The organism is Curtobacterium sp. PvP017, from assembly GCF_054060195.1.
The window spans coordinates 1-56,498 of the sequence record NZ_JBSSCY010000011.1 but is presented as its reverse complement, the minus strand read 5'-3'; the positions used below and the strand labels follow the sequence as shown (position 1 = coordinate 56,498).

At 71.3% G+C, this 56,498-nt stretch carries 55 protein-coding genes and 1 tRNA gene (1 of these 56 running past the window's edge); 33 read left to right on the top strand and 23 right to left on the bottom strand.

The features are described from left to right. On the top strand, positions 1-385 hold the final stretch of the coding sequence (locus ACVKXF_RS16830; protein WP_456796407.1) for an aldo/keto reductase. The gene continues 572 nt to the left of window position 1, outside the view; 385 of the gene's 957 nt are visible here — the last part of the coding sequence; its start codon lies off the left edge, out of view; the stop codon is at positions 383-385. Between the two features lie 91 nt (positions 386-476). Here the strand turns inward: ACVKXF_RS16830 and ACVKXF_RS16825 are convergent, their stop codons facing one another. The 6 genes from ACVKXF_RS16825 to ACVKXF_RS16800 all read right to left on the bottom strand — a co-directional run bounded on the left by ACVKXF_RS16825 (position 477) and on the right by ACVKXF_RS16800 (position 4,809). Beyond that, positions 477-755: a GlsB/YeaQ/YmgE family stress response membrane protein gene (locus tag ACVKXF_RS16825; RefSeq protein WP_123312075.1), complete on the bottom strand. Its 279-nt coding sequence runs from the start codon at positions 753-755 to the stop codon at positions 477-479. 96 nt (positions 756-851) lie between these two features. Beyond that, complete coding sequence (locus tag ACVKXF_RS16820) at positions 852-1,529, bottom strand: FadR/GntR family transcriptional regulator (protein ID WP_111086323.1); 678 nt, start codon at positions 1,527-1,529, stop codon at positions 852-854. 87 nt (positions 1,530-1,616) lie between these two features. Next, positions 1,617-2,375, bottom strand: coding sequence for an SDR family NAD(P)-dependent oxidoreductase (locus tag ACVKXF_RS16815; RefSeq protein ID WP_456796406.1), 759 nt, complete (start codon positions 2,373-2,375; stop codon positions 1,617-1,619). Beyond that, on the bottom strand, positions 2,375-3,244 hold the full coding sequence (locus tag ACVKXF_RS16810) for a fumarylacetoacetate hydrolase family protein (protein ID WP_123312079.1): 870 nt from the start codon (positions 3,242-3,244) through the stop codon (positions 2,375-2,377). Before ACVKXF_RS16810 ends, ACVKXF_RS16815 begins: the two co-directional genes overlap by 1 nt. A gap of 42 nt (positions 3,245-3,286) precedes the next feature. Next, the gene (locus tag ACVKXF_RS16805; RefSeq protein WP_456796405.1) at positions 3,287-4,126 is read right to left on the bottom strand and encodes an amidohydrolase family protein; all 840 of its coding nucleotides are present in this window, start codon (positions 4,124-4,126) and stop codon (positions 3,287-3,289) included. 407 nt (positions 4,127-4,533) lie between these two features. Beyond that, positions 4,534-4,809 carry a glutaredoxin family protein gene (locus ACVKXF_RS16800; RefSeq protein ID WP_123312083.1) on the bottom strand — a complete coding sequence of 92 codons (276 nt, stop codon included), beginning with the start codon at positions 4,807-4,809 and terminating at the stop codon, positions 4,534-4,536. A gap of 49 nt (positions 4,810-4,858) precedes the next feature. Here ACVKXF_RS16800 and ACVKXF_RS16795 point away from each other — a divergent pair, with 49 nt between their 5' ends. Genes ACVKXF_RS16795 through ACVKXF_RS16785 form a run of 3 tightly spaced genes read left to right on the top strand, consistent with a single transcriptional unit; the run spans position 4,859 to position 8,474 of the window. Continuing rightward, positions 4,859-6,547 (top strand): adenosylhomocysteinase, encoded by a 1,689-nt coding sequence (locus tag ACVKXF_RS16795; protein ID WP_456796404.1) that lies wholly within the window; start codon positions 4,859-4,861, stop codon positions 6,545-6,547. Beyond that, a complete protein-coding gene (locus ACVKXF_RS16790) occupies positions 6,544-7,980 on the top strand; it encodes an amidohydrolase family protein (protein WP_456796403.1) in 1,437 nt (478 codons plus the stop codon). Before ACVKXF_RS16795 ends, ACVKXF_RS16790 begins: the two co-directional genes overlap by 4 nt. Further along, entirely contained in the window at positions 7,977-8,474 is a 498-nt protein-coding gene (locus ACVKXF_RS16785; RefSeq protein WP_456796402.1) for a cupin domain-containing protein, read from the top strand. The genes ACVKXF_RS16790 and ACVKXF_RS16785 overlap by 4 nt, the downstream gene beginning before the upstream one ends. Before the next feature lie 42 nt (positions 8,475-8,516). On the opposite strand, the gene ACVKXF_RS16780 is transcribed toward ACVKXF_RS16785, so the two are convergent. From ACVKXF_RS16780 to ACVKXF_RS16770, 3 genes are all read right to left on the bottom strand, one after another. Continuing rightward, the gene (locus ACVKXF_RS16780) at positions 8,517-9,092 is read right to left on the bottom strand and encodes a hypothetical protein (protein ID WP_456796401.1); all 576 of its coding nucleotides are present in this window, start codon (positions 9,090-9,092) and stop codon (positions 8,517-8,519) included. Further along, a complete protein-coding gene (locus ACVKXF_RS16775) occupies positions 9,089-9,712 on the bottom strand; it encodes a hypothetical protein (RefSeq protein ID WP_456796400.1) in 624 nt (207 codons plus the stop codon). Before ACVKXF_RS16775 ends, ACVKXF_RS16780 begins: the two co-directional genes overlap by 4 nt. Positions 9,713-9,864: 152 nt before the next feature. After that, the gene (locus tag ACVKXF_RS16770) at positions 9,865-10,356 is read right to left on the bottom strand and encodes a hypothetical protein (protein WP_456796399.1); all 492 of its coding nucleotides are present in this window, start codon (positions 10,354-10,356) and stop codon (positions 9,865-9,867) included. A 239-nt stretch (positions 10,357-10,595) separates the two neighbouring features. On the opposite strand from ACVKXF_RS16770, the gene ACVKXF_RS16765 reads away from it, so the two are divergent. The 3 genes from ACVKXF_RS16765 to ACVKXF_RS16755 are packed head-to-tail and all read left to right on the top strand — an operon-like array spanning position 10,596 to position 13,073. After that, positions 10,596-11,417: an ABC transporter substrate-binding protein gene (locus tag ACVKXF_RS16765; protein ID WP_456796398.1), complete on the top strand. Its 822-nt coding sequence runs from the start codon at positions 10,596-10,598 to the stop codon at positions 11,415-11,417. A 4-nt stretch (positions 11,418-11,421) separates the two neighbouring features. Beyond that, positions 11,422-12,300, top strand: a complete 879-nt coding sequence (locus ACVKXF_RS16760; protein ID WP_123293349.1) for an amino acid ABC transporter permease — start codon at positions 11,422-11,424, stop codon at positions 12,298-12,300. Then, entirely contained in the window at positions 12,297-13,073 is a 777-nt protein-coding gene (locus ACVKXF_RS16755; RefSeq protein WP_456796397.1) for an amino acid ABC transporter ATP-binding protein, read from the top strand. The genes ACVKXF_RS16760 and ACVKXF_RS16755 overlap by 4 nt, the downstream gene beginning before the upstream one ends. On the opposite strand, the gene ACVKXF_RS16750 is transcribed toward ACVKXF_RS16755, so the two are convergent. Beyond that, positions 13,070-14,035, bottom strand: coding sequence for an NAD(P)H-quinone oxidoreductase (locus tag ACVKXF_RS16750; RefSeq protein ID WP_456796396.1), 966 nt, complete (start codon positions 14,033-14,035; stop codon positions 13,070-13,072). The two genes, ACVKXF_RS16755 and ACVKXF_RS16750, sit on opposite strands and share 4 nt — an antisense overlap. A gap of 114 nt (positions 14,036-14,149) precedes the next feature. On the opposite strand from ACVKXF_RS16750, the gene ACVKXF_RS16745 reads away from it, so the two are divergent. Then, positions 14,150-14,560 carry a hypothetical protein gene (locus ACVKXF_RS16745; protein WP_123312103.1) on the top strand — a complete coding sequence of 137 codons (411 nt, stop codon included), beginning with the start codon at positions 14,150-14,152 and terminating at the stop codon, positions 14,558-14,560. Beyond that, positions 14,560-15,018: a hypothetical protein gene (locus ACVKXF_RS16740; RefSeq protein WP_456796395.1), complete on the top strand. Its 459-nt coding sequence runs from the start codon at positions 14,560-14,562 to the stop codon at positions 15,016-15,018. Before ACVKXF_RS16745 ends, ACVKXF_RS16740 begins: the two co-directional genes overlap by 1 nt. A 77-nt stretch (positions 15,019-15,095) precedes the next feature. Here ACVKXF_RS16740 and ACVKXF_RS16735 read toward each other — a convergent pair whose 3' ends face one another. The 4 genes from ACVKXF_RS16735 to ACVKXF_RS16720 all read right to left on the bottom strand — a co-directional run bounded on the left by ACVKXF_RS16735 (position 15,096) and on the right by ACVKXF_RS16720 (position 18,887). Continuing rightward, positions 15,096-15,974 (bottom strand): aldo/keto reductase, encoded by an 879-nt coding sequence (locus ACVKXF_RS16735; protein WP_123312106.1) that lies wholly within the window; start codon positions 15,972-15,974, stop codon positions 15,096-15,098. A gap of 59 nt (positions 15,975-16,033) precedes the next feature. Further along, positions 16,034-17,281, bottom strand: coding sequence for an FAD-dependent oxidoreductase (locus ACVKXF_RS16730; RefSeq protein WP_456796394.1), 1,248 nt, complete (start codon positions 17,279-17,281; stop codon positions 16,034-16,036). A gap of 255 nt (positions 17,282-17,536) precedes the next feature. Next, positions 17,537-18,004, bottom strand: coding sequence for a DUF6264 family protein (locus ACVKXF_RS16725; RefSeq protein ID WP_456796393.1), 468 nt, complete (start codon positions 18,002-18,004; stop codon positions 17,537-17,539). A 10-nt stretch (positions 18,005-18,014) separates the two neighbouring features. Beyond that, on the bottom strand, positions 18,015-18,887 hold the full coding sequence (locus ACVKXF_RS16720; RefSeq protein WP_111086303.1) for an HpcH/HpaI aldolase/citrate lyase family protein: 873 nt from the start codon (positions 18,885-18,887) through the stop codon (positions 18,015-18,017). Between the two features lie 162 nt (positions 18,888-19,049). On the opposite strand from ACVKXF_RS16720, the gene ACVKXF_RS16715 reads away from it, so the two are divergent. Together ACVKXF_RS16715 and ACVKXF_RS16710 are read left to right on the top strand one after the other, a co-directional pair. Further along, positions 19,050-22,922, top strand: coding sequence for an AAA family ATPase (locus tag ACVKXF_RS16715; RefSeq protein ID WP_456796392.1), 3,873 nt, complete (start codon positions 19,050-19,052; stop codon positions 22,920-22,922). Between the two features lie 315 nt (positions 22,923-23,237). After that, a complete protein-coding gene (locus ACVKXF_RS16710) occupies positions 23,238-23,819 on the top strand; it encodes a CDP-alcohol phosphatidyltransferase family protein (RefSeq protein WP_456796391.1) in 582 nt (193 codons plus the stop codon). A gap of 89 nt (positions 23,820-23,908) precedes the next feature. Here ACVKXF_RS16710 and mscL read toward each other — a convergent pair whose 3' ends face one another. The 3 genes from mscL to ACVKXF_RS16695 all read right to left on the bottom strand — a co-directional run bounded on the left by mscL (position 23,909) and on the right by ACVKXF_RS16695 (position 25,354). Next, on the bottom strand, positions 23,909-24,412 hold the full coding sequence (mscL, locus tag ACVKXF_RS16705; protein WP_340195547.1) for a large conductance mechanosensitive channel protein MscL: 504 nt from the start codon (positions 24,410-24,412) through the stop codon (positions 23,909-23,911). Positions 24,413-24,483: 71 nt separating this feature from the next. Then, a complete protein-coding gene (locus ACVKXF_RS16700) occupies positions 24,484-24,768 on the bottom strand; it encodes an FmdB family zinc ribbon protein (RefSeq protein WP_396289335.1) in 285 nt (94 codons plus the stop codon). A gap of 1 nt (position 24,769) precedes the next feature. Continuing rightward, positions 24,770-25,354, bottom strand: a complete 585-nt coding sequence (locus tag ACVKXF_RS16695) for a 5-formyltetrahydrofolate cyclo-ligase (RefSeq protein WP_111086298.1) — start codon at positions 25,352-25,354, stop codon at positions 24,770-24,772. A gap of 115 nt (positions 25,355-25,469) precedes the next feature. On the opposite strand from ACVKXF_RS16695, the gene galU reads away from it, so the two are divergent. The 5 genes from galU to ACVKXF_RS16670 all read left to right on the top strand — a co-directional run bounded on the left by galU (position 25,470) and on the right by ACVKXF_RS16670 (position 30,463). Continuing rightward, positions 25,470-26,360 (top strand): UTP--glucose-1-phosphate uridylyltransferase GalU, encoded by an 891-nt coding sequence (gene galU / locus ACVKXF_RS16690; RefSeq protein ID WP_123312114.1) that lies wholly within the window; start codon positions 25,470-25,472, stop codon positions 26,358-26,360. 87 nt (positions 26,361-26,447) lie between these two features. After that, positions 26,448-27,107, top strand: coding sequence for a GNAT family N-acetyltransferase (locus tag ACVKXF_RS16685; RefSeq protein WP_111086296.1), 660 nt, complete (start codon positions 26,448-26,450; stop codon positions 27,105-27,107). A gap of 73 nt (positions 27,108-27,180) precedes the next feature. Further along, positions 27,181-28,272, top strand: coding sequence for a hypothetical protein (locus tag ACVKXF_RS16680; protein WP_456796390.1), 1,092 nt, complete (start codon positions 27,181-27,183; stop codon positions 28,270-28,272). Positions 28,273-28,341: 69 nt separating this feature from the next. Continuing rightward, positions 28,342-28,417: transfer RNA gene (locus ACVKXF_RS16675), tRNA-Ala, on the top strand. A 177-nt stretch (positions 28,418-28,594) separates the two neighbouring features. Continuing rightward, entirely contained in the window at positions 28,595-30,463 is a 1,869-nt protein-coding gene (locus tag ACVKXF_RS16670) for a hypothetical protein (protein ID WP_456796389.1), read from the top strand. Positions 30,464-30,576: 113 nt separating this feature from the next. On the opposite strand, the gene ACVKXF_RS16665 is transcribed toward ACVKXF_RS16670, so the two are convergent. Further along, positions 30,577-30,960 carry a hypothetical protein gene (locus tag ACVKXF_RS16665; RefSeq protein WP_123312117.1) on the bottom strand — a complete coding sequence of 128 codons (384 nt, stop codon included), beginning with the start codon at positions 30,958-30,960 and terminating at the stop codon, positions 30,577-30,579. 110 nt (positions 30,961-31,070) lie between these two features. Here ACVKXF_RS16665 and ACVKXF_RS16660 point away from each other — a divergent pair, with 110 nt between their 5' ends. Beyond that, complete coding sequence (locus tag ACVKXF_RS16660; protein WP_456796388.1) at positions 31,071-32,129, top strand: amidase domain-containing protein; 1,059 nt, start codon at positions 31,071-31,073, stop codon at positions 32,127-32,129. A 31-nt stretch (positions 32,130-32,160) separates the two neighbouring features. Here ACVKXF_RS16660 and ACVKXF_RS16655 read toward each other — a convergent pair whose 3' ends face one another. The 4 genes from ACVKXF_RS16655 to ACVKXF_RS16640 all read right to left on the bottom strand — a co-directional run bounded on the left by ACVKXF_RS16655 (position 32,161) and on the right by ACVKXF_RS16640 (position 37,475). Then, complete coding sequence (locus ACVKXF_RS16655) at positions 32,161-33,390, bottom strand: hypothetical protein (RefSeq protein ID WP_456796387.1); 1,230 nt, start codon at positions 33,388-33,390, stop codon at positions 32,161-32,163. 151 nt (positions 33,391-33,541) lie between these two features. Next, positions 33,542-35,410: a glycoside hydrolase family 2 TIM barrel-domain containing protein gene (locus ACVKXF_RS16650; RefSeq protein ID WP_456796386.1), complete on the bottom strand. Its 1,869-nt coding sequence runs from the start codon at positions 35,408-35,410 to the stop codon at positions 33,542-33,544. A gap of 87 nt (positions 35,411-35,497) precedes the next feature. Then, positions 35,498-35,953 carry a MaoC/PaaZ C-terminal domain-containing protein gene (locus tag ACVKXF_RS16645; protein ID WP_123312120.1) on the bottom strand — a complete coding sequence of 152 codons (456 nt, stop codon included), beginning with the start codon at positions 35,951-35,953 and terminating at the stop codon, positions 35,498-35,500. Positions 35,954-36,014: 61 nt separating this feature from the next. Then, positions 36,015-37,475, bottom strand: a complete 1,461-nt coding sequence (locus tag ACVKXF_RS16640; protein WP_456796385.1) for a CHAD domain-containing protein — start codon at positions 37,473-37,475, stop codon at positions 36,015-36,017. Positions 37,476-37,616: 141 nt separating this feature from the next. On the opposite strand from ACVKXF_RS16640, the gene ACVKXF_RS16635 reads away from it, so the two are divergent. Next, complete coding sequence (locus tag ACVKXF_RS16635) at positions 37,617-38,939, top strand: phosphotransferase (protein ID WP_456796384.1); 1,323 nt, start codon at positions 37,617-37,619, stop codon at positions 38,937-38,939. Positions 38,940-39,043: 104 nt separating this feature from the next. On the opposite strand, the gene ACVKXF_RS16630 is transcribed toward ACVKXF_RS16635, so the two are convergent. Beyond that, entirely contained in the window at positions 39,044-39,400 is a 357-nt protein-coding gene (locus ACVKXF_RS16630; protein ID WP_173170823.1) for a DUF1844 domain-containing protein, read from the bottom strand. Between the two features lie 288 nt (positions 39,401-39,688). On the opposite strand from ACVKXF_RS16630, the gene infC reads away from it, so the two are divergent. The 15 genes from infC to tyrS all read left to right on the top strand — a co-directional run bounded on the left by infC (position 39,689) and on the right by tyrS (position 56,063). After that, complete coding sequence (gene infC / locus ACVKXF_RS16625) at positions 39,689-40,375, top strand: translation initiation factor IF-3 (RefSeq protein WP_123312123.1); 687 nt, start codon at positions 39,689-39,691, stop codon at positions 40,373-40,375. Positions 40,376-40,435: 60 nt separating this feature from the next. Then, positions 40,436-40,630, top strand: a complete 195-nt coding sequence (rpmI, locus tag ACVKXF_RS16620; protein WP_111086286.1) for a 50S ribosomal protein L35 — start codon at positions 40,436-40,438, stop codon at positions 40,628-40,630. Positions 40,631-40,657: 27 nt separating this feature from the next. Further along, positions 40,658-41,041 carry a 50S ribosomal protein L20 gene (gene rplT / locus ACVKXF_RS16615; protein ID WP_111086285.1) on the top strand — a complete coding sequence of 128 codons (384 nt, stop codon included), beginning with the start codon at positions 40,658-40,660 and terminating at the stop codon, positions 41,039-41,041. A 65-nt stretch (positions 41,042-41,106) separates the two neighbouring features. Then, positions 41,107-41,970, top strand: a complete 864-nt coding sequence (locus ACVKXF_RS16610) for a TrmH family RNA methyltransferase (RefSeq protein ID WP_123312124.1) — start codon at positions 41,107-41,109, stop codon at positions 41,968-41,970. 67 nt (positions 41,971-42,037) lie between these two features. Continuing rightward, a complete protein-coding gene (pheS, locus tag ACVKXF_RS16605; protein ID WP_111086283.1) occupies positions 42,038-43,078 on the top strand; it encodes a phenylalanine--tRNA ligase subunit alpha in 1,041 nt (346 codons plus the stop codon). Next, positions 43,078-45,570: a phenylalanine--tRNA ligase subunit beta gene (pheT, locus tag ACVKXF_RS16600; protein WP_456796383.1), complete on the top strand. Its 2,493-nt coding sequence runs from the start codon at positions 43,078-43,080 to the stop codon at positions 45,568-45,570. Before pheS ends, pheT begins: the two co-directional genes overlap by 1 nt. A 78-nt stretch (positions 45,571-45,648) precedes the next feature. After that, a complete protein-coding gene (locus ACVKXF_RS16595; RefSeq protein ID WP_123312127.1) occupies positions 45,649-46,746 on the top strand; it encodes an N-acetyl-gamma-glutamyl-phosphate reductase in 1,098 nt (365 codons plus the stop codon). A gap of 62 nt (positions 46,747-46,808) precedes the next feature. Beyond that, positions 46,809-47,969 (top strand): bifunctional glutamate N-acetyltransferase/amino-acid acetyltransferase ArgJ, encoded by a 1,161-nt coding sequence (argJ, locus tag ACVKXF_RS16590; RefSeq protein WP_456796419.1) that lies wholly within the window; start codon positions 46,809-46,811, stop codon positions 47,967-47,969. Continuing rightward, positions 47,969-49,021, top strand: a complete 1,053-nt coding sequence (argB, locus tag ACVKXF_RS16585; RefSeq protein WP_123312128.1) for an acetylglutamate kinase — start codon at positions 47,969-47,971, stop codon at positions 49,019-49,021. The genes argJ and argB overlap by 1 nt, the downstream gene beginning before the upstream one ends. Positions 49,022-49,071: 50 nt before the next feature. Then, a complete protein-coding gene (locus tag ACVKXF_RS16580; RefSeq protein ID WP_395871515.1) occupies positions 49,072-50,241 on the top strand; it encodes an acetylornithine transaminase in 1,170 nt (389 codons plus the stop codon). After that, positions 50,238-51,221, top strand: a complete 984-nt coding sequence (argF, locus tag ACVKXF_RS16575; RefSeq protein ID WP_456796382.1) for an ornithine carbamoyltransferase — start codon at positions 50,238-50,240, stop codon at positions 51,219-51,221. The genes ACVKXF_RS16580 and argF overlap by 4 nt, the downstream gene beginning before the upstream one ends. Before the next feature lie 9 nt (positions 51,222-51,230). Further along, the gene (locus tag ACVKXF_RS16570; protein WP_340195534.1) at positions 51,231-52,427 is read left to right on the top strand and encodes an argininosuccinate synthase; all 1,197 of its coding nucleotides are present in this window, start codon (positions 51,231-51,233) and stop codon (positions 52,425-52,427) included. Between the two features lie 67 nt (positions 52,428-52,494). Further along, positions 52,495-53,931: an argininosuccinate lyase gene (argH, locus tag ACVKXF_RS16565; RefSeq protein WP_456796381.1), complete on the top strand. Its 1,437-nt coding sequence runs from the start codon at positions 52,495-52,497 to the stop codon at positions 53,929-53,931. Beyond that, the gene (locus ACVKXF_RS16560; RefSeq protein WP_456796380.1) at positions 53,928-54,623 is read left to right on the top strand and encodes a DNA-3-methyladenine glycosylase; all 696 of its coding nucleotides are present in this window, start codon (positions 53,928-53,930) and stop codon (positions 54,621-54,623) included. The genes argH and ACVKXF_RS16560 overlap by 4 nt, the downstream gene beginning before the upstream one ends. Before the next feature lie 126 nt (positions 54,624-54,749). After that, positions 54,750-56,063, top strand: a complete 1,314-nt coding sequence (gene tyrS / locus ACVKXF_RS16555) for a tyrosine--tRNA ligase (RefSeq protein WP_456796379.1) — start codon at positions 54,750-54,752, stop codon at positions 56,061-56,063. The last annotated feature ends 435 nt before the right edge of the window (positions 56,064-56,498 follow it).

Genomic DNA, 56,498 nt, shown 5'->3' with positions numbered 1-56,498 from the left:
GGGGCGGTACACGCTCCTGGAACAGCCCGCGGCGGCGCTCGTCGCCCGGTGCGCCTCGCTGGGGGTCGCGGTCGTCGCGGTCGGGGTCTACAACTCGGGGCTGCTCGGGCGGGACCGGCCGGACGCCACCGCGACCTACGACTACGCGGCTGCTCCGGCCGAGCTCGTCGCTCGGGCGAACGCGATCGCCGACGTGTGCGAGCAGCACGGGGTCACGTTGCCCGAGGCTGCGCTGGCGTTCCCGCGCCGAGCGGCCTCGGTCTCCGCGATCGCGCTCGGCGTGCAGTCCGCGGAGCAGGTGCGCTCGAACGTCGAGCGCGCTGCGGCCGTGGTGCCGGAGGCCCTGTGGGAGGACCTGCGCGCCGCGGGCCTGCTCAGCGCCTGAGCCCCGCACAACCAAAGTCACCCCGAACCGCACGGATGCGCGGTTCGGGGTGACTTCGGTGGTGCGGCGGGTCGTGCCCGGCGAGACCTGCCTAGCGGGTCTTGGCGCTGCGACCCGAGAAGCGGATGTAGATGATCAGCACGATGATGGCGCCGATGATCGAACCGATGATGCCGGCGGGCTGGAAGAAGCCGTCCATCGGGTCGTGCTGGAAGATCAGGAACCCGAGGAACCCGCCCACGAACGAGCCGATGATGCCCAGCAGGATGGTCATGGGGATCGAGATGTTCTGCTTGCCGGGGACGACGAGCCGGGCGATGGCGCCGGCGATGAGTCCGACGATGATCAAGCTGATGATGAGACCGAGCACGGTTTCCTCCTCGTGGGTGCGGTTGCCGCGGCATGGTTGCCGGAGTCAGGGCCGACGACCAACGCAACACCCACCCACCTGCACGCGTTCTCGGTTTCAGTCGAGGGAGCGCCGCAACCAGCGCTCGACACCCTCGACGTGCGACACCACGAGCGCCTGCACGAGCTGCGGATCCCGGCGTCGGATGGCGTCCACGATGGCGGCGTGCTCGTCGAGGGTGCGCTGCACGGAGCCGTTCTGCGTCAGGCCACGCCAGACCCGCACCCGCACGGTCTTGCTCGACAGGGCGTCGAGCAGCCCGGACAGGTACTGGTTGCCGCCGATGCCCGCGATGGTCGAGTGGAACAGCAGGTCGTGGGCCACGAGGTCCTCGACGCCGGTGTCCTCGCCGACGGACTGCATCAGGGTCGCGAGCTCGTCGATCTGCTGCTCCGAGGCACGCGCGGTCGCCAGGACGGCGGACGCGGGCTCGAGGATGCGTCGGACCTCGAGCAGGTCGACGAGGGACCGGTCGTGGTGCATGTCGACGACGAACGACACGGCCTCGAGCAGGACGCCCGGTTCGAGCGAGGTCACGTAGGTGCCGTCACCGCGCCGGACGTCGAGCACGCGGATGAGCTCGAGGGCCTTCACCGCCTCGCGCAGACTGTTCCGCGACAGGCCGAGTGACTCGCTCAGTTCCTTCTCGGGCGGGAGGCGCTGCCCGGGTTGGAGCTCACCGCTCACGATCATCTGCTGGATGCGTGCGATCGCATCGTCGGTCAGCGACGCCACGTCACCACCTCCTGATCCCGGCCCGCTCGCGGACGCGAGCGGACAGGTCGACGATAGCCGGGCCTCCCGGTCGTCACGGCCCGACCATCAGGCGGGCCGCAGCCGGAGGGCCTGCATCCCGCCGTCGACCGCCAGGTCGACGCCCGTCGTCGACCGGGCGAGCGGGCTCGTCAGGTACGCGACCGCCTCGGCGACCTCCTCCGCCTGCACGAGCCGACCGTGCGGCTGCCGGGCTTCGAGGGCAGCGCGCTCCGCTGCCGGATCACCGGCAGTCGACAGCAACCGCGCCACCCACGGGGTGTCGGCGGTCCCCGGGTTCACGGCGTTGACGCGGATGCCCTCGCGGATGTGGTCGGCTGCCATGGCGCGGGTCAGGGCGGCGATCGCGCCCTTCGTCGCCGAGTAGAGCGCCCGCTGGGGCAGCCCCGCGGTCGCGGCGATGGAGCAGGTGTTCACGATGCTCGCGTTGCCCGACGCCCGCAGGTGGGGGAGCGCGGCCCGCGACAGCCGGACGGCACCGAGGACGTTGACCTCGTACACGCGGCGCCACTCGTCGTCGGGGTTGTCCTCGACCGTGCCCTGCGCGCCGATGCCGGCGTTGTTCACCAGGACGTCGAGGCCGCCGAGCTGCTCGACGGCGGTGGCGACGGCCGTGCGGACGGAGGCGTCGTCGCTGACGTCGCACGTGACGGAGACGAACCCCTCGGCGGTGGACGGCTGGAGGTCGAGGACGGCGACCGTCGCGCCGCGGTCCCGCAGTGCGGCGGCGATCGCTGCGCCGATGCCGGACGCGCCCCCGGTGACGATCGCCCGGACGCCGTCGTGGCTGCCGGTTGGGTTTGCCATCAGGCTGCCCCGACCGTCTGGCGCTGCGAGCCGAGCCCGTCGGCGGTGAGCTCGACGACGTCGCCGGGCTGCAGGTAGGGCGCGTGACCGGCCAGTGCCACCCCCGCCGGGGTGCCCGTGCTGATGACGTCGCCTGGGTACAGCACCATGAACTGCGACAGGTACCGGACGATCTCCACAGGCCGGAAGATCATGTCGGCGGTGGTGCCGTCCTGCCGGACCTCGCCGTTGACGGTCAGCCGGAGCGCGAGTGCCGCGGGGTCGAGGCCGGCGGCGTCGAGCGACCCGGGTGTCACCAGCCACGGGCCGAGCGGGTTGAAGGTCTCGCAGGACTTCCCCTTGTCCCACTGCCCGCCGCGTTCCAGTTGGAACTCGCGCTCGGACACGTCGTTCGCGATGGCGTAGCCGGCGATCGACGCCTCGGCCGCTGCATCGGACTCGCAGTAGCGGGCGGTGCGGCCGATGACGATCGCGAGCTCGATCTCCCAGTCGGTCTTCGTGCTGTTCCGGGGGATCAGGACCTCGTCGTCGGGGCCGATCACCGTCATCGGGTCCTTCATGAACACGATCGGTTCCGTGGGGATGTCGGCGCCGGTCTCGGCAGCGTGGTCGCGGTAGTTCAGGCCGATGCAGACGACCTTGCCGGGGCGAGCGATGGGTGCACCGCGCCGCATGCCGTCGGCCCGGTCTCGGTCGATGCTCGGCAGGTCGCCGGCGCTGCGTGCGTGGTCGACGCGGCCGACCGGGTCCGAGGCCAGGAAGGCCCCGTTGACGTCACTGGTGATGGAGCGGAGGTCGAAGACCTCGCCGTCGGTGTCGATGGCCACGGGGATCTCGCTCCCCGCCGGGCCGAGTCGTGCGAACTGCATCGTTCCTCGCTCTCCGGCTGCGCCAGTGCAGCCGAAGACATCCTATGTCTGAGTGCGGCCCCGGACAAGGTAGACGCGTTCCGCGGTACCGCTGAAGACGGCTTCGTGCTCGGTCGTCGACAGGTCGTCGAGTGCCGCCGTCGTCCGCTGCACGACGTCGGCGTACCCGGTCGCGAGGGTCGACACCGGCCAGTCCGAGCCGAACATCGACCGTTCGGGACCGAACTGCTCGACGACCCCGCAGACGTACCGGTCGACCGGGCGGTCGCGCCAGTCCGGGCCGGCCTCGGTGAACAGGCCGGAGACCTTGCACGTGACGTTCGGGCGCGCGGCGAAGTCGGTCATCCGTCCCCGCCAGGCCGGATCACCGGTGTCGATCGACGGCTTGCCCGCGTGGTCCAGGACGAACGACGCCTCGGGGACGGCATCGATCAGGGTCAGTGCGGCGGCGTGCTCGCGCGCACGGACGAGGACGTCGAACACCAGGCCGGCGGCGGCGAGTGCGTGGACCCCGCGGACGACGTCGGGGCGGGCGAGCCAGTCCGCGTCGGGTTCGTCCTGCGCCTGGTGCCGGATGCCCACCAGGCGCTCGCCGCCGGGCAGTGCTCGAACGGCGGCGATCCGGTCGGTCACGTCCGGCGCGGTCAGGTCCACCCAGCCGACGACGCCTGCGACGGGTCCGGGTTGCTCGAGCAGCCAGGCGGTCTCGCCGGGGTCGTGCACGGCCTGCACGACGATCGTCCGCGTCACGCCGGTGCCCTGCGTCGCCGCGCGGAGGTCGTCAACGTCGAACCGCCGCCGGATCGGGGCGACGGAGTCGTCCATCCACGGGTACGGCCGGTCGGCAGGGTTCCAGAGGTGGTGGTGAGCGTCGATGATCACGCGCTCATGATGCCCCATTCATCCGATGTCCGCCCGTGCGTGGTGTGCTCGGCGCGAAAGCGACAGAAGTTGGCGTCATCAGCCGGTCCGGTCCGCAAGAGCGACAGTGTGCCGCCGATGTTCGGCGGCACACTGTCGCTTTCGCGGAAGCGCCAGCGCCAGCGCCAGCGCCAGCCGGGCTCGACACGGACACGCGGGCTCGGGACACGACCCCGGCCGGGAGGCGCGGCGCGCGTCGGGCGCGCACCGTGCCTCCCGGCCGGGTTGATCCCAGAGCATCCTGCGAAAGCGACAGATATCGTCCCGTCGCACGGTCGGTGCCGCCAGCGCGACAGTCTGCCGCCGATGTTCGGCCGAGATCTGTCGCTTTCGCGGAAGCGACAGATCTCGGCCGAGCCGCCCGCAGCTCAGACGGCGCCGGAGGCCTCGAGCTCGGCGCGCAGCTCGGCGTCGGACGGCTCGACGAAGTGCTTGCCGTTCGGCAGCACCACGACGGGGATGTTCTTCCGCCCGCTGATCGCCTCGGCACGGTCGGCCGCCGACAGGTCCTGCTCGACGTCGACGTACTCGTAGTCGACACCGAGGGTGTCGAGCAGCGCCTTCGACCGGCGGCAGTCGCGGCACCAGTCCGCGCCGAACATCGTCACCTTGTCGAACGCTTCGGTCGTGGTTGCATCGCTCATGCCCAGAGAGTACGTCGGCGGGCCCCCGCGCATTCCCTACGATTGACGCATGCCGCCAGGACCCGACCCCGAGACGCGATCCTGGGCGTCGGCGGCCGTCCGACGCTTCGCCGCGGTGACGAACCTGCTCGTGGCGGCTCGCCGGTTCCGCATCGTCGGTGGCGACCCCCGCGACGCCGCGGCGCTGCACGAGCTGCTCACCGGACTCGGCGCTCGCCCGGCCGCGGAGCACGAACCGATCGACCAGCTGTGGTGCCTCGGTTCCCCCGAGGACTCCACCCCCGTCATCGAGCGCGAGGCCGACCGGCCCCGTGGCGCCACGCTCATCGTGATCGACGCCGGCCGGCACCTGCCCGCCGTCGATGAGGACGCCTTCGGTCCCGTCGTCACCGCACGCCCAGGGGTGCTCGGCGTCCCGATGCTCTCCGACGACGTCTTCCTGGTCTCCACCGGTCGCGACCCCGAGGAGGACCCGGCCGCCGACGCCCGCCTGCGCTGGGCACGACGCTCCATGCCCGTCTCGCGTGCGGTCGCCGCGGAACTCCGTGACGGCGGACTGCTCCGTGGCACCCGCATCGGCGTCGCGATGTTCCTCGAGCCGAAGACGGCGGTGCTGAGCCTGTTGCTGCGCGACGCCGGGGCAGAGGTCGTCGTCTACGCGCACGCCGACGAGACCGACGACGCCGTGGCCGCGTCGCTCCGGGCAGCGGGTCTGACGGTGTACGCGAGCAGCACCGCCGCACTGCCGGAGCAGAAGGCGCTCGCCCTCGCGATGCTCGACACCCGGCCGCACATCCTGCTCGACGACGGTTCGCACGTCATCCGGCTCGCCCACCAGGAACGACCGGACCTGCTGCCGACGATGCTCGGCGCGGCGGAAGAGACCACGAGCGGCCTCCGACCCCTGCGCGTGATGGCGTCGCGGGGCGAGCTCGGCATCCCCGTGGTCGCCGTCAACGACGCCCGCACCAAGACGTTCTTCGACAACCGGTACGGCACCGGGCAGTCGACGGTGTTCGCGGTGCTCGACCTGGTCGACGGGCTCCCGTCCGGCACGCACCGAGTCAAGTCGGGAGGCGCGGCGGTCGTCGCCGGGTTCGGGCACGTCGGCGAAGGGGTCGCGTTGGTGCTGTCCGCCCTCGGGTTCCGGGTCACGGTCGCCGAGACGGATCCCGTGCGCGCCCTGCAGGCGCTGTTCGCCGGCCACGCCGTCGCGCCGCTCGCCGAGGCCGTGCAGGACGCCGACCTCGTGCTGAGCGCCACCGGGGTCGCCGACACCATCGACCTGCGGGTGCTGCGCTCGTGCGCGGACGGGGCGGTCGTCGCCGTCGCGGGCGGGGTCGACCACGAGGTCGCGCTCGACGACGCGATGGCGGCCGGTGCCACCCGACAGCAAGTGGGCCCGAAGGCCGAGCGCCTCGTGTTCCCCGACGCCGACAGCGGGCCGATCGTGCTCGACCGCGGCGGGTGCATCAACATCACGGCGGCCGAGGGCAACCCGATCGAGATCATGGACCTGTCCTTCGCGGCGCAGCTCGGGGCGGTCCGCATGCTGCTCGAGCGGGGCGACGAGTTGGCGCGAGCCGTCGTGCCCATCGACCCCGCGGTCGACGACGCGACTGCCCGCGTGGCGCTCGCCGCGTTCGGGAGCCGACCCGTTCCTCCCGTCCGCCTTGCCGAACACCCGGCGGACCGTGAGCCGGACGTCCGGACGCGCCGTTTCGGAGACCCCGCATGAGCGCTGCGCCCCCGAGCGACCTGCACCCGAGCGCCACGCGCCCGCGTGCCGACCACCCGGTCGTCGTGCACTCGGCACGCGTCGTCGTGCCGATGACCGCGCCCCCGATCGCCGACGGCGCGGTCGCCGTTCAGGACGGCCGCATCCTGCACGTCGGCGACCGGTCCTGGGTCGTCGACCAGCTCGCCGGTTCCGGCACGACGTTCACCGAACGGCAGTGGCGCGGAGCCCTCCTGCCGGGGCTCGTCAACGCGCACTCGCACCTGCAGTACACCGGCATGGCCAGTGTCGGCCGTGGCCAGTACAGCGGTTTCGAGGACTGGGCGGCCGCGTTCAACCAGGACTACGCCGAGCCGCACGACTGGCGGGCCGAAGCCGCTGCGGGCGCAGCGGCGTCGATCCGCGCCGGCGTCACGAGCATCGCGGACATCGTCACCGACATCGAGGCGTCCACCGCGCTCGAGGACGCCGGCCTCGGCGGCATCGCCTACTGGGAGGTGATGGACTGGGAGAACGACGCCTGGCAGTCGCACGGCCGCGACCAGGTGCTCGACGAACTCGCCCGGATCCCGACCACCCCCGGGGCCGGCCTGTCACCGCACGCGCCGTACTCGCTCGAGGTCGCGCCCCTGCTCGAACTCCCCGACATCGTCCGGCAGCGCGGACTCCGACTGCACCTGCACCTCGGCGAAGCTGCCTTCGAGGGGGAGCGCGTCGCCCTCGGACCCGTCCCCGGACTCGACGGTGTCGACGGCGTCGGCCACGGCAACGACTGGCACCTGGCGAACGTGCCCTCGTTCCGGGCGCTGCGAGCCCTCGGGTTCGGGGCGAGCGCCACCGCGTTCGTCGACCGACTCGGCGTGCTCGGGCCGGACTGCCACATCGCGCACGGCGTCTACATGACCGCCGCCGACCGGGCGCTCCTGCGCGCCCGTGGCACCGCCGTCGCACTGTGCCCGCGGTCGAACGCCGTCATCGGCCTCGACCCGCCGCCCGTCGCCGACTACCTGCGCGAGGGCAGCCCGATCGCCATCGGCACCGACTCGCTGTCGTCGTCCCCGTCCCTCGACCTGATGGCCGACGTCACCGCGTTGCACCGGATCGCCCGCGCCCAGGGCTACGGGCACCGCGACCTGCACGAGCGGCTCCTGGCGGCGGCGACGCTCGGCGGTGCGCACGCCATGGGGCTCGCCGTCGGACCGGACCGCATCGGCCACCTCGCCGTGGGCGCCCGCGCCGACCTGGCCGTCTTCGACGTCGACGCCCGGACCGTGCCCGACGCACTCGCCGAGCTCGTCGAGGACGGCGCCGGGCGCGCAGCCGCCACCGTCATCCGCGGGGTCGTCCGCGCCGTCGACGGAGCGCTGACCGGCGTGCCCACGTCGTCGTCCGACCGCCCTGCCCGCCCTGTCATCCCTGTGGAGGAATCATGACCGAGACCGCACCCCGCCCCGGCATGGCCGCCCGTCGCACCGTCGACGGCGAACTGATCGAGTGGCTCGACGTGCCGAAGCGCGCCATCGCCCTCGGCATGGAACCGCACCCCGAGGGCGGTTGGTACGTCCGCACCTGGACCTCGCCGGCCACGGTGACGACGCCCGCGGGGGACCGTCCAGCCGCTACCCTGATCCACTTCCTGCTGCCCCCGGGCGAGGCCTCGGCCTGGCACCGGGTCACGAGCGACGAGATCTGGATGTGGCACGGGCCCGACACCGTCGAGCTCGAACTCGGCGGCTCCGGTGATGCTCCCGAGCCCGGCGCGCGGATCACCCTCGGGCCCGACGCCGGTCGCGACCGGGTGAACGACGCGCAGGCGTTCGTGCGCGGTGGCGTGTGGCAGCGGACGATCCCGAACGACGGCGAGGTGCTGCTGAGCTGCCTCGTGTCGCCGGGGTTCTCGTTCGAGGACTTCACGATGGCCGCCTGACGTACCACTTCCGTGACCGCGGCGTCGAGTGGCGAGGGTTGGTCAGCGGATTGCTGCGTTGTCCCAGATGTTCCGCATGAAGCCAGCAACACGTGGAAGCAACGGGCCGGCCATGAGGGCCGTGGTTGCGAGCAGCGTTGCCGCCTGCAGGGCCAGGAACAACTCGAGCCACAGCGGCACGAACCCGCCCACCGCCCACGACACCGCCAGGATCACCGTGAGCGACGACCCCACGCGCAGCACCTTCATCGGAGATCGGCCCCATGTGACGAGCGCGGAGGCTGCGAACGCCAGTGGCACGAGCGCGTGCAACGCGGTCGACAGCGGGAGCCACAGATCGGTGCCGAGAGCCGGCGACTGTGTCACGACGAACCCCGCCACGGATGCGGCAGCGATGCCGGGCGCGAGATCACGTCCACGCACCGCGAACACCACGCAGGCCGATCCAACGAGCAAGGCCAACGCGACGAAGAACGCCGCCGCGCCGAAGCCGAACAGGTGGGAGCCGCCGAAGCCGAGCAGGTTGTCGACGGACAGGACGGTGCTGCTGAGTGAGGCGATCGTTCCGGTGGTCGCGACTGCGGTGCGCTCCGAAGCAGGCCTGGATGTGCTCGTCACGGGCTTCCCTCGACTGGACTCACGGTGGCGGCCACCTTCTCGTACGCGGTCGCGCACTTCGCCTTGAGGCGAGGACCGATCGGTGAGAGCGCTGCTGCCAATCGCTCCGTGTCCGGGATCTTGCGGATGCGGTCCCTGCCGAGGCTGTCGACTGCTGCGTGCACTTCGGCAGTGACGGCCGGGAACAACCTGTCGTACTGAGCCGCGTGTTCGTTGCGCTCACCCGGATGGTTCACGTAGCGTTCTCCCTCGCTCGCGACGAACTGCGTGCAGGTGGTGAGGTACTCCTGCTCCGCTGTCAGCTTCGTGGAGGACCCGGCATCCCCGGCGATCTTCGGCGCGTCTGGAGGAGCGTCCAACGCCGCGACGATGGCAGGTGGTCCGATCACGTACCAGTTCTCACCGCGAGCGACGGCACGTTCCCCGTTGAACGTGTCGGCCCAGTCCTCAAGCGTCTGCGGAACGGACGCGGTGTGAGCGTAGGCGCGGACGAACGTTGCATCACCACTGTTGAAGCAATCGAATCCCCGCATCGCATCCCAGAAAGCAAGGTCATCGAGCAACGCGTCGGCGTCTTCGCACGGCACGGACTCGCGGAGCTGATCAGCGATCGACTGCATCGAAGCCACGTCGAGCGCAGGCTCGTCGGGCCGGGGAACCGGGTCGGAAGGAGCTGCTCGTAGATCGCCGGATGCGCAGCCCGACAGAAGAGCTGCGGCGACGCAGCTCGAGGCGATGACCCCGAGCCCGCGTCGCCGCATGCTGTGCCGTGTCACTGCCACTGCACGCCGGCCCAGCCGACCGCGGTGAGCCCCTTCACCTTCTTGGTGCCGGCGACATTGCCCCACGGAACGGTCTTCGTCTGCCCCGAGCCACAGCCGATTGCCGTCCAGGTGGGCGCGTGCTTGGAATTGAACCCTTTGCCCCAGATGCAGGGGTTGGTGGTACCCATGTGCTTGTACCACTTGTACGGGGCCCGCGCTGCGGAGTTCCAGCCGATCACGTTGCAGCCGTTGACGGACTGGCCCATGACCGGTAGCACCGTGAAGGCTCGGTCCTTGCAGTTACCGGACTGGGTCGTGGGGCCGTCGCCGACCATCACGACCTCACTGTTGGGATCAAAGCTCCCATCGACCACGACGTGTGGCGGGATCGAGGTCCGTAGGCGTTCATTGCTTGCATGCGCCGGGACGGCGGGTGCCAGCACTGAAGCCGCGACTGCGGTCGACACGAGTACAGCAGAAAATGTGTTCTTCTTGGACATCTCTCACCCTTGATTAACCGGTGAAGTTTTACCGGATGAACACATACTGCACGGCAACGGTGATCCGGGCAACCTGTCTTCTGGCCCGCCGAGGAGTCGTTGCCGTGACCTTCCGCCTCGTGAACGCCGGGACGGCATGGGAGGGCGTCCGGGTCGCGAGGAGCGCCCGGAGTCGCGTTGGTATCCCACCGCGAAGTACACTTCGACCTGCCCCCACCCCCTCGCACGAAGGCCCGACCGTGACCCGATCCCTCCGCCTCACCCTCGCCGTCGCAACAGCCGCGGTCACCGCCCTCGCCCTGACGTCGTGCGCCGCCGGCAGCGGCAGCAACGACGACGGCACCGTCACCGACGGCAAGCTGACGATCGCCACCGGTGAGCCGGCGTACTCGCCGTGGATCGAGGACAACAAGCCGGAGTCCGGCAAGGGCTTCGAGTCCGCCGTGGCCTACGCGGTCGCGAAGGAGATGGGCTACGGCAAGTCCGACGTCGTCTGGAAGCGCAGCACCTTCGACAGCGCGATCGCTCCGGGCCCGAAGGACTGGGACCTCAACGTCCAGCAGTTCTCCATCGACGCCAAGCGCAAGAAGGCCGTCGACATGTCGAGCGCGTACTACACGACGACGCAGGCCGTGGTGACGACCAGCACCTCGAAGGCCGTCGACGACACGAGCATCGCCGCCCTCAAGCAGGACGCGATCGGTGTCGCCACCGGGTCCACGTCGATCGCGAGCGTGAAGAGCGTGCTCGGGATCACCCCGCAGGTCTTCAACTCGAACGACGACGCCGTCCTCGCACTGAAGTCGGGTCAGATCGATGCGATCGTCACCGACCTGCCGACGGCGTTCTACATGGCGGCAGCGCAGCTCGACGACGGCACGGTGTCGGCGCAGTTCCCGTCCGACGGCAAGGGTGACCAGTTCGGCTTCGTCCTGCCGAAGGGCTCGGAGCTCACGGGCAAGGTGGACAAGGCACTCAAGTCGCTGACGGACGACGGCACGCTCGAGGACCTGCAGACCAAGTGGCTCTCCTCGGAGACCAACACCCCGGTCCTGAAGTAACCGCATGACCGTGCCAGCAGGCGCCGGGACCCCGGTCGCCGCAGCCGCGCCGAGCCAGGTCGAGGCCGAGCGGCGGCTCTACCGCCGGCAGCGCGGACGCCGGTCGATCGTGGTGTCGGTGGTGTCGACGCTCGTGGTGATCGCGATCGCCTACTTCGGCGTCGTGAACACCCCGGGCTGGGCAGCGGTCCAGCAGTCGTTCTTCGATCCGCAGACCGCGATCGACACGTTCCCGGACATCCTGCTGGGCCTCTGGCTGAACGTCCGCATCCTGTTCTTCAGCGCCATCGGCGTCGCGGTGTTCGGCACCCTGCTCGCGGTGGTGCGGGGCCTGCGGAACCCGGTGTTCTTCCCGCTGCGGATGCTGGCGACCGGCTACACGGACCTGTTCCGCGGCCTGCCGCTCATCATCGTGCTGTACCTGGTCGGCTACGGGATCCCCGGGCTCGGGGTGTTCCCGCGGCTGCCCGCCGAGGTCTGGGGCACCATCGCGATCGTCCTGACGTACTCGTCGTACATCGCCGAGGTCCTGCGTGCCGGCATGGAGGCCGTGCACCCGTCGCAGCGTCTCGCCGCCCGGTCGCTCGGACTGTCGCACGCGAAGACCCTGCGGCTCGTGGTGCTGCCGCAGGCGATCCGCAAGGTCACACCGGCGCTGATGAACGACTTTGTCTCGATGCAGAAGGACGTCGGCCTGGTCTCGATCCTCGGCGCCGTCGACGCGGTCCGGTCGGCGCAGATCGCCCAGGCGGAGACCTACAACTTCACGCCGTACTTCGTCGCGGGACTGCTGTTCGTGGTGATCAGCCTGCCGCTGATCCGCGTCACGGACGCGATCGCACGCCGCCAGCAGCGGCGCGAGCAGATCGGAGGGACCGTATGAGCGAGGTCGGCCAGGAGGCCCGTGGTGCGTCGGGTGCGGACGCTGCGGTCCTCGAACTGCGTGGGGTGCGCAAGGCCTTCGGCGAGCACGAGGTCCTGCGCGGCATCGACCTGACGCTGCACCGCCACGAGGTCATCTGCGTCATCGGCGCGTCCGGCTCGGGCAAGTCGACCCTGCTCAAGACGGTGAACCTGCTCGAGGGCATCGACGACGGCGAGATCCTGCTGCAGGGCACGGACATCGCCGATCCCCGCATCGCCGTCGACGGTGTCCGCGCCCGCATCGGCGTGGTCTTCCAGCAGTTCAACCTGTTCCCGCACATGACCGTGCTCGACAACGTGACGCTCGCCTCGCGCCAGGTGCACGGCGTCGGGCGGGCGCAGGCCGAGGCGACCGCGCGTCGGCTGCTCGAGCGCATCGGGCTGGCGGAGTTCGCCGACGCCTACCCGGACCGGCTCTCCGGCGGGCAGCAGCAGCGCGTCGCGATCGTCCGGGCCATCGCGTCCGACCCCGAGCTCCTGCTGCTCGACGAGGTCACGAGCGCACTCGACCCCCAGCTCGTCGGCGAGGTGCTCGACCTGGTCACCGAACTGAAGCGGCAGGGCACGACGATCCTGATGACCACGCACGAGATGCACTTCGCACGGAACGTCGCCGACCGGATCGTGTTCCTGCACCGGGGCGAGGTCGTCGAGCAGGGTGTCCCCGCCGAGGTCCTCGACGCACCGCAGCACCCGGCGCTCATCGAGTTCCTCTCCCGCGTCCACGCCTAGGGCGTCAGCAGCACCTTCCCGACGACCTCGCCGTCGCGGACCTTCCGGTGCGCCTCCTCGACCTCGGCCAGGGGCAGGACGGTGTCGATGACCGGTCGGACGCTGCCGTCGGCGACGAAGGGCCAGACGTGCTCGCGGACGGCGGCGACGATGGCGGCCTTCTCGGCGAGCGGGCGGGCGCGCAGGGTCGTGCCGCTGATCGACGCCCGCTTCCGCATCAGGGCACCGAGGTCGAGCTCGGCGGTGCTGCCGCTGCCCGAGGCGATGACGGCGATGTGCCCGTTGGGCGCGAGGGCCTGCAGGTTCCGCCCCAGGTAGGCCGGCCCGACCACGTCGAGCACCACGTCGACCCCGACGCCGTCCGTGAACGCCAGGACGCGTTCGACGAAGTCCTCGGAGCGGTGGTCGACGACCAGGTCGGCACCGAGGTCCCGCGACGCCTGGACCTTGCGGTCGCCGCCGCTCGTGGCGATCACCGTCGCGCCCAGCGCCTTCGCCCACAGCACGGCGTGGGAGCCCATGCCGCCTGTGCCGCCGTGCACGAGCAGGGTCTGCCCAGGGCGGAGTCCGGCGAGCATGCCGATGTTCGAGTACACGGTGCAGGCGGCCTCGGGCAGGCCAGCAGCCTCGACCAGGTCGACCGAGTCGGGGACCGGCAGCACCTGCGTCGCAGGAGCCACGACGAGCGAGGCGTAGCCGCCGCCGGACAGCAGGGCGCACACGCGGTCGCCGACGGCCACCGAGGTCACCCCGTCGCCGAGGGCCCGGACGGTGCCGGAGACCTCGAGCCCCAGGATCTCCGAAGCGCCGGGCGGCGGCGGGTAGTTCCCCGCGCGCTGCTGCAGGTCGGCGTTGTTCACACCGGCGGCGGCGACCTCGATGAGCACCTCGCCCGCGGCGGGCACCGGGTCGGGCAGGTCGGTCACGGACATGGTGGTGTCGTCGAAGGTGATGGCGCGCATGCCCTCGACGGTACGCCGGGCGGCCGGTCATCCTGTGAGTGCCCCATGTACGCTCGATGACGGATCTGCACCTCATCCGGGGGAGTGTGGACCGATCGAGGGGGACTCTCCACCATGCCGAAGAACAAGTTCATCGCGCTCGCCACCGCCGGCCTCGCGCTCACCCTGCTCGCCGGTTGTTCGACCGGGCCGTCGAAGGCCGAGCAGTGCACCCAGTTCGAGAAGACGGTCAAGTCCGCCGCCGAGGGCGTGCAGTCCGAGGCCGCGAACCTGCAGTCCGACCCGGACGCCGCCGTCACGAAGCTCAAGGAGCTCGACGAGAAGATCTCCGACGGCGTCGACGACCTGTCCGACGACGACCTGCAGGACAAGGGCGAGGCGTTCGAGGACGCCTACGGTGACCTCGTCGACCAGATCGAGGACATCGCTGACGACCCGCAGTCGGCCGACGTCTCGGCGCTCACGAAGTCCAGCACCAAGGTGCAGGATGCCGGCAACGCCTTCCAGAAGGAGTGCAACTCCTGATGCGCCGCACCCTCACCGCGGTGACCACGGCGCTCGTCGCCGTGGCGCTGCTGGCGGGCTGCTCCGGCGGGTCGTCGGACGACGGCGACTCGGCGGACACGTCTGCTCCGTCGAAGACCTCGGCCGCTGCGCCCGCGCAGACGAAGGCCGAGGCGTGCGCCCTGGTCGAGAACGAGCTCAAGTCGTTCATCGCCGAGCAGACGTCGTCCTCGGCGCCGGCGGACCCCGCGGCGCGCGCGAAGCTGGTCGGGGAGTTCACCGACCGCCTCGACGCTGCGCTGCCGAAGGTCACGAACGACGACGTCCACGACGCCTTCGAGGACTTCACCGAGGACGCGAAGGAGTACGCCTCGGCGCTCACCTCCAGCGGCTCGGCCGACTCCGCCGAGGCGAAGGACGCCCAGACCGACGTGCAGTCCTCACTGAACGAGGTCTCGGCGGTCTGCCCGAGCAACTAGTCGGACACCACATCTCCACACGACGACGCCCCGCAGCTCCGACCGGAACCGCGGGGCGTCGTCGTGCCGGGGACGGCTCAGACGGCGGCCGGCTGCGATGCGTCGAGTCGCGCGACGTCCTCCGGCCGCAGCTTCACGGTCGGTGCGGTCAGCGAGTTGAGGATCGACTGCGGGCGCGACGCCCCGGGGATCGGGACGACCACGTCGCTCTTCTGCAGCTCCCATGCGAGCGCGATCACCTGCGGTGTGACGCCACGGTCCCGCGCGATGTACGCGAAGTCCTCGTAGGCGGTGCCGAGATCCGCGGCGTTCGCGATGCCGCCCAGCGGGCTCCACGGCAGGAACGCGATCCCGAGCTCGTCGCAGAGCTCGAGTTCCGGCTCGCTCGACCGGAACTTCGGCGAGAACTGGTTCTGCACCGAGGCCAGCCGTCCGTCGAGGACCTCGTTCGCCGTCCGGATCTGGTCGGGGTCGGCGTTCGAGATGCCGGCCATCCGGATGACCCCCTCGTCGAGCAGCTCACCGAGTGCTCCGACGGACTCGGCGTAGGGGACCGCGGGGTCCGGACGGTGGAACTGGTACAGGCCGATCGCCTCGACGCCGAGGCGCTTCGCCGAGGCCTTCGCCGCCTGCTTCAGGTACTCCGGGTGGCCGTTCTGCGCCCATGCGCCGGCCTCCGGTCGCAGGTGTCCGCCCTTCGTGGCGATGAGGATCGACTCGGTGTCGCCGTGGAACTCCCGCACGGCCCGGGCGATGAGCTCCTCGTTGTGCCCCACCTCGTCGTGGGCGGCCAGGTGGTACGCGTCCGCGGTGTCGATGAGCGTGACACCGTTCTCGAGCGCGGCGTGGATGGTCGCGATGGACTGTCGTTCGTCGGGGCGCCCCTCGATCGACATGGGCATCCCGCCCAGACCGATGGCACTGACCGACACGTCTCCGATGACTCGTTGCTTCATGCGCCCAGCATGCGCCGGGGGCGCACGGTCACGCCCAGGGTGCGTCGCTCGTCCCCGGCTCAGCGCCGCGCCCAGCCCGGCGCGTGCTCCGGCAGCGGGCCGAAGGCGATGCCCCGGGCGTAGAGGCCCCGCGACGGCGGCACGTACCGGGCGAGCAGCACGGGCAGCAGCGGTGGCCCGTTCCGCAGCTGCCCCGCGAACGCCCGCTCGAAGACGACGCGGTGCAGTACGGCCTGCGCCGACTGGACGACCACGGCCGGTGGCCTCCGACGGCGCTGCACCGCGGCCAGCGCAGGGTTCAGCGCCGGACCGCTCCGCCCGTGCCGGAGCGCCGGCACCAGGATCGCGGCGGTCGCCACGGCGTCCTGCACCGCCAGGTTGATCCCCACCCCACCCGCGGGCGACATCGCGTGGGCCGCGTCTCCGATGCACAGCAGACCCGGCCGCCACCACCGCCGCAACCGGTCCATCCGGACGTCGAGCACGTGCACGTCGTCCATCGAGCCGATCGCGTCGACCCGGTCGGCGAAGTCCGGACGGAGCCGGGCCACCCGCGCCCGGAAGGCGCCGACGCCCTCGGCCCGCAGTGCAGCGTCCGAACCCTTCGGGGCGAAGTACGCGACCTGGTGGTAGTCGGGCCGCGGGAAGCTCAGCAGCACGTCCCGGTCGGAGAACGCCGGCGTCAGGGCGCTCGCCGCGTCTCCCGGACGCCGGGGCAGCCGGAACCACCAGGTGTCGAACGGCACCGGGAACGCCCGCGGCACGAACCCCGCGGCCCGACGCAGGACCGAGTTCCGTCCGTCGCACGCGATCACGACGTCGGCCTGGAGTTCCTCGGCGTCCCCACTGCCGTCGCGCCGGCGCAGGTGCACCCCGGTGACGACGCCGTTCTCCTCGATGAGTCCGGTCGCCGTGAGGCCCATCGCGATGTCGAACGACGGTTCCTGCCGGGCAGCGGTGACGAGCAGGTCGAGCAGGTCCCACTGCGGCACCATCGCCACGTGGTCGTACGGGGGCTCGAGCCGCGAGAAGTCGCCGAGCAGCAGCCGCGACCCGTCGGGCATCGGCAGGGAGAAGTCGTCGAGCCGAGACTGCGGCAGCGCCCGGAAGCGCTCGCCGAGGCCGAGCTCGTCGAGCAGCCGGATCGTCGAGGCGTGCACGGTGTCGCCCCGGAAGTCCCGGTTGAAGTCGTCGTGCTGCTCGATGACGCGCACGTCGATGCCGGCCCGTGCGAGCAGCAGCCCGAGGACGACCCCGGCGGGGCCGCCGCCGACCACCGCGACCGTCGTCCGCGACACCGTCACCATGCCCTGGACGCTACGCCGTGTCGGACGGGAGGCCCGGGGCCGTGTCCGCCACGGGCCTCCCGTCCGGCGCCCGGTCGCGTCTGCCCGCGCGACGTGACGCGGTGCGACATGGTCGACGTCGTACGACATCGACGATGTCGTCGCTGCGCGCGCGCAACTGGCGGCGGTCGCAACGAACGACGAACTCGTTGTCGTACGACCTCGATCGTGTCGTTCGGAGTCGGTCCGGCAGGACCAGCGCGGTGCGCGTCGGCGCTAGGCGCTCGCGGACACCGACGACGACGCGGTCTCGCCGTCGGCCGCGTTCGCGAAGACGACCCCGCCCCACGCGATCACGCCGATCGCGAGCACGAAGCCGATCGCGGCGATCCACCACGACGACTTCCGGCGGATCCACGCGCCGATCGCGAGCACGATCGTGGCGACCCCGATCACGAACGCACCACCGACCGCGATGGCCGTACCGCCGATGTAGCCGCCGGGGGTACACCCGGCCGAGGCGTCGCACGTCGCGGTCGCCGAGATGACCGCGATGATGCCGACGACGGCGGTGACGATCGTCATGACCGCACCGAAGGCCAGCAGCAGCACGGTCGAGATCCGGTCGGCGAGCTTCGCGGGCGGGAACAGCGTGGTGCCACCGCGCTCCCAGGCCGCGCGCTGCGGGTCCTGGGAGCCGGGCGAGGACTGCGGCGGACCGCCGGGGACGTTGGACCAGGTCATGGGAGCAGTCCTACCGCGCTTCCACGCCGAACGCCTGTGCGAGTCGCTGGATCTTCTGCGCCCGACCCAGGCGCGGCAGGTCGGATCCGTCGCGGATGACCTTGCCACGGGCCTCGAAGTCGTCGAGGAAGTCCTGCGCCCAGGCGACGTCGGTCGGCGTGGGGGAGATGACCTCGTTGATGACGGGCAACTGCTCGGTGTCCAGGCACAGCTTGCCGGTCAGGCCGAGCGAGACCGCGACCTGGGACTGCTCGCGCAGGATCGGGTGCGACGACCCCACCGTCGGGCCGTCGATCGGGCCGGGCAGGTCGCCGACGCGCGACGCGACGACGAGCTTCGACCGCGGGTACGCCATCGCCAGGGTGTCGGCGCTCGTGCCGGTGTCGCGGCGGTAGTCGCCGGAGCCGAACGCCAGCCGGAACGCACCCTGCGCCCGCGCGATCGAGACGGACTCCTCGATGCCGAGCGCCGACTCGACCAGCGCGATCACCGGGGTCTGGCCGCCGAGCCGGTGCCACGTGTCGGTGACCTGCGCCGGGGACTCGGTCTTCGCGAGCATCACGCCCTGCAGCCCGGGCAGGCCGCGGAGCTCCTCGACGTCGTCGGCCCAGAAGTCGGTCGTGACGTCGTTGATCCGCACCCAGGCCTCGCCGCCACCGGCCAGCCACGCGGCGACGCCCTGCCGCGCCGAGGGCTTGGCGGCGGGGTCGACGGCGTCCTCGATGTCCAGGATGATCTGGTCGGCGCGGGACCGCTGGGACTTCTCGAACCGGTCGGTCGCGGTACCGGAGACGAGCAGCCACGAGCGGGAGATCTCGGCGGGGACCGATCGACGCCGGTTCGGCGTGGGGGCGGACGGGGTGGTGCGGTCGTCGATGGCCATGCCCCGTTGGTACCACATCGGACGCCACGGGCGTCCCATCGGCCGTGCGACGCGGCCGGTCTGGCGGGTGCCGCGTCGGCCGGAAACCCCGAAACCTCGGTTCATTGCCAGAGAGGGCGCGCGTTCCCGCCTACAGTGTCGGATGTGTGGCGAGCGGACAGGGTGACCGACGGTGAGGACGACGTGAACGACGACGTCCCCGTCGAGGGTGCCCCCGCGCGCCCCGACGACGAGCGAGACGACCGCGATGAGCGAGACGACCGCGATGAGCGAGACGACCGAGACGAGCAGCAGGACGTGGACGAGGACCGGACCGACGACGAACCGGACCGTACGCTCCGCCCGGAACTGCAGCTGACCAGCCCGCAGGCGATCAGCCTCGGCGACCCCCGGCTGCAGGCGGGCAACGCGGCGGAACCGACGTGGGACGGCTGGCGCGGCCAGCTCACGGGCGTCGGCGGCACGAGCCCGCTCACCCACTTCAGCGACCACCCCCGCGCCCGCATCGAGCTGTCGACGACGCACCCGGGCGGCCTCGCCCAGTTCATCACCGGCAAGACCACCCTGCTGTCCAGCCTGATCCGCGACGAGGTGGCCCTCCGTGCCGCCCGTGTCGCCGCCGGCCAGGTCGAGGCGAAGGGCACCGAGCTCGCGACGGTGCGCGGCATCGACGCCGTCAAGCTCGGCATCGGCATGGCCGACTGGAAGCACGGCGACGAGCAGTTCCGCGGCCCGGTGCTCCTGCGCCCGCTGGCGATCCGCCGCCACGGCCGTGACTTCGAGGTCCGGCTCCTCGGCGAGCCCGTGCTCAACCCGGGTCTCGCCGACGCCCTGCACGAACAGTTCGGCGTCATCCTCGACGCGCAGTCCTTCGTGGCGCTCGCCCAGCAGGACGGCTCGTTCACCCCGAACCCCGTCATCGACCGACTGCGCGGCCTGACCGCGCACATCCCCGGCTTCTCGGTGCACGCCCGGCTCGTGGTCTCCACGTTCGCCGAGGTCGCGACCGGCATGGTCGAGGACACCGGCGACCTGTCCCACCCGGTGCTGGACGCCCTCGCCGGCAACCCGAGCGCCAAGTGGCAGGTCGAGCAGTCCTACCACCCGGTCGAGCAGACGCCGTCGGACGAGCGCAGCCCGGAGACCGACACCCTGCTGCTCGACGCCGACGACGAGCAGGAGAACGTGATCGCGCAGATCGCGGCCGGCAACTCCATCGTCGTGAAGACCCTGCCCGGCACCGGCGGCACCCAGACGATCGTGAACGCCCTGGGTGGCCTGGTCGCCGCGAACAAGCGCGTCCTCGTGGTGAGCCCGCGCCGTGCGACCCTGCGGGGCATCGCGGCCCGCTTCGGCGAGGTGCAGCTGCCCGGCGTCGCGGTCACGCCCTCGACCCTGCGCCGTGACGTCGTCCGTGCCATCGCCCGGAACGAGAAGGCCGCACGTCCGAACCTCCGCGAGGTCGACGACGCCCTGGTCCGGCTCCGCAAGGTCCTGAAGGACTACCGCGGTTCGCTCACCCGCAAGGACGCCGACTTCGGCGTCTCGGTGCTCGACTGCCTGGTCGAGCTCTCGCGGCTGTCGCTCCTGCCCGTCCCACCGTCGACGACCGCGCGGCTGTCGAAGCAGTCCGTGGCGTCCATGGTCGAGGGGCGCTCGCGCGTCGCCGAGACGATGGTCAGCGCGGCCAACCTCGGCGAGTTCCGCTACGGCCCCGACGACTCGCCCTGGTACGGCGCGAAGTTCTCCACCAGCGACGGCGCCCAGCGCGCCCACCGCATCGCGAAGGACCTCGACTCCGAGGGGCTGCCGACGCTCCTCCGCCGTGCGCACGACCTCGTCGCCACGACGCACATGCGCCAGTTCACGACGATCAACGAGCTCGGCATCTACCTGCGCCTGCTCACCGAGATCCGTGACACCCTCGACCGCTTCCTGCCGATGGTCTTCGACCGCTCGGTGTCGGAGCTCGTCGCCGCCACGGCCCCGCGTGGCGAGGGCGCCCCGATGTCCTCGACGAACCGTCGTCGCCTGAAGAAGCTCGCTCGCGAGTACGTCCGCCCCGGCGTGCACGTCTCCGACCTGCACGAGGCCCTGACCCGGGTGCAGCAGCAGCGCGTGCTCTGGCAGCGCTACGTCGCCGCCGGCGTGAACCCCGAGGTGCCCACGGGCATCGCGGACGTGCAGGTGCTGTTCTCGAACGTCGCCGAGGACCTCGCGCGCCTCGACGAGCCGCTCGGCCGGACCGAGCGCGACCGTCAGCTCGCGAACACCCCGGTCGACCAGCTCGTCCCCACCATCGCCGAGCTCGCCGCTGAGTCCGACGTCCTGCACAACCTGCAGGAGCGCACCGAGCTCATGCAGACCCTGCGCGACCTGCAGCTCGAGCCGCTCATCACCGACCTGGCGAACCGGCACGTGCCGGACCTGCAGGTGCCGGCCGAGCTCGAGCTCGCCTGGTGGCAGTCCGCGCTCGAGACCATGCTCGAGTCCGACCGGGCGCTGCTCGGCGCGAACACCGACATGCTCGACCGGGTCGAGGCCGACTTCCGCCTCGTCGACGACGCCCACGCGGCAGGGGTCTCCCAGGGCCTCGCGTGGCAGCTCGCCGAGAACTGGAAGGTCGGACTCGTCGACTGGCCGGAAGAGGCCACGGCGCTGAAGACCCAGCTGCGCGAGGGTGCGATCACCTCGCGGCTGCTCCAGGACTCCGCACCGCACCTGTCCCGGTCCATCGCGCCCGTGTGGCTCGCGAGCCCGTACGAGGTGTCGCAGATCGCCGACACGATGCCGTTCGACACCGTGATCCTGGTCGACGCCGGAGCCGTGACGATCGCCGAGACCGTCGGGGCCGTCCGTCGTGCGCGCCAGACCGTCGTCTTCGGTGACCCGGTCACGCAGACGCCGTCGCCGTTCCGCATCGCCGTCGACCCCGAGCACCGTGCGCTGCAGGTCGACGAGGGCACCCTCGACGCCTTCCACGCCGACTCCGCCCTGGCGAAGCTCTCCACCCTGCTGCCGACCCTGTCGCTCTCGCGGTCGTACCGTGCCGGCGGCGAGGACCTGGCCGAGCTCGTGAACCGTCGCTTCTACGGCGGCAAGATCGAGTCGCTCCCGTGGGCCGGATCGTTCCTCGGCCACGGCTCGATCGCGCTCGACTACGTCAGCGACGGCAAGGCCGTCCCGGACCCCGAGTCCGGCGCCGTCGAGAGCGTCGACGCCGAGGTGGACCGCGTGGTCCGACTCGTCATCGACCACGCCCGAACCCGCCCGAGCGAGTCGCTCATGGTCATCACCGCCTCGGCGAAGCACGCCGTGCGCGTCGAGCAGGCCGTGCTGACCGCGGCACAGGGCCACAAGGACCTGACCGAGTTCGTCATCGGCGACCGCGCCGAGCCGTTCATCGTGGCGACGCTCGAGCAGTCTGTGGCGCAGAGCCGCGACCGCGTCGTGTTCTCCATCGGCTACGGCCGCACCCCGCACGGCCGCGTCCTGCGCGACTTCGGTCCGCTCGGCAAGCCCGGCGGCGAGCGGCTGCTCGCGGTCGCGATGACCCGTGCGCGCCGCTCGATGGTGATCGTGACGTGCTTCCAGCCGTCCGACATCGAGGCCGAGCGGATGGGCCACGGCACCGTCGCCCTCGCCGAGATCCTGGCCGAGGTGCGTGCGCGCACCACCGCCGAGTACGTGCCGGACGACTCCGACCCGCTGCTCGTGGACCTGGCCCGCCGCCTCGAGATGCGTGGCATCCCGGTCGCGCTCGGGCACCGCGGCAAGCTCGGCCTGGTGGCCGCGCACGGCGGGGTCTGCGTCACGATCGAGACCGACGCGTCGCTCGTCAAGGGCTCGTTGCGCGAGTCCCTGCGCCTGCGCCCCGAGGTCCTGCGCCGACTCGGCTGGCACTACGTGCGAGTGCACGCGTTCCAGCTGTTCTCCGACCCGGACCGCGTCGCGAACACCGTCGCCGCCGTGCTCGGTGTCGACCGTGGTGCCACGCAGGAGATCTCGATCCCGCCGATTCCCGCTCGCCGATGACCGACCGGCCGAGTCGGCGGGCCTCCCGGCCCGCCGGTCCGGTGACGCCGGAGACGGACCAGCTGGTGGGCACGTGGACGCGAGCCGACGACGCATCGTCGGCCGCGCCTCCCGGTCCAGCAGCGTCGACCGGACGCGAGATGGACGATCTGTCGGGAGGCCCGGTGCGGCGCCGCAGGCGCGTCACCACCCAGCCGGTGCCGGGCTACGACCCGGCACCGCCGCCGGAACCGGCGCGACACCGCGACGGGGAGAACGACGACCAGCTCCGGCGCGACGTCCCGCCCCACTGGTGAACCGGTAGCCTGTCCTGCGATGACTGACACCGTACGGCAGCGCCCCGACTGGCAGACCTGGCCGAACCTGATCTCGCTGGTCCGGCTGCTGCTGATCCCGGTGTTCGTGTGGCTCGTCGTCGCCGGACACCCGGGCTGGGCGCTCGTCGTACTCGTCGTCATCGGGGTGAGCGACTGGGCGGACGGCTTCATCGCGCGCAAGTTCGACCAGGGCTCGAAGCTCGGCAAGGCGATCGATCCCGTCGCCGACCGCCTCGCCATCATCGCGATCGTGCTGTCGCTCGTGCTGACCGGACTGCTGCCGTGGTGGGTCGTCGCCGTCGTGGTGCTCGTCGACCTCGTGCTCGTCGTGCTGTCGAGCGTGCTGTTCCGCGGCAACCCGGACCTCGACGTCACGTGGACGGGCAAGATCCGTTCCGCACTGCTCTTCGTGGGCCTGCCGGTGCTGCTCTTCTCGGCCGTGCACGCCGTCGACGAGAACGCGCCGTGGGTGCGGGTCGTCGCCCTGGTCTTCGTCTACCTCGGCACCGTGGGCCACGTGCTCGCCGGCGCGCAGTACGCCGTCGCGATGTTCGCGAAGCGCCGCCGCGTCACCGCCTGACGGCCACCCGCCCCGAACGAAACCAGGTTCCGGACACAGCACCGCGGATCTCCGTGGTGTCGTGTCCGGAACCTGGTTCCGGTGCGCTGCTAGAGCTTCGTCGAGCCGCCGATGCCGGGTCCCTCGGGAGCGTTCGACGGGGCGATGTGGGCGCCGGTCCCGGTGCTCGTCGAGACACCGTTCTGGGAGCGGAGCAGGTCGCGGATCTCGAGCAGCACCTCGACGTCGGTCGGGGGCACGTCCTGCGGGGTCTGCTCCTCGTCGTTCTTGACGCGCTCGAACGCCACCTTCTTCAGGTGGTTGACCGGTACGACGAGGGCGAAGTAGACGACGGCGGCGACGATCACGAAGTTGATGACCGCGCCGATCACCGCACCGAACATGAGCGTCGCCGGCTTGCCGCCGGCCACGGTCGGGATGTCGACCTTGAGCGCGTCGTCGAGGCTCGACGCGTTGAACACCGCGCCGATCGCCGGGTTGATGATCGCGTTCACGATGACGGTCACGATGGCGGTGAACGCCGCACCGATGACGACTGCGACGGCCAGGTCGATGACGTTGCCGCGGAGCAGGAACTCCTTGAAGCCCTTCACGGGACTCCTTCCGGTCGAGGACAGCCGCCGGACGGCGACTCCATCAACCTATCGGCGAGGAGTCCTGGTGGTCACGACGCGCTGGGCTTCGGCGTGCTCGGCTTCGACTCGGTCTTCGCGGGGGTGGCCTTCGTCTCCGACTTCGCCGGCGTGCTCGACGAGCCCTCCGACTTCGGCGTCGGGCGGGAGTCGGTGCGGTAGAAGCCGCCGCCGTTGAACGTCACACCGACGGGGGAGAACACCTTGCGCAGGACACCGCCGCACACCGGGCACTCGGTCAGGGTGGCGTCGGAGAACGACTGCTTGATGTCGAACGCGTTGTCGCACTCGGTGCAACGGTACGAGTAGGTGGGCACGTCAGCTCCGGAACGTGATGATGCGCGACGGGGTGATGATGCCGTCGACGGGTTCGTCGTGGGGTTCGCGCGGGACCTCGTCGAGGTACTCCGCGTCGAAGATCACAGCATAGACGGGCGGGCGCTTCGCCATGGACCCGAGGGTCTTGTCGTAGTAGCCGCGACCCCATCCCATCCGGACGCCGTCGTGCCCGACCGCCGCCGCGGGGGCGAGGATCGCGTCGACGTCGTTGATGGCGAGCGGGGACAGGACCTCGCCCACGACCTCCGGCATGCCGAAGATCCCCTCGGTCTCGCTCTCACCGTCGCCGACCGCCCAGTCGAGCAGGCCGTCCTCACGCGTGACCGGCAGCAGCACGCGGATGTCGTGCGCGAACGCCCAGTTCAGGAAGGGGCGGACGTTCGGCTCGTCGGACGCCGACAGGTACAGCGCCAGCGAGGTGACCTGGCGCTCCTCGGCGAAGCGCTGCAGGGTGGCGGTGAGCGCCGCGCTGTCCGCGTCGCGTTCCGTCGTGGTCCGGGTGCGCCGCCGCTGCCGGAGTTCGGCTCGCAGGGCGCGCTTCTCGTTCCCGAGATCGGCGATCATGCGCAGGAGTCTACCGAGGGCATCCGTTGCGGCTTCCCGCCGGGAAACGCGCTGATGCCGTGTCCCCTGTAGCGATGACATGCCCCGGAAACCCGGATCGGATACGGTCTGGGGCATGGGCTTCCAGATTTCCAAGGCGGTGATCCCAGCGGCAGGGCTGGGCACTCGCTTCCTCCCCGCGACCAAGGCGATGCCGAAGGAGATGCTCCCCGTCGTCGACAAGCCAGCCATCCAGTACGTGGTGGAAGAGGCCGTCGGCGCAGGACTCACCGACGTCCTGATGATCACGGGCCGCAACAAGAACGCACTCGAGAACCACTTCGACCACGTGTCGGAGCTCGAGGAGACCCTCAAGAAGAAGGGTGACCACGAGAAGCTGCAGAAGGTCAACCAGTCGACGGACCTCGCCGACATGCACTACGTGCGTCAGGGCGACCCGCTCGGCCTCGGCCACGCGGTGCTCCGCGCGAAGATGCACGTCGGCCGCGAGCCGTTCGCCGTGCTCCTCGGCGACGACATCATCGACGCCCGCGACCCGCTGCTCAAGCGCATGATCGAGGTCCAGGGTGAGAAGAACGCCACGATCGTGGCGTTGCTCGAGGTCCCCGAGTCGCAGACCCACCTGTACGGCATCGCCACGGTCGAGCCGACCGACACCGACGACGTCGTGAAGATCACCGGGCTCGTCGAGAAGCCCCCGCAGGGCGAGGCGCCCTCGAACCTGGCCATCATCGGCCGCTACGTCATCCGCCCCGAGGTCTTCGACGTCCTCGAGAAGCAGGAGCCCGGCAAGGGCGGCGAGATCCAGCTCACCGACGCGCTCATGAAGATGGCGAGCGCCGAAGAGTGGACCGGCGGCGTGTACGGCGTCGTGTTCCGTGGACGCCGGTACGACACCGGTGACAAACTCGACTACATCAAGGCGATCGTGCAGCTCGCCTCGGACCGCGATGACCTCGGCCCCGACCTCAAGTCGTGGCTGAAGGAGTTCAACGCGGGCGAATGAGTCGGCCATCCCGCCCGGGCCCGTGCACACGGACCCGGGCGGGACACCCCGTCCCGCACAGCGGCGGGATCCCGGAGGAACCAAGCGATGACGACGATCCCGACCCTGTCCCACGGGCGGGTCACCATCCGGCCCCTCCGGCTCCGTGACACGCGCGACCTCGACCTCGCACTCGCGTCGAACCGATCGTGGCTCCGCACCTGGGAGGCCACGAACCCCTCAGGACACGTCTCCACCGATGTCCGCGGCAGCATCCGCGCGCTCCAGGCCAACGCCCGCGCGGGACTCGGACTGCCGTTCGCGATGGAGCTCGACGGCCGGTTCGTCGGGCAGCTGAACGTCTCCGGCATCACCTACGGGTCGCTGGCCAGTGCCTCGATCGGGTACTGGGTCGTCGAGGACGCCGCCGGACACAACGTGACCCCGATCTCGGTCGCACTCGCCGTCGACCACTGCTTCCGCGCCGTCGGCGTGCACCGCATCGAGATCTGCATCCGCCCCGAGAACGCCCCGTCCCTGCGCGTCGTCGAGAAGCTGGGCTTCCGGTACGAAGGGCTGCGTCGCCGGTACATCCACATCAACGGCGACTGGCGCGACCACTTCTGCTTCGCGCTCGTGGCCGAAGAGGTCCGTGAGGGCGTCCTCGAGCGGTGGGTCCGTGGACAGGTGCCGCCCGGACTCGGCGCCGTACCGCTCGCCGCCCGTGACGAAGCGGCGCTGCCGATCACCACCACGCCCCGGCTGTAGATTCCGCCGCGACACGCGCAACACGCGTTCCGCAATCACGCGACGGGGATACCCCCGCCCCTACCGTGTTCGCATGGCAGGAATCGGCTCGTGGGGTGGCGGCATCGTCCTGCTCGTCGCGGCCGTCCTCTGGCTCGTCTACCTGATGCCGTCGTGGGCCGCCCGACGCCAGTACCTGGCCACCGAACGCAACGCGATCCGGCTGCAGCAGACCCTGCGGATCCTGGCGCAGACCGCCGAGCTCCCCGACGAGGTCCGTGTCGAGATGAACGCGAAGTCCCTGGCCGAGGCGCAGCGTGTCGCCCGGTCCGAAGAAGCCAAGCGCACCGCCATCGTCCGCGCCCACGAAGCCGCGCGCCAGCGGGAGATCACCCGCCGCCTCGCCGAGCAGGCCCCGGTCCTCGAGCGTGCGTCGTCGGTGCCCGCCCTGACCGCGATGCGCATGCGCCGCTCCCGCCTCGGAGCCACCCTGTTCGGCACGCTCGGCGTCGTCGTCGCGCTCGTCGTCTTCGTCGCGGCACCGGCCCTGTGGCTCGTCGGCGTCGCCGGGCTCCTCGCCGCGGGTGGGTCCGCAGCGGTCCTCGCCCAGCTGCACCAGGTGGCGACGGCGCGGAAGACCCGTGTCGCGGCGGCCGAGGCGGGCGCGAGCCGTGCCTCCCGGCCCACGACCACGTGGACGGACCCGGCGCCGCCGCTGACCACCGAGCAGTCCGCAGAACCCGCGCAGGACCGCAGCTGGACCCCGAACCGGGTGCCGAAGCCGCTGTACGTGGAGCGTCCGACGGCGCCCGCTGCCACGCCGGAGTCGTCCGCCGAGCTCGCCGCGCGACTCAAGGAGCGCGTCGCCGAGGCCAAGGCCGAGGCGGACGCCGAAGCCGCGGCGATCAGTGCGGGGGAGTCCGATCCGTCGCTCGCCACCGTGTCCCGGATGCGTCCGGAGCTCGAAGAGGCGGCGGCGTCGCTGTCGGCGCACGACCAGGGGCGTCTCGCCGAGCGGCTGGGGCTGCGTGCTCCCGCCGTCCCGGAGCTCGTCGCCGAGACGCCTGACGAGCCGACCACGCCCACGGGTCCGCCGAGCAAGTGGGCCGGCATGGGTGTCCTGGACGACGACGCGTATCAGCAGGCCGACCTCGACGCGATCATGCGTCGGCGCCGCGCGGTCTGAGTCGCGGCTCGCCCGACTGGCCACGATTTCGGTTCGGCCGAACGGTGGTGCTAGTGTGGTCGAGCACTTGGGGCTATGGCGCAGTTGGTAGCGCGTCTCGTTCGCAATGAGAAGGTCAGGGGTTCGAATCCCCTTAGCTCCACCAAGACAAAGCCGATCCGGCCCGGAACCAACAGGTTCCGGGCCGTTCTGCGTTCGGTGTGTTCCACAGGCTCGCGTCACTGTGTCGTCATGCACAGTTCGCGGACAGGGGTGGTGTGTTGCTGAGCGCATCGTCCTAGACTCCCGGTGCGCCGACGGGGCGCGGGGAACGGGGGAACACGTGCGCTTCAGGACTGCCATCGCATCGATCGGGACGGTGCTCGCCGTCACTGCCGGGCTGCTCGTGGTCGCCCCGGTGGCGCCGGCCTCCGCCGCAGCGCCGGCCACCGGGCGGTTCACGCCCGTGGCGCCGGCGCGAGCCTGGTCCGGTACCGCGACGAGCAAGCTGACGACCGTCACGCTCGGCGGCCGGAACGGCATCCCGTCGAACGCGACCGCGGTCGTGCTGACCGCGACCGTGACCTCGCCGAGTGCGGCGGCGTACGTGAGCGTCGCCCCGTTCGGCAGCACCGCGAGCCCCGCCATCCAGAACTTCGCCAGGGCGCAACCGATCTCGGGCACCACCACGGTCGGACTCACCGGCGGCAAGGCCCAGGTGAAGGTCTCGGCCGGCAAGGCGACCGTCGCGCTCGACGTCGCCGGCTGGTACGGCACCAGCGCCACCGGATCGACGTACGCACCGCTCGCGCCGACGAACGTGCTGAACGGCACCGTGACCACGGGCGCGAAGCGCATCGTCGTCGCGGGCAAGGCGGGCGTGCCGTCGAACGCCACCGCCGTCGTGCTGCAGGCCGACGTGTCCCGTCCGGCGACGAGCGGCCGGCTGCGCCTCACCCCGTCCGGCAACAACGCGGGCGTCGTCTCGCTCATGTACTCCAAGGGCACCACCGTCGCGAACACGACGACGGTCCGGCTGTCCGGCGGTGCCGTCCAGGCCAAGGTCTCCTCCGGGTCCGCGCGCGTGCTCGCCGACGTCGTCGGGTACTACGCGCCGAACGCCAACGGGTCGGTGTTCGTGTCGGCACACCCGGTCCGCGCCGCGACCGTCGCCGCGGGCACCACCGCCACGAGGGTGACCGTCGCCGGGACCGCGGGCGTCCCGCGCAACGCGACCGCGGCCGTCATCAACGCCAAGGTCGGCGGCGGCAGCGTCGGGGGATCGCTCCGCGTCGTCGGCGCCGGGCTCGCCTCGAGTGTGCCGACGCAGGTCTACGCCAAGGGGCAGACCATCGGCAACGCGCTCATCGCGCCGCTGGCGTCCGGTGGGCAGGTGCAGGCGAAGGTGTCTGCGGGCAGGGCCACCGTGTACGTCGACGTCGTGGGGTACTTCCTCAACGGCAACAGCGGGTCGGGGACGGGGGTCGACGTCTCGTACCCGCAGTGCGGCAAGAGCGTGCCGACCGACCAGTCCTTCGGCATCGTCGGGGTGAACTCGAGCCTCGGCAACACCACGAACCCGTGCCTGCAGCAGCAGCTGTCCTGGGCGGCGGCGTCCGCCGGCGGTACCGCACAGCCGAAGACGCAGGTCTACGCGCTGTTCGCCAATCCCGGGGCGGCTGCGGCATCGGTCTGGCCGACGTCGAACGCCGCGCCGAACGGGCAGCCCGTGACGAACCCGTACGGCACGTGCACGGCACAGTCCGGCGCGAAGCCGACCTGGAAGACGACGTCGGCGTGCTCGTACATGTACGGCTACGCCAGGGCCTACGAAGCAGCGAACACCCGGGGCGTCGCCAACCCGGGGCAGTACCGCTGGTGGCTCGACGTCGAGACCGGCCTGTCCCACCTGAGCGACACCGGTCAGAACCGGGTGGCGCTCGAGGGCATGGTCGCGGCCCTGAAGCGCAGCGGTGTCACGCAGATCGGCGTCTACTCGACCTCGTACCAGTTCCGCACGATCATGGGCGCCGTCCCGACCACGAGCCCGCTCCGGCCCCTGCCGAGCTGGATCGCGATCGGTGACGGCCGCCTCGACCAGGCGCAGGCAGCGTGCTCCGGCGCGCGGCTGCTCGGTGGCCCGATCGCGATGACCCAGTACAAGACGCCGTTCGGCTCGACGGAGATCGACCGCAACTGGTCCTGCTCCTGACGAGCCCGCACGCGGTCCGCGACGATCCACGAGTCGTTCGTCGCGTGTCCTGTCGGAGAACGCGTGGCAGCGCCAGTGCCACCGCCAGCGGCCACCGCGCGCCGGCGACGGCGTCAGCTCGCGAAGCTGTCCGTCAGCACCCCCGCCTGCGCGAACGCGGTGTGGATCGCGTTCGCGGCCTGCTCGAAGGCACGGTTGCCGCGCGAGACCCCGAGCGCACCGCCCTTGATCGCGGACTTGCCGGAGCCGCGCAGCAGCCGTGCGACGGTGCGGCCGTCCGGCGTGACCATGATCTGCACGTCCAGGCGGGTGTGGAACGTGCGGTCGTTCGCCAGGCCACCGATGAGCAGCGTGAGGCCCAGGCTGCCGCGGGTGGCTCGGAGCGCGCCCTGCTCGGCGTCCTCCACCGTGTAGCCCTCGTTGGCGAGTGCCGAGCGGACCTGGCCGCGAGCGGTCTCGGGGTCGGTGGCGACGAAGAAGTCGTGACTCTCGGGCATGGTCTGCTGATCCTCTCGAAGGCGTCCGTGCGGACACGGAGGACGCTCGCCCCCCGACGACGATCATGCCGTGCCGGAACGTCAGGTGTGTCGCTTACGCTGGCTGTGTCATGACTGCCTCGATGAACCGTCGCGCCCTCCTGTCCCTCGCCGGTGTCGCCGGGATCGGGCTCGCGGTCGCCGCGTGCTCGTCCGGCAGCGACGATGCCGGCAAGAAGAACGGCAGCAGCGGCAAGAACGACAACGCCGAGGACGGCAACGCCGGCACGAGCACGACCACCCCGAAGCCGGTGGCGAAGTCCCTCAGCCCCGCGCAGGTCCCGCTCGTCGGCGGCATCACGATCACCGTCGCGGGGACCGGTCTCGCCGCGGTCAAGGGCGTCACCGTCGGTGGGGTCGCCGCTCGCGACGTCACGGCCACGGCGTCGAAGGTCACCTTCACGGCCCCGCACCAGGCGATGTACACCGCCGGTGACGCCGACGTCGCGCTCTTCACCGAGTCGATCGAGCCGAGCCCGTCGGCCAACCAGTCGTCGGACGGCAACGGCAGTGCTGCGAACGACGGGCAGACTGGTGCGACGCAGGACTCGGCCACGGCGACGCCCGCACCCACGGCAGCCCCGGTACCCGACGCGTCCACCGCTGTCGCGACGTCGTCGGTGGCCTACGCCGCGCTGACCGACGTCGACCGGCAGCTCCAGTACGCGATGGCGCACTGGAAGGACTACAACCTGTCCGAGTACGGCACCATGAACCCGATCGGCGGTGACTGCGCGAACTACGTCAGCCAGACGCTCATCGCCCGCGGCTGGGAGCAGCGGTCCGACTGGTATAACCGGGCCGCCGGTGCCGAGCACAGCGCCACGTGGACGTACTGCCCGACGATGGACCCGTGGCTCGAGACGAACGCCGCGGAGTTCGGGCTGACGCGTCGGAGCTCGGACGAGCGCGACAAGGTCAAGGTCGGCGACATCGTCTTCTACGACTGGAACGCGAACGGGTCGCCGGACCACACCACCATCGTGTCCGAGGTCTTCACCGAGTCCGACGGCACCATCCGCATCAAGTCGGCGAGCCACAACCAGGACGGCCCGTACCGCGACCTCGACGAGATGATCACGGTGCAGCACCCGGGCGGGACGGCCTGGTTCCACACCTTCGACGCGTAGGCAGACAGGCCGACTTGCATCAGCCCGCTACTCAGGGGTACCCGAGGAACCACAGCAGCACGATCGCGACCGGCTGCAGGCACACGCCGACCACGAGCCACGTCACCGCCCGCCGCCGCGTCCGCACGAACACGTCCGACCCGAGCAACGGCGCCATCGGCATGAGCAGCCGCGGCAACGACTGCTGCGGCAGGAACACCGCCACCAGGTAGAGCCCGTACGACGCCGTGAACGCGAGCACGTCGGTGCCCAGGGCCCGGGTGCTCCTGCGCGAGAAGAACCACACCGCGCCGGCGAGCACCGCGACGACCAGCACGATGCCGAGCGGCCCGAGCCACGTCGAGGCCATCGTGAACCACGGCGTCAGCGGGGCGAAGTGTCGTCGCCCGACGAACCCCACCCACCACGACAGCTCGGTGTCCAGGTAGGCGTTCGGCCGCCCGGTCACCGCCGAGGCGATCACCGGCCACGCGAGTCCCGCTGCCGCGACGACGAGTCCGGAGACCACGATCGCGATGCGGTCACGCCACGGGAACACCTCGGCGGGTCGCGCGGACCGTCGGGACTCCGCCCACCGCACGACCAGGTGCACGGCCAGCGCCACCGCGAGCGCGAGGACTCCGGGCTTGGTGAACGCCGCGACGACCCCGAGCGGCGCGATCAGCCAGTACCGCCGCCGCACCAGGGCCAGCAGCGCCCCGAACAGCAGCACGAGCAGCAGGCTCTCGGCGTACGCGACCTGCAGCAGGAACCCGGTCGGCGCGAACGCGAAGAGCGCGGTGGCCCAGCGGGCCCGGTGCGAGCAGCCCACGGCGAGCACGAGCCGGTACAGCAGCACGCAGGCCCCGGCTCCCGCGATCGTCGCCACCAGCACGCCGGCGACCCAGAACGAGGCTCCGGTGATGGTCATCACGACCCGGACGATCGCGGGGAACACGGGCAGGAACGCCCAGGCGTTCGGCAGGACGTGGCCGGCGTCGTCGAGGGGGAGCACGGCCGGGTACCCGTGCTCCGCGATGGTCCGGTAGAACGAGGCGTCCCACGATCCGGAGAACGTGAAGAACGACGGGTCCTTGCGGTACGACGCGAACGTCCAGTCGTTCGCGGTCGCCAGCACGAACACCGTGGCGAGCAGCAGCGTGCTCACCACCCGTGATGCCGCCCAGATCAGCAGGGGCGCGGTCCACGCACTGCGGGGCCCGGTCAGCAGGCTGCGCACCCCCGACCGGGAGGCCAGGCTCGTCTCCGCCACGCTCGTCACCCGCCCGATCCTCCCAGACCAGGGCCCGTGCCCGCTCCGGCGGGTGGCCGCGCGCCGGGCCGCGCGCCGATCTGCGGGCATCGTGAGCAGCAATGGTCGGGTCCGTCTGCCGGACCCGACCATTCCTGCTCACGAAGTGCGAGCCTCCCGGTCAGCGACCGGTGACCGCGCGACGGATCTGCTCGATCGGCACCTTCGGGGAGCGGTCGGCGTTGAGCAGACCGTTGGTCTCCTGCATGGTGTCGGTCAGCTGCGTGTAGCAGGAGCCGGCCAGGAACGAGCTCGCCCGGATCGCGTCGTACAGCGCCGTGATGCGGGTGACCCAGTCGTCGCCGTCGCTGGCTGACGTGTAGCCCCAGCCGTCCTCGCGCTGGACGCCCGGCTGGTAGTTCACGCCGCCGAACTCGGTGAGCATGACGGGCTGGCCCTCGTCCTCGGCACCCCCGACGAGGATGCGGCGATCTGCCGGGCCGATGCCACCGAGGAGCCGGGTCCGTGCGGTGTCGTCCGCGTAGGTCGCCGCGAGCCGCGGCCCGTCGCCCTCGTAGTCGTGGACCGTGACGATGTCGGAGTTGGTGTGTTCCCACCCGTCGTTCGAGATCACCGGACGCGTCGGGTCGATCGCCCGCGTGACGTCTGCGAGTGCCCGGGCGTAGGCCTGCTGTGCGGGGTCGGTGGCGATGTGCTGCACGCCCCAGCTCTCGTTCGCCGGCACCCAGGTGACGATCGACGGGTGTGAGGCGTCGCGCTCGACGGCGTCCATCCACTCGCGCATCAGGCGCTGGACGGCCCGCGGCGAGAAGGCGTAGGCGCCGGGGGCCTCGCCCCAGACCAGGATGCCGAGCCGGTCCGCCCAGTACAGGAACCGGGGGTCCTCGATCTTCTGGTGGTTGCGGGCGGCGTTGAAGCCGAGCTCCTTGATGAGCTCGACCTCGCGGCGCAGTGCCTCGCGGGACGGTGCGGCGATGTGCGAGTCCGGCCAGTAGCCCTGGTTCAGCACGCTGCGGACGTCGTGGCTGCGGCCGTTCAGCAGGAAGGTGCCGCCGTCGATCCCGACGGTGCGGAGCCCGAAGTAGGACGCGACCGAGTCGATCGGCGTCGCGCCGGCGCGGGGGAGCAGCGAGACCGTGGCGTCGACCAGGCGCGGGGCGTCCGGGGTCCAGTGCAGTTCGTCCTCGGCCTGCCCGTTCGTCTGCCGCGAGATCGGCACGACCACGTCGAACTCGTCCGAGGTGTCGCCGAGCGTGGACTCGACGGTGGCGAGGTGCTCGTCGCGCTCGTCCCACCGGGCGACGACGCGCAGGCGCTCGCCGCCGGTGCGGTCGCCCGCGATCCGGACGGTCAGGCGCACGGTGGCGTGGTCGACGTTGGTCCAGCGCAGGGACTCGATCGAGGCGGTCGGCACGGCCTCGATCCAGACGGTCTGCCAGATGCCGGTGGTGCGGCGGTACCAGATGGCGTGCGGGTCCTCGTGCCAGTCCTGCTTGCCGCGGGGCTGGGTCAGGTCGTGCGGGTTGTCCTCGGCGCGGACGACCAGGGTGTGGACGGCGTCGGCGTCGGGGTCGGTGGCGAGGGCGTCCGTCACGTCGAACGAGAACGGCGTGTGGCCGCCCTCGTGCTCGCCGATGAACTGGCCGTCGATCCAGACGCGGGCGCGGTAGTCGACGGCGCCGAAGTGCAGGACGAGTCGGGGTGCGGCGGTGCCGTGTCCGGCGGCCTCGAGGTCGGCGCGGGTGATCGCACGGGAGTACCAGACCACGGGGTGGAAGCCGGGCTCGTCGATGCCCGAGGCTGCGGACTCGGGCGGGAACGGCACGACGATGTCGCGGGCGTCGGGGAACCCGGTGCTCCAGGCGGAGTCGTCGCCGTCGTTCCGGAAGGACCACGTGCCGTCGAGGTCGGCCCAGGCGGCGCGGAGCATCTGCGGCCGGGGGTACGTGCCGTCCTGCCGCGAGGCGAGGGGGAGTGCGGGAGCGGATGCGGTGTCAGGTGCGGCCACGGTGCCGTCGAGCGTGCTCATGGCTCCATGCTCTCGCTCCGGTACATCGTTGTAAAGGGCGTCGCAACGTTTGCCACCCGACGGAACCGGCGGGTGCCCGGAGCGGTGTCAGGCGATCGCGGCGTCGCGCGTCAGGACCATCACGTCCATGCGTCCCTGCTGCACGACGTCGCCGCGCTGGTTCCGCAGCGAGACCGTCCGCTCGACGATGCCGGTCTTCCCCGAGCTCGTCAGGCGTGTCGACAGGATCTCGACCTCGCAGGTCACGGTGTCCCCGATGAACACCGGCGCGGTGAACCGCCACTGGTCGATCCCGAGCAGTGCCACGGCCGACCCCTCGAACACCCCGGTCCGTGCGATCAGCCCCAGGCAGAGCGAGGTGCCGAGCAGCCCGTGCACGATCCGCTGCCCGTACCGGGTCTTGCCGGCGAACTCCACGTCGGTGTGCACCTGGTTGTTGTCGTTCGTCCACGAGGCGAAGGACACGACGTCCGCCTCGGTGATCGTGCGACCCGGGGTCGTGAAGGTCTGTCCGGCGGCGAGGTCCTCGAGGTAGTGGGGCACGCCTGCGATTCTCGCAGAGCGGCCCGACGAGCAGCGCGCCGAGCATCACGCCCGGCCTCGCTCACAGCCGGGCGAGCACCTTCCTCGAGCGTCGCAGCCCCCGCTCGAGCACCGCGTGCTCGGCCGTCGCCAGCGCCCCGTACCCGAAGGTGTCGGCGCCGTCCCGAGCAGCGGGACCGGACAGCCGACGGTAGGCGGCTGCCGCGTGGGCGGCGTCGAGGGCGTCGCCGAGCGTCTCCTGCACCCGCCGCAGCCGACCGAGCCGCCGCTTCCCCAGGTCGGCGACGTCACCGGCTGCCTGCAGCGCGTACCGCAGGCGCCGTGCCGCCTTCCGGATCTCGTGCAGGGCGTCGAGGTCGTTCGATCCGGCGTCGATCAGCCGCCGGACCCGGGCGCGCTCGCGGTCGACGCGCTTCGCGACGAAGGCGGCGGCGTCGTCCTGGGCGTGCGGTCCGGCCGGGGCGCGGAGCAGGATCTGGTCCAGCGCATCGAGCGCGCGGAACCAGTCGTCGGAACGCAGGACCTGGCGGAGTTCCGCTGCGGCCGCGCTCCGGAGCGCCGCCGCACGCTCGCCGATCCGGTCCAGCGTCGGCGCGTCGACGAACCCGTCGGGAGCCCGCGCTGCCGACCGGAACAGCCCGCCGTGCAGGACCTCGGCGTCGCGGGCGGCACCGGCGACCCGTCCGACCTGGGCGAGGGCGGCCCGCAGCGCTTCGGTCGCGTCGCGGTCGAGCGCTCCGCGGTACGCCGCGAGCACGCTCCGCAGCCGACGGACCACCTTGCGGAAGTCGTGCACGGACTCGTGCTCGTCGGCACGGACCCGCGGGTCGACCGCGACGAGGTCGGTGCGCAGCGACTCGAGCACCCGCAGCACGAACGCAGCAGCGGTGCCCGAACGTGGTCGCTTCGCCCGGTTGCCGCGCCGCTCCGGTGCGAGCACGGGAGTCGGCGGGACCGCGACGGCCGAGGTCGACGGTGGCTCGGTGGCCGCGTCGTCCAGGGCCCGCTCCGCCGCTCGTGCGGTGGCGCCGTCCCGCCCGTCGTCCGACAGCGCCCACCACCGCGCGGACCGCAGCGTGGTGGTGTCCGGGTCGCCTTCGTCCACCCGGACGTCGGCGATCTCGGCCCGGACCCGACCGTCCTTGCCGCCCAGGGTGACGAGGGTCGTCGTGGTGTCCCGGAGGCGGACCGTCCCCACCGCCCGCCCGCGCAGGAACACCTCGACCGCATCGCGCGGGGGCTGCTCGACGTCGGGGAAGTCGAGGTCCGGGCCCAGCGGCTCCGGACCCTCGCCGCGGTCGAGGCTCCACGAACCGTCGTGGGCACGGGTGAGCGTCACCCCTTCGCCCGCGAGCACGCGCTCCTCGGTGTCCCAGAGGGTCTCGCGGAGCGTCACGGCCTCGTGCCGTTCGACGGCCGACGCGAGGGGCTCGAGCGCGGGCAGTCGGCGGTCGTCGGGGATCCGCCAGCTCCGGCGGGGGTCGGTGCGGGCGGTGTCGGGGGCGGGGTGCTGGCTCGGCATGTCCGCAAGTGTCGTCCGCCGGCGCCCGTGCGGTCCGAGCGCGGGCGCGTTCTGTGGACGGGTGGCCCAGAACCGCGAGCTGTGCAGGGATGAGGAACGGACTCGGCACCTCGCCAGCACTCGGCGCGTACGGTCCGCAGCATGAGCGACGGAGCCCGCCACCCCAGCGACACCGCACCCGACACCAGCGACACCGCACCCGACCCCGGCGACACCGCCCCCAGCGACGACGACCTCGAGTCCTGGATCGCCGACCGCCGGTGGTACGCGTCGAAGGGGTCCGTGCCGCGCCTCCGCACCCTCTCCACCGCCGACGGCACCCGACTCGTCCTCGACGAAGCCCCCGCAGCACCCGCGGCTCCGGTCCTGTACCAGTCACCCGTGACCAGCGGCCCCGACGGCACCATCGCCGACGCCACCGCCGACCACGCGTGGATCACGGCGCTCGCCGCACGCATCGACGCCGACCCGCAAAGCCTGCGTCCCATCGGCCGGGTCACCGGTGCGCGCGTCCTGACCGGTGAGCAGTCCAACACCTCGGTCATCTGCGACACCGAGTCCGGTGCCCGGGTCATCATCAAGGTGTTCCGCGTCCTGCACCACGGCGACAACCCCGACGTCACGACGCAGCTCGCGTTGTCCGCAGCCGGCAGTGCACGGGTCCCCCTGGTCTACGGCGCGTTGCGGGGCAGCTGGCCCGACGTCGGACAGGGCAGCGGCACGGCGACCGGCCACCTCGCGTTCGCGCAGGAGTTCCTCCCGGGCCTCGAGGACGCCTGGCGCGTGGCGCTCGAGGAAGCACACGCCGGCACACCCTTCGGTGACCGGGCCGAGCAGCTCGGTGCGGCGCTGGCCGACGTCCACCGCACCCTCGCCGAGGCGCTGCCGTCCGAACCCGCCGACGCGGCCCGACGAGACGCAGCGGTCGCGACGATGCACGAGCGGCTCGACACGGCCGCGCGCGAGGCCCCGCCCGTCGCCGAGCACGCGGATGCGATCCGAGCGGTCTACGCCGGTGCCACGGCGACGCCCTGGCCGGACCTGCAGCGCATCCACGGCGACCTGCACCTCGGCCAGGTGCTCGCCGCCCCCGAGCCGCGCGGCTGGGTCTTCCTCGACTTCGAGGGGGAGCCGCTCCGTCCCCTGGCCGAACGCTCGTTGCCGGACGTCACCCTCCGTGACGTCGCCGGCATGCTCCGGTCGTTCGACTACGTCGCCGGAGCGTTGGCGCACGACGCGGAACCGGTCGACGCCGCAGCGTGGGCGGACGAGGCCCGGGTGCGATTCCTCGCCGGCTACCAGCGGGGGACCGGCGCGGACCTCAGCGCCCACCGCGAGCTGCTCGACGCGTTCGAGCTCGACAAGGCCGTCTACGAGGTCGTCTACGAGACCCGGAACCGACCCGACTGGGTCGGCATCCCGCTCGCGGCCGTCACGCGCCTGGTCGGCCGCGGCGCGTCCTGACCCACGCACCCCCGAGACGGACGGGAGGCCCGTGGCGATCCCGCCACGGGCCTCCCGTCCGACGCCCTGACGGACAGAGCCCGTCGCGCGTCAGCTGCCAGCCGTCAGTTGACGGGGCCGGTGTACTTCTCGCCCGGGCCGGCGCCCGGCGCGTCCGGGATCGCCGACGCCTCGCGGAACGCGAGCTGCACCGAACGCAGGCCGTCGCGCAGCGGACGGGCGTGGTGGTCGCCGATCTCGGTCGCCGCAGCGGTGACCAGGCCGGCCAGCGCGGTGATGAGCTTGCGCGCCTCGTCGAGGTCGGTCTGCTCTTGCGGGTCGTCGGCCAGGCCGACCTTCACGGCCGCCGCGCTGAGCAGGTGCACGGCCACGGTGTTGATGAGTTCGACGGCCGGCACCTCCGAGATGTCCCTGGCGGCGTCGATGCCGCTGCCGTCGTCGTCGATCGGGGTGTCGGTCACGGTGCTCCTCTGCTAGACTTGCTCGCGGCAGATGCTGTCCGTGTGCCACCAGGTTCTCCTGGATCGCTCGGACGGTGTCACGAAAGAGGAGTCTCTCCCACCCGCGGCCGCGTTCCACCAGGCTACCGGGTCACCACCGCTCCGCGAGTGCACCGCAACTGGGTGCACACGTCGGTCGGGTCCACGGATCCGACGCAGGGCGGCTGCCGAACGGGTTCCGATCCGTGCGTCAGATCTCCTCTCTCGTGCTGTCGTCCAGGGCATACGTCCCGGACGACCACCACCTGATTGAAGGAGCTCCGCATCACCGATCCCCGTACCAACGACCGAATCCGCGTTCCCGAAGTCCGACTCGTCGGCCCGCAGGGTGAGCAGGTCGGCGTTGTCCCGATCGCCATGGCACTGCGCCTCGCGCAGGAAGCCGAACTGGATCTGGTCGAGGTCGCGCCGAACTCGAAGCCGCCCGTGGCCAAGATCATGGACTACGGCAAGTTCAAGTACGAGGCCGCTCAGAAGGCCAAGGAAGCCCGTCGCAACCAGGTGAACACGGACCTGAAAGAGGTCCGTTTCCGTCTGAAGATCGACGTGCACGACTACGAGACGAAGCGCAAGCGCGCCGAGGGGTTCCTCCTCGGTGGCGACAAGGTGAAGGCGATGATCCTCTTCCGTGGCCGCGAGCAGTCGCGTCCGGAGCAGGGTGTCCGTCTCCTCCACAAGTTCGCGGAGGAGATCGCCGAGTTCGGCGTCGTCGAGTCCCGTCCGACCCAGGACGGCCGCAACATGACGATGATCATCGCCCCCCTCAAGAACAAGTCCGACGTCAAGGGCGAGCAGAACGCGAAGCGCGCTGCACAGAAGGCCGAGCGTCGTGCGTCCGAGCACGCAGCGAAGGACCAGCCGGCCGAGGCGCCGGCGGCGGACGCCGCACCCGAGCAGGCCTCCGTGCCCGCCGACAGCGACAGCCCCGCCGAGTAGGTCACCCCGACCGACCCCGCAACGACGCGGCCCCCATCCATCCCACGGAAAGGCACCACCATGCCCAAGCAGAAGACCCACTCCGGGTCGAAGAAGCGCTTCAAGATCACCGGTACCGGCAAGGTCATGAAGCAGCAGGCCGGTATGCGTCACAACCTCGAGGTCAAGAGCTCCAAGCGCAAGGCCCGCCTGAACGAGGACCAGGTCCTCTCCAAGGCAGACGCGAAGAACGTCAAGAAGCTCCTCGGCCACTGAGCCCCCGGATCGTAAAGGAATAGTGCAATGGCACGAGTAAAGAGAGCGGTCAACGCCGCCAAGAAGCGCCGCGTCATCCTCGAGCGCGCCGAGGGCTACCGCGGCCAGCGTTCGCGTCTGTACCGCAAGGCCAAGGAGCAGGTCACCCACTCCCTCGTCTACGCGTACCGCGACCGTCACGCGAAGAAGGGCGAGTTCCGTCGCCTGTGGATCCAGCGCATCAACGCTGCGTCCCGTGCGAACGGCCTCACCTACAACCGTCTGATCCAGGGTCTGGGTCTGGCCGGTGTCGAGGTCGACCGTCGCATCCTCGCCGACCTCGCGGTGAACAACCCCGAGACCTTCACCGCGCTCGTCGAGACCGCGAAGAAGGCCCTCCCGGCCGACACCTCGGCCCCGAAGGCTGCGTAGTCAGTTCTTCTGCTCGCGAAACCCCCGCCGCACGGCGGGGGTTTCGTCGTTCCTAGACTTGGGTCGTGAGCGATCTCCTCGAGAACCCCCGTGCCGGACGCGTGAAGGCCGTCGCGGCCCTGTCGAAGAAGGACGTCCGTGCCGAAACGGGCTTGTTCCTGCTGGAAGGGCCGCAGGCGGTGCGTGAAGCACTCGAGTACGCCCCGGAGCTCCTGCGCGAGCTCTACGTGACGCCGACGGCCGCAGCCCGCTACGGGCTCGACGACGCGCCGGTCGACACCTGGTTCGTGACGGAGCAGGTGCTCGACGCGATGGCGGACACCGTGACGCCCCAGGGCGTCGTCGCCGTCTGTCAGCAGTTCCCGACGTCGGTGAAGGACGTCTTCCCCGACCGTCGCGTCGGTGACGCAGCTGCTGCCGTCGACCTGGAGGCCCGTGGGGACGCCGACGAGCCGGCCACGTTGCCGGGGTTGGTCGCCATCCTCGAAGAGGTGCGGGACCCGGGGAACGCCGGCACGATCATCCGCGCCGCCGACTCCGCCGGCGCCGACGCGGTGGTCCTCACCGGGCGGTCGGTGGACCCGTACAACCCGAAGGTCGTCCGTTCGACCACGGGCTCGCTGTTCCACGTGCCGGTGTCGGTGGGCGTGACCCTGGCCGACACGATCGCGCGGGCGAAGGCGCTCGGGTACACGGTGCTCGCGGCCGACGTGTCGGGCGACGACCTGCCGGTGGTCCGGGCCGAGGGCATGCTCGACGGCCCGACCGCGTGGGTGTTCGGCAACGAGGCCCGCGGGCTCACCACCGAGGACCTCGCGCTCGTCGACCGTGCGGTGAAGGTGCCGATCTACGGCCAGGCGGAATCGATGAACCTGGCGACGGCTGCCTCGGTCTGCCTGTACGAGTCGGCGTTCGCGCTCCGGAGCTGACCCCTCCTCTCCACAGTCCGACCGGTGCAGGCGGGTGGTATCCCGTCGGCCGGTAGGCTTGGGTCTCGTGTCAGAACCTCTCGAGATCAGCGAATCGGCCGTCGCCGACGCCGTGGACGCAGCACTCGCCGCTGTCCGCGCCACGACGACGGTCGCCGAACTGAAGCAGGCCAGGGCCGAGCACACCGGTGAGCAGTCGCCGCTGGCTCGGATGAACGCGTCGATGCGCAGTGTGCCGCCGGAGCAGAAGGCTGCCGCCGGCAAGCTCGTCGGCCAGGCCCGCGGCCGGCTGAACGCGGCGATCGCGGAGCAGGAGTCGGTCCTCGCCGTGGCGGAAGAGCGCGCGCGGCTCGAGGCCGAGCGCGTCGACGTCACCGCGTTGCCGACGCACCGCCCGACCGGCTCGCGCCACCCGCTCTCGCTCCTCAACGAAGCCGTCGCGGACATCTTCGTCGGCATGGGGTGGGAAGTGGCAGAAGGCCCCGAGCTCGAGCACGAGTGGTTCAACTTCGACGCCCTGAACTTCGACCAGGACCACCCGGCCCGGGCCATGGCGGACACGATCTTCGTCGAGCCCGTCGACCGGCACCTCGTCATGCGCACCCACACGTCGCCCGTGCAGGTGCGGTCGCTGCTGTCCCGCGACCTCCCGCTCTACGTCATCGCCCCGGGCCGTGTGTACCGCGCCGACGAGCTCGACGCCACGCACCTGCCGGTCTTCACCCAGGTCGAGGGCATCGCGATCGACAAGGGCCTGACGATGGCGCACCTGCGCGGCACGCTCGAGCACTTCGCCCGCCAGGTCTTCGGCGCCGAGGCCCAGATCCGCCTGCGCCCGAACTACTTCCCGTTCACCGAGCCCAGCGCCGAGATGGACGTCTGGCAGCCGAACGCCAAGGGCGGCGCCCGGTGGGTCGAGTGGGGTGGCTGCGGCATGGTCAACCCCAACGTCCTGCGTGCCGCCGGGATCGACCCGGACGAGTACCAGGGCTTCGCCTTCGGCATGGGCATCGAGCGGACGCTGCAGTTCCGCAACGGCCTGAACGACATGCGTGACTTCCTCGAGGGCGACATCCGCTTCTCGCAGCAGTTCGGAACGGTGGTCTGATGCGCGTCCCACTCCGTTGGCTCGGCGAGTCCGTCGACCTCCCCGAGGACGTCACCCTCGAGCACGTCCACGCGGCGCTCGTGTCGGTCGGCTTCGAGGAAGAGGACGTCCACACCTTCGACCTGACCGGCCCCGTCGTGGTCGGCCGGGTGCTCGAACGCGTCCCCGAGCCGCAGAAGAACGGCAAGACCATCAACTGGTGCCAGGTGGACGTCGGCGAGCCCGAGCCGCGCGGCATCGTCTGCGGTGCGCACAACTTCGACGTGGGCGACCTCGTCGTCGTCACGCTGCCCGGCGCCGTGCTGCCCGGCCCGTTCCCGATCGCGGCCCGCAAGACCTACGGCCACGTATCCGACGGCATGATCGCCTCGGCACGTGAGCTCGGTCTCGGCGACGAGCACGAGGGCATCCTCCGCTTCGCGGACCTCGACATGGAGCCGACCGTGGGCGAGGACGCCATCGCGCTCCTCGGCCTCGACGACGCCGCGGTCGAGATCAACGTCACGCCGGACCGCGGGTACGTGCTGAGCATGCGCGGTGTCGCGCGCGAGTACGCCCACGCCACCGGGGCGAGCTTCCACGACCCCGTCGACCGAGTGGCCCCCCGCACGGCCGAGGGCTTCTCGGTGACGATCGACGACCGGGCACCGATCCGGGGTCGCGTCGGCGCGAGCACGTTCGTCACCCGGGTCGTCCGCGGCATCGACCCCGCGGCGAAGACACCCGCCTGGATGGTGTCCCGCCTCGCCCTGGCAGGCGTCCGCTCGATCTCACTGCCCGTCGACATCACGAACTACGTCATGTTCGAACTCGGCCAGCCGCTGCACGGGTACGACCTGTCGACCGTGCGTGGTGGCCTGGGCGTCCGTCGTGCGACTGCGGGCGAGACGCTGGAGACCCTCGACGGCGCCGTGCGGAAGCTCGACCCCGAGGACCTCGTCATCACCGACGACGACGGTCCCGTCGGACTCGCCGGCGTGATGGGCGGTGCGCGGACCGAGATCTCGGCGAGCACGACCGACGTCCTGATCGAGGCCGCCGGGTTCGACCAGGTCTCGATCGCGCGGACCGCTCGCCGGCACAAGCTGCCGAGCGAAGCCTCCCGTCGCTTCGAGCGCGGCGTCGACCCGCTCGTGGCCGAGGCCGCTGCGAACCGCGCCGTCGAGCTCCTCGTCGAGCTGGCGGGTGGGACGGCCGACGCCCTCGGATCGACCCTCGTCGACACCGAGCCCCGCGCGACGGTCTCCATGCGGACCACTCGTCCGGCCGAGCTCATCGGTGTGGACTACACCGACACCGAGGTCGTCGACACCCTCCGCGCGATCGGCGCCACGGTGCAGGCCGACGGCGAGCAGCTCGCCGTCACGCCGCCGACCTGGCGCCCCGACCTCACCGACGACACCACGTTGGTCGAGGAGGTCGCGCGGATCGTCGGGTACGACCGCATCCCGAGCGTGCTGCCCGTCGCCCCGCCCGGACGCGGACTCACCCCGCACCAGCAGGCGCGACGTCGGGTCTCCGCGGCCCTCGCGGCGGCGGGCCTGGTCGAAGCGGTGACGGCACCGTTCGTCTCCGCGGCGACCCAGGACGCCTACCCGGGGATCGACCCGGACGGCGGCCCGAGCGTCGTGCTCGCGAACGCCCTCGACAGCGAGCAGAACCTGCTCCGCCGCAGCGGAGTACCGGCCCTCGTCGACGCCGCCCGCCGCAACGTGGCGCGCGGCCTGCTCGATGTCGCGCTCTACGAGACCTCGCGGGTGTTCCTGCCGGCGACGGGCGTGACGCTCGGTACCGACGAGGTCCCGGCCGGTGCCGCGCTGCCCGACCGTGCGACGCTCCAGGCACTCGACGCGTCCCTGCCCGCACAGCCGTTCCACGTGTCCGCGCTGCTCACCGGCAACCGAGTCGTCAAGCAGGCCGGCGTCACCGCCGAGCCGTACGGCATCGCCGACGCGATCGACGCGGCGCGACAGGTCGCGTGGGCCGTCGGCGTCGAACTCCGCGTCGCGCAGACCACCCACCCGTCGCTGCACCCGGGCCGCGCGGCGTCGCTGCTCGTGGGCGACACCGTCGTGGGCGTCGCTGGCGAACTCCTGCCGGAGCTGTCCGCTGCTGCGGTGCTGCCCCGCGTGGTGGCCGTGGTCGAGCTCGACCTCGACGCCATGGTGGCCGCGGCCCCCGACCTCGTCGCGGTCGCGCCGATCGTGTCGTACCCCGCTGCGACGCAGGACCTCTCCCTGGTCGTCGACGCCGGGGTCCCGGCCGGTGACGTGTTGGATGCGGTCCGCTCTGGTGCCGGAGACCTGTTGGAGTATGCTCGGCTCGTGGATGACTACCGGGGCTCCGGCGTGGACGAGGGACAGAAGTCCCTGACGTTCGCCCTGCGCTTCCGTGCCACGGACCGCACGCTGACCGCTGCCGAGGCCACCGAGGCCCGCGACGGCGCAGTCCGACGTGCCGGCGAGCGATTCGGGGCGACCCTGCGCGACTGACCCACGACGGGATCAGCACCGCCCGGGGTCGCCGCCTCCGACTCTCTCGACGACCAGTCCGACCAAAGGTGGAATCCCATGTCCGTATCCGTCGCCGTGGCGGGAGCCTCCGGCTACGCGGGTGGCGAGCTCCTGCGCGTGCTCTCCGCCCATCCCGAGTTCGACGTCAGGACGGTGACGGCGTTCTCGAACGCCGGACAGCCGCTGATCGCGACGCAGCCGCACCTCCGCTCGCTGTCGCACCTGACCCTCGAGAAGACGACGGCCGAGACGCTCCGGGGGCACGACGTCGTGTTCCTGGCGCTGCCGCACGGTCAGTCCGGCGCGATCACCGAGGAGCTCGGTGACGAAGCCCTCGTCGTGGACTGCGGCGCGGACCACCGCCTGACGGACCCCGCGGCCTGGGAGCAGTTCTACGGCGGCGAGTACCACGGTGCCTGGACCTACGGCCTGCCCGAGCTCCTGCTCGCCGCCCCGGCCCCCGGCTCGGCCGACGAGTGGCGCGAGGTCGAGGACATCGCATCGCAGGGCAAGCAGCGCTCGGCCCTGGTCGGCACCAAGCGGATCGCCGTCCCCGGGTGCAACGTCACCGCGGTGACGCTCGGCATCCAGCCGGGCATCCAGGCCGGACTCGTCGAGTCGGACGACATCGTCGCGGTGCTGAGCGTCGGCCCGAGCGGTGCCGGCAAGAAGCTCGCGAACACCTACCTGGCGTCCGAGATCATGGGCTCCGCCAGCGCCTACGCGGTCGGCGGCACGCACCGGCACGTCCCGGAGATCCAGCAGAACCTGGTCGTGGCGGGTGCTGCCGACGTGACCATCTCGTTCACGCCCGTGCTCGTCCCGATGTCGCGCGGCATCCTCGCGACGACGACCGCCAAGATCACCCCCGGGGTGAGCGCGCGCGACGTGCGACTCGCCTGGGAGCAGGCCTACGCCGACGAGCCGTTCGTGCACCTGCTGCCCGAGGGCGAGTTCCCCCGGGTCGCGGACACGATCGGTGCGAACACCGCACTCGTCGGCATCGCCGTCGACGAGGCCGCTGGCCGCGTCGTCGCCGTGACGGCACTCGACAACCTCGCGAAGGGCACGGCGGGCGCCGCCGTCCAGTCGACCAACATCGCCCTCGGTCTGCCGGAGACCCTGGGCCTGAGCGTGGACGGAGTCGCACCGTGACCGACGCAAGCAACGAACCGACCGCCACCGGCGGGACGGACGCGGCCACGGGCCTCCCGGCCCTGCAGGGCGTGACCGCAGCAGCGGGCTTCCGCGCGGCCGGCGTGACCGCCGGCCTCAAGACCAGCGGCAAGCCGGACGTGGCGCTCGTCGTCAACGACGGCCCCGACGCGGCCGTGGCCGCGGTGTTCACCAGCAACCGTGCGCAGGCGCACCCGGTGATCTGGTCCCGCCAGGTCGTCGGTGACGGCGCTGCGCGTGCCGTCGTCCTGAACTCCGGCGGTGCCAACTGCTTCACGGGCCCCTTCGGCTTCCAGACCACGCACATGACCGCCGAAGCAGTGGGCGACGCCCTCGGCATCGGCGCCGGCGACGTCGTCGTCTGCTCCACCGGCCTGATCGGGGTCGGCGACCAGACCTTCCGCGACGGCGTGCTGCGCGGGGTCGACCTGGCGAGCGCCGCACTCAGCGCCGACGGCGGCCCGGACGCGGCCACGGCGATCATGACGACCGACACCAAGGCGAAGCAGTCCGTGGTGACCGAGGACGGCTGGACCGTCGGCGGCATGGCGAAGGGCGCGGGCATGCTCGCACCAGGGCTCGCGACGATGCTCGTCGTGATCACCACCGACGCCGTCCAGACGCCGGACCAGCTCGACCAGGCGCTCCGCGCGGCCACCCGCATCACCTTCGACCGCGTCGACTCGGACGGCTGCATGTCGACGAACGACACCGTCGTGCTGCTGTCGTCGGGCGCGAGCGGGGTGACGCCCGAGGTCGGCGACTTCCAGGAAGCACTGACCGCGGTCTGCGCGGACCTGGCCCGCCAGCTGCAGCAGGATGCCGAGGGCGCGAGCCACGACATCACGATCGAGGTCGTGCACGCCGCGACCGAGGACGACGCCGTGGCCGTCGGCCGGAGCGTCGCCCGCAACAACCTGTTCAAGGCGGCGGTCTTCGGCAACGACCCGAACTGGGGCCGGGTGCTCGCGGCGATCGGCACGACGGACGCCGACTTCGACCCGTACGCGGTCGACGTCAGCATGAACGGTGTCCGGGTCTGCCACGCCGGTGCGCCGGACCAGCCGAGCGACACCGTCGACCTGACGCCGCGCGACACCCACGTGCGCATCGACCTCGGTGTCGGGACGCACGCGGCGACGATCCTGACCAACGACCTCACGCACGACTACGTGCACGAGAACAGCGCGTACTCCAGCTGATGGCGAACGACACCGAAGGGGCCGGGACGCCCCTCACGAAGGAAGAAGAACACGAGTTCGCGGCGGTCAAGGCCGCGACCCTGATCGAGTCCCTGCCGTGGCTCAAGCGCTTCTCGGGCAAGGTCGTCGTCGTCAAGTTCGGCGGCAACGCCATGGTGAACGACGATCTCAAGCGGGCGTTCGCCGAGGACATGGTCTACCTCCGCTACGCCGGCCTGCACCCCGTCGTGGTGCACGGTGGGGGTCCGCAGATCTCGGCCGCGCTCAAGGAACAGGGCATCGAGTCCGAGTTCCGAGGTGGCTACCGCGTCACCACGACCGAGGCGATCACGGTCGTCCGCGACGTCCTGGCGGGCGAGGTCAACCGCGAGATCGTGGACCTGATGAACGAGCACGGCGAAGGCCTGGCCGTCGGCGTGTTCGGCGACGGCGGGTCCTTGTTCACCGGTGAGCAGAAGGGCGTGGTCGTCGACGGGCAGGAGTACGACCTCGGCCACGTCGGTGACATCACCCACGTCGACCCCTCCGGGGTGCTCGCCGCGATCGAGGCCGGCCGGATCCCGGTGGTCTCGAGCATCGCGATCGACGACGCCCACCCGGACCAGGCGCTCAACGTGAACGCCGACGCCGCGGCCGGTGCCCTGGCGATCGCGCTGCGTGCGTCGAAGCTCATCATGCTCACCGACGTCCCCGGCCTGTACCGCAACTGGCCGGACCGCGACTCGCTCGTGGACCTCATCGCGGTCGAAGAGCTCCGCGAGCTCCTGCCGTCCCTCGAGTCGGGCATGATCCCGAAGATGACCGCGTGCCTCGACGCCGTGGTCGGCGGGGTCGGCGGGGCGACGATCATCGACGGCCGGATCCCGCACTCGATCCTGCTCGAGGTCTTCACCCTGCGCGGTGCGGGCACCGAGGTGATCCCGGACCCGAGCCGACGAACCGAGAACCAGATGACCCACGCCGAGATCGGCCGACGCGTGGCAGCACCGTCGACGAGCACCAGCACCGGCCAACACGTGGCCAGCACGACCGAGAAGGGGCAGCAGCAGTGAGCAGCGAGACGCAGACCGAGACCTGGAACGACCGGTTCGGGGCGTCGCTCATGCGATCCCTGACGCCGCCGAAGATCATGCTCGAGCGCGGACAGGGCTGCCGTGTCTGGGACGTCGAGGGCAACGAGTACCTCGACTTCCTGGCGGGCATCGCCGTCAACTCGCTCGGCCACGCGCACCCCGTCCTGGTCGAGGCGATCGCCGACCAGGCCGCGAAGCTCGTGCACGTGTCGAACTACTTCGCGACCCCGCCGCAGCTCGAGCTCGCGGAGCGCCTCAAGCGCATCACCGGTGCGGGCGACGCCGGGCGCGTGTACTTCGGCAACTCCGGTGCCGAGGCGAACGAGGCCGCCTTCAAGCTCGCGCGCCTGAACAAGGGCGCGGACGGGCAGAAGACCCGCATCCTCGCGCTCAAGCAGGGGTTCCACGGTCGCACGATGGGTGCGCTCGCGCTCACCGGCAAGCCCGCGCTGCAGCAGGACTTCCTGCCGATGATCCCGGGTGTCGAGCACATCGACTCCACCGTCGCAGCGCTCGAAGCGTCGATCGACGACACCGTCGCGGCGATCATCATCGAGCCGATCAAGGGTGAGGCCGGCGTCGTCGACCTGCCGGAGGGCTTCCTGCTCGCGGCACGCCGACTGACCGAGGAGCACGGTGCGCTGCTGATCCTCGACGAGATCCAGACCGGCGTCGGACGGACGGGCAACTGGTTCACCTACCAGGGGCACGGCTTCACGCCCGATGCCATCACGGTGGCCAAGGGCATCGCCGGCGGCTTCCCGATCGGTGCGCTCGTGACCTTCGGGTGGGCGTCCGACCTGTTCTCGGCCGGCCAGCACGGTTCGACCTTCGGTGGCAACCCGCTCGGCACCCGGGTGGCGAACGCGGTGCTCGCCGAGATCGAGCGCGCCGACCTCGTCGCGGCCGCCGTGGTCAAGGGCGAGCGGATCCGGGCCGGCATCGCCGGCATCGGTTCGCCGCTCGTCGAGGAGGTCCGCGGCACCGGCCTGCTCATCGGCGTCGGGCTCACGGGTCCGGTCGCAGCTGCGGTCAACGCCGCCGCGCTCGAGCGTGGCCTCATCATCAACGCCCCGAACGAGTCGAGCCTGCGCCTCGCGCCGCCGCTCATCGTGTCCGACGCCGAGATCGACGAGTTCGTGTCGATCCTCGCCCAGAGCCTCGCGGCCGTCGCTGCCGCCCAGGAGACCTCCGCATGACCCGCCACTTCCTCCGGGACGACGACCTCAGCCAGGCCGAGCAGTCCGCGATCCTCGACATCGCCGACCAGATGAAGGCCGACCGCTGGGGTGCGAAGCCCCTCGCCGGCCCGCAGAGCGTCGCGGTCATCTTCGACAAGTCGTCGACGCGCACGCGGGTGTCGTTCCACGTCGGCATCTCCGACCTGGGCGGCAGCCCGCTGATCATCTCGACGGCGAACAGCCAGCTGGGCGGCAAGGAGACCCCGTCCGACACCGCCCGTGTGCTGGAGCGCATGGTGTCGGCGATCGTCTGGCGCACCTACGGCCAGGCCGGTCTCGAGGAGATGGCTGCCGACACGACCGTCCCCGTCGTCAACGCGCTGTCCGACGACTTCCACCCGTGCCAGCTGCTCGCCGACCTGCTCACCATCCGCGAGCACCGCGGCACGCTGGCGGGCCAGACGGTGGCGTTCATCGGCGACGGTGCGAGCAACATGGCCCAGTCCTACCTGCTCGCCGGCGCGACGGCGGGCGTGCATGTCCGGGTCGCTGCCCCGGCCGAGTTCTCGCCCTCGCCGCAGGTCGTCACCGATGCCGAGCACCGTTCGGCCGAGACCGGTGGGTCCGTGCTGGTCGTGACCGACCCGGTGGCCGCGGTCGCCGGCGCCGACGTCGTGGTCACCGACACGTGGGTGTCGATGGGCAAGGAGTCCGAGAAGCAGTCCCGCCTGGACACCTTCTCCGGGTACCGGGTGGACGACGCCCTCATGGCGCACGCCGCCGACGACGCGGTGTTCATGCACTGCCTGCCCGCCGACCGCGGCTTCGAGGTGACCGCCGACGTCATCGACGGGCCGCGCAGCATCATCTGGGACGAGGCGGAGAACCGTCTGCACGCCCAGAAGGCGCTGCTGGCCTGGCTCCTCGCCGCGAACGGCGCGACCGCGACCGCGACCGCGACCGCGACCGCGTCCGCGACCGCCGCGGCAACCGCGTAGGCGCACCGCATGGCAGACCGCGTCGTCCTCGCGTACTCCGGCGGCCTCGACACCTCCGTCGGGATCGGCTGGCTGCGTGACGCCACCGGCAAAGAGGTGGTGGCGCTGGCGGTCGACGTCGGCCAGGGCGGCGAGGACCTCGACGCGATCCGGCAGCGCGCGCTCGACTGCGGGGCCGTGGAGTCGATCGTGGTCGACGCCAAGGACGAGTACGCCGACGAGTACATCGTGCCTGCCCTCAAGGCCAACGCGCTGTACCAGAAGCGCTACCCGCTGGTGTCAGCGCTGAGCCGCCCGCTCATCGCGAAGCACCTCGCGCTGACGGCGAAGCAGCTCGGCGCCGACAGCGTCGCGCACGGCTGCACCGGCAAGGGCAACGACCAGGTCCGGTTCGAGGCAGCGGTCGCGGCGATCGCCCCGGACCTGCGGAGCGTGGCACCGGTCCGCGACCTCGCCCTGACCCGCGACAAGGCGATCGCGTACGCCGAACAGCACGCGCTGCCGATCCAGCAGTCGCAGCGGTCGCCGTACTCGATCGACCAGAACGTGTGGGGTCGTGCGGTCGAGACGGGTTTCCTCGAGGACCCGTGGAACGCCCCGACCGAGGACCTCTACGCCTACACGCAGGACCCCGCCGTGCAGCGTGACGCGGACGAGGTGACGATCACGTTCGAGCGCGGGGTCCCGGTGGCGCTCGACGGGCAGCGGTTCAGTGTGCTGCGGATCGTCCAGGAGCTGAACGCCGTGGCCGGCAAGCACGGCGTCGGCCGGATCGACGTCGTCGAGGACCGCCTCGTCGGCATCAAGTCGCGCGAGGTGTACGAAGCCCCGGCGGCGATCGCGCTCATCACGGCGCACGAGGAACTCGAGCGTCTCACCCTCGAGCGCGACGTGAACCGCTACAAGCGCGGTGTCGAGTCGGAATGGGCCGACCTGGTCTACGACGGCCTGTGGTTCGGCGGGCTGAAGCGCAGTCTGGACGCCTTCGTCGACCACACCCAGCAGCACGTCTCCGGCGACGTCCGCCTGCAGCTGCTCGGCGGCCGGGCGACGGTGACCGGCCGTCGGTCGGAGCAGAGCCTGTACGACTTCGACCTCGCGACGTACGACACCGGCGACACGTTCGACCAGTCCCTCTCCAAGGGCTTCATCGAGCTCTGGTCGCTCCCCAGCAAGATCTCCGCCCGCCGCGACGCGGCGAACTGACACCCGCCGCCACCCGGCGGACTGACACCCGCCGCCACCCGGCCCGACGACAACGACGCAGGACGACATGACCGACGAGAAGACCGACGCCACCAACACCGGAGCCCTCTGGGGCGCCCGCTTCGCCGACGGCCCGAGTGCCGCCCTCGCCGCGCTGTCGAAGTCGACGCACTTCGACTGGCAGCTCGCGCCGTACGACATCGCCGGCTCCCGCGCGCACGCCCGGGCCCTGCACACGGCCGGGTACCTGACGGCGGACGAGCTCGAGCGCATGCTCGCCGGGCTCGACCGGCTCGAGGCTGCGCACGCGGACGGCACACTGCAGCCGGACGAGTCCGACGAGGACGTCCACGGTGCCCTCGAACGACTGCTGATCGCCGACCTCGGTCCGGAACTCGGCGGCAAGCTCCGCGCCGGCCGCAGCCGCAACGACCAGATCGCGACACTCGGCCGCATGCACATGCTCGACCACGGACGGCGCATCGGACGGCTCGTGATCGACCTGGTCGACGCGATCACCCAGCAGGCGAACGAGCACCCGGCGGCGATCATGCCGGGTCGCACGCACCTGCAGCACGCGCAGCCCGTCCTCCTCGCGCACCACCTGCTGGCGCACGCCTGGCCGCTCGTGCGGGACCTCGAGCGCCTCCGCGACTGGGCGGGCCGTGCGAGCGTCAGCCCGTACGGCGCGGGTGCCCTCGCCGGCAGTTCGCTCGGCCTCGACCCCGCCGCGATCGCCGCGGAGCTCGGGTTCGACCGCCCGGCCGACAACTCGATCGACGCCACGGCCGCCCGCGACGTCGTCGCCGAGTTCGCGTTCGTGCTCGCGCAGATCGGCATCGACGTCTCGCGCCTGTCGGAGGAGGTCATCCTCTGGAACACGAAGGAGTTCGGCTTCGTCCGGCTCCACGACGCGTTCTCGACCGGGTCGAGCATCATGCCGCAGAAGAAGAACCCCGACATCGCCGAGCTCGCACGCGGCAAGTCCGGTCGTCTCATCGGCAACCTGACGGGGCTGCTCGCGACCCTGAAGGGCCTGCCGCTCGCCTACAACCGCGACCTGCAGGAGGACAAGGAGCCGGTCTTCGACTCGGTCGCCACGCTCGAGGTCCTGCTGCCCGCCTTCACCGGCATGATCGCGACGCTCACGTTCGACACGGACCGGATGGCCGAGCTCGCACCGCAGGGGTTCTCGCTGGCGACCGACGTGGCCGAGTGGCTGGTCCGCCAGGGCGTTCCGTTCCGTGACGCCCACGAGGTGTCCGGTGCGCTGGTCCGGTACTGCGAAGAGCGCGGCATCGAGCTCGACGACCCGACCGACGACGAGTACCGCTCCGTCTCCGAGCACCTCACCCCCGGTGTCCGTGCCGTGCTCACGATCGAGGGCAGCGTCGCGTCCCGCTCTGGTGTCGGCGGCACCGCTCCGGACCGCGTCGCCGAGCAGCTGGCCTCCGTCACGCGCCGCGTCCACGACCTCGCCGAGGGCGCTCCCTTCACGCGATGACCGAGGGGCTGCTCGCGATGCTCGCCGAGCCTGCGCCGATCGTCGCACCCGCACTGCTCGGTGCGACGATCACGGGCCGGGGTGTGACGCTGCGCATCACCGAGGTCGAGGCCTACTTCGGGCCCACCGACCCTGGTTCGCACGGCCACCGCGGGCCGACCGAGCGCAACCGTCACCTGTTCGGCGCTCCGGGGACCCTGTACGCGTACCGCTCGTACGGCATCCACACCTGCGTCAACGTCGTGAGCGCGCCGGCGGGCACCTCCTCCGGCTCCCTGCTCCGCGGGGCGCAGGTGATCGAGGGTGTCGAGACAGCACGTAGACGACGTGGCCCGTCGGTCGCCGACGTCGCGTTGGCGCGCGGCCCCGGCAACCTCGGTGGCGCGCTCGGCGCGGTGCTCGGGCAGGACGACGGCACCTCGCTGCTCGACGGGTCCGGTCCGTTCGTGCTCACGTTGGCACCCGGCCTGGAGGCCCGGCTCGCCTCCGCCCCGCCGGCTCGGGTCGTCGAGGAACTCCTGACCGAGACCGCACCCGGCCCCGGCGGGGCCGGAACGGTCCCACGCGTCTCGCGCGGACCGCGCACCGGCGTCGGCGGCATCGCCGGCGGTGCGCAGTACCCCTGGCGCTTCTGGTTGACGGGCGACCCGACGGTCTCGACGTACCGACGGCACAAGGGTGCCCTCGACTGATCCCCACCGGCACGGCCGGCCCGCCGCTGGCGCGTCGCGCCGGAACCGGCGGCGTGGGCCCGGACGCACCACGGGCCTCCCGGTCGACGGCGCCTGTCGGTGGTGCGCCGCCGCTACGATGGCGGGGTGTCCAGTGATACCGCTCAAGACGTCCTGACGCGCCAGCAGAACGACCCCACCTTCGCCTCGGTGTGGGACGAACTGCGCTGGCGTGGTCTGGTGCAGGTCTCGACCGACGAGACCGCACTCCAAGAGGCCCTCGACGGTGACCCGATCACGTACTACTGCGGGTTCGACCCCACGGCACCGTCGCTGCACTGCGGCAACCTCCTGCAGCTCCTGACCATGCGTCGGTTGCAGCTCGCCGGGCACAAGCCGCTCGCGCTCGTCGGGGGATCGACGGGACTCATCGGCGACCCCCGTCCGACGGCGGAGCGCACGCTGAACACCCGCGAGACCGTCGCCGAGTGGGTGGCGCGACTGCAGTCGCAGGTGTCCCGGTTCCTCAGTGCGGACGGAGACAACGGCGTGCGGCTGGTGAACAACCTGGACTGGACGTCACCGATGTCCGCCATCGACTTCCTGCGGGATGTCGGCAAGTACTTCCGGGTGAACTCGATGCTCAAGAAGGACGCCGTCGCCGCGCGGCTGAACTCCGACGCGGGCATCAGCTACACCGAGTTCAGCTACCAGATCCTGCAGGGGCTCGACTACCGGGAGCTCTTCCGGCAGTACGGCTGCACGCTGCAGACGGGGGGCTCGGACCAGTGGGGCAACCTGACCTCGGGGACGGAGCTCATCCGTCGTGCCGAGGGTGCGACGGTGCACGCGCTCGGAACGCCCTTGATCACGAACTCGGACGGCACGAAGTTCGGCAAGAGCGAGGGCAACGCCATCTGGCTCGACGCCGAGATGACCTCGCCGTACGCGCTGTACCAGTTCTGGCTCAACACGGCGGATGCCGACGTGATCGCCCGCCTGCGGGAGTTCACGTTCCTGTCCCGCGCCGAGATCGAGCGGCTCGAGCAGGCGGTCGCCGACGAACCGTTCCGACGCGAAGCGCAGCGGACCCTGGCGTTCGAGGTGACTGCGCTGGTGCACGGGGTCGATGCCACCCAGGCCGCGATCGACGCCGCGGCCGCGCTCTTCGGCAACGGCGACCTCAGTGCGCTCGACCCGGCCACGCTGCGGTCAGCGATCGCGGAGCTGCCGGGATCGGTGACCCTCGAGCCCGGAGCCGACGTGGCACGGGCCCTCGTCGAGACCGAGCTCGTGAAGTCCCTCGGCGAAGCCCGGCGTGCGATCGACCAGGGCGGCGTGTACGTGAACAACGTCCGTGCCGAGGACCCCGCCGCACCGTTGTCGGACCTCGCCCTGCCCGGGGGAGTCCTCGTGCTCCGCCGCGGCAAGAAGACCCTCGCCGGTGTGACGCTGGCCTGACCCTGCGGACACCGGACGACGCGTGTTGCACAACGCGACACGCCCGGGATCGGGCCCGGCTTGGCGCACCCGCCCAGGCCTGCGTAAAGTTCCTACTCGTCACCCCAAAGGTGCGGCGGAGCGGCTGGAGCGAAAGCCCAGAGCACGCCGGCCCTCAAGCGGGACCGTCCTCCACTGAAGTTCAGATCAAGCCTTGTGCTCGATCGCTTCGACGCCTAGGATGACAAGCCCACCGGTTCTCTCCCCTCGGGATGAGCCACAGGACCTCCGGGTCCGACGACACACCGGTGGCAAGCCAAGTACACAAGCCTCTCTGGCGGAGCATCTTCGGGTGCTGAGTGGGGAGTGCGTCTGGTCCTTGAGAACTCAACAGCGTGCACATTGTCAATGCCAATTTATTGATTGACCTCGTGCCTGGCCTTCCTTCGGGTTGGT

Coding starts and splice junctions, on each gene's coding strand:
- ACVKXF_RS16680 (WP_456796390.1), top strand. CDS start 27,181: ATGGCAGGAATCGGCTCGTGGGGTGGCGGCATCGTCCTGCTCGTCGCG.
- ACVKXF_RS16650 (WP_456796386.1), bottom strand. CDS start 35,410: ATGAGCACGCTCGACGGCACCGTGGCCGCACCTGACACCGCATCCGCT.
- ACVKXF_RS16770 (WP_456796399.1), bottom strand. CDS start 10,356: ATGTCCAAGAAGAACACATTTTCTGCTGTACTCGTGTCGACCGCAGTC.
- ACVKXF_RS16750 (WP_456796396.1), bottom strand. CDS start 14,035: ATGCGCGCCATCACCTTCGACGACACCACCATGTCCGTGACCGACCTG.
- ACVKXF_RS16730 (WP_456796394.1), bottom strand. CDS start 17,281: ATGGTGACGGTGTCGCGGACGACGGTCGCGGTGGTCGGCGGCGGCCCC.
- ACVKXF_RS16660 (WP_456796388.1), top strand. CDS start 31,071: ATGACTGCCTCGATGAACCGTCGCGCCCTCCTGTCCCTCGCCGGTGTC.
- ACVKXF_RS16735 (WP_123312106.1), bottom strand. CDS start 15,974: ATGAAGCAACGAGTCATCGGAGACGTGTCGGTCAGTGCCATCGGTCTG.
- ACVKXF_RS16685 (WP_111086296.1), top strand. CDS start 26,448: ATGACGACGATCCCGACCCTGTCCCACGGGCGGGTCACCATCCGGCCC.
- argB (WP_123312128.1), top strand. CDS start 47,969: ATGGCGAACGACACCGAAGGGGCCGGGACGCCCCTCACGAAGGAAGAA.
- ACVKXF_RS16760 (WP_123293349.1), top strand. CDS start 11,422: ATGACCGTGCCAGCAGGCGCCGGGACCCCGGTCGCCGCAGCCGCGCCG.
- rpmI (WP_111086286.1), top strand. CDS start 40,436: ATGCCCAAGCAGAAGACCCACTCCGGGTCGAAGAAGCGCTTCAAGATC.
- ACVKXF_RS16745 (WP_123312103.1), top strand. CDS start 14,150: ATGCCGAAGAACAAGTTCATCGCGCTCGCCACCGCCGGCCTCGCGCTC.
- ACVKXF_RS16665 (WP_123312117.1), bottom strand. CDS start 30,960: ATGCCCGAGAGTCACGACTTCTTCGTCGCCACCGACCCCGAGACCGCT.
- argH (WP_456796381.1), top strand. CDS start 52,495: ATGACCGACGAGAAGACCGACGCCACCAACACCGGAGCCCTCTGGGGC.
- ACVKXF_RS16795 (WP_456796404.1), top strand. CDS start 4,859: ATGCCGCCAGGACCCGACCCCGAGACGCGATCCTGGGCGTCGGCGGCC.
- ACVKXF_RS16580 (WP_395871515.1), top strand. CDS start 49,072: ATGCGATCCCTGACGCCGCCGAAGATCATGCTCGAGCGCGGACAGGGC.
- ACVKXF_RS16560 (WP_456796380.1), top strand. CDS start 53,928: ATGACCGAGGGGCTGCTCGCGATGCTCGCCGAGCCTGCGCCGATCGTC.
- ACVKXF_RS16635 (WP_456796384.1), top strand. CDS start 37,617: ATGAGCGACGGAGCCCGCCACCCCAGCGACACCGCACCCGACACCAGC.
- ACVKXF_RS16640 (WP_456796385.1), bottom strand. CDS start 37,475: ATGCCGAGCCAGCACCCCGCCCCCGACACCGCCCGCACCGACCCCCGC.
- ACVKXF_RS16720 (WP_111086303.1), bottom strand. CDS start 18,887: ATGGCCATCGACGACCGCACCACCCCGTCCGCCCCCACGCCGAACCGG.
- pheT (WP_456796383.1), top strand. CDS start 43,078: ATGCGCGTCCCACTCCGTTGGCTCGGCGAGTCCGTCGACCTCCCCGAG.
- ACVKXF_RS16695 (WP_111086298.1), bottom strand. CDS start 25,354: ATGATCGCCGATCTCGGGAACGAGAAGCGCGCCCTGCGAGCCGAACTC.
- ACVKXF_RS16570 (WP_340195534.1), top strand. CDS start 51,231: ATGGCAGACCGCGTCGTCCTCGCGTACTCCGGCGGCCTCGACACCTCC.
- ACVKXF_RS16810 (WP_123312079.1), bottom strand. CDS start 3,244: ATGCAGTTCGCACGACTCGGCCCGGCGGGGAGCGAGATCCCCGTGGCC.
- ACVKXF_RS16725 (WP_456796393.1), bottom strand. CDS start 18,004: ATGACCTGGTCCAACGTCCCCGGCGGTCCGCCGCAGTCCTCGCCCGGC.
- ACVKXF_RS16775 (WP_456796400.1), bottom strand. CDS start 9,712: ATGCAGTCGATCGCTGATCAGCTCCGCGAGTCCGTGCCGTGCGAAGAC.
- ACVKXF_RS16815 (WP_456796406.1), bottom strand. CDS start 2,375: ATGGCAAACCCAACCGGCAGCCACGACGGCGTCCGGGCGATCGTCACC.
- galU (WP_123312114.1), top strand. CDS start 25,470: ATGGGCTTCCAGATTTCCAAGGCGGTGATCCCAGCGGCAGGGCTGGGC.
- ACVKXF_RS16755 (WP_456796397.1), top strand. CDS start 12,297: ATGAGCGAGGTCGGCCAGGAGGCCCGTGGTGCGTCGGGTGCGGACGCT.
- rplT (WP_111086285.1), top strand. CDS start 40,658: ATGGCACGAGTAAAGAGAGCGGTCAACGCCGCCAAGAAGCGCCGCGTC.
- argF (WP_456796382.1), top strand. CDS start 50,238: ATGACCCGCCACTTCCTCCGGGACGACGACCTCAGCCAGGCCGAGCAG.
- ACVKXF_RS16710 (WP_456796391.1), top strand. CDS start 23,238: ATGACTGACACCGTACGGCAGCGCCCCGACTGGCAGACCTGGCCGAAC.
- ACVKXF_RS16595 (WP_123312127.1), top strand. CDS start 45,649: ATGTCCGTATCCGTCGCCGTGGCGGGAGCCTCCGGCTACGCGGGTGGC.
- ACVKXF_RS16785 (WP_456796402.1), top strand. CDS start 7,977: ATGACCGAGACCGCACCCCGCCCCGGCATGGCCGCCCGTCGCACCGTC.
- ACVKXF_RS16740 (WP_456796395.1), top strand. CDS start 14,560: ATGCGCCGCACCCTCACCGCGGTGACCACGGCGCTCGTCGCCGTGGCG.
- ACVKXF_RS16800 (WP_123312083.1), bottom strand. CDS start 4,809: ATGAGCGATGCAACCACGACCGAAGCGTTCGACAAGGTGACGATGTTC.
- ACVKXF_RS16790 (WP_456796403.1), top strand. CDS start 6,544: ATGAGCGCTGCGCCCCCGAGCGACCTGCACCCGAGCGCCACGCGCCCG.